The 56,653-nt window shown below is 69.6% G+C and carries 46 protein-coding genes and 1 tRNA gene (1 of these 47 cut by a window edge); 30 read left to right on the top strand and 17 right to left on the bottom strand.

Going from position 1 to position 56,653, the window contains the following annotated elements; genetic code table 11:
* Positions 1-2,243: the 3' portion of a YhdP family protein gene (locus AC1DW3_RS23210; RefSeq protein WP_477935331.1), read on the top strand. It extends 1,804 nt beyond the left edge of the window; the window shows 2,243 of its 4,047 coding nt (coding positions 1,805-4,047); the start codon falls outside the window, past its left edge; its stop codon occupies positions 2,241-2,243.
* A gap of 244 nt (positions 2,244-2,487) precedes the next feature.
* Here the strand turns inward: AC1DW3_RS23210 and AC1DW3_RS23205 are convergent, their stop codons facing one another.
* Genes AC1DW3_RS23205 through AC1DW3_RS23195 form a run of 3 tightly spaced genes read right to left on the bottom strand, consistent with a single transcriptional unit; the run spans position 2,488 to position 4,871 of the window.
* On the bottom strand, positions 2,488-3,333 hold the full coding sequence (locus AC1DW3_RS23205; protein WP_477935329.1) for a substrate-binding periplasmic protein: 846 nt from the start codon (positions 3,331-3,333) through the stop codon (positions 2,488-2,490).
* A gap of 34 nt (positions 3,334-3,367) precedes the next feature.
* A complete protein-coding gene (locus AC1DW3_RS23200; RefSeq protein WP_477935327.1) occupies positions 3,368-3,970 on the bottom strand; it encodes an alpha-ketoglutarate-dependent dioxygenase AlkB in 603 nt (200 codons plus the stop codon).
* Between the two features lie 10 nt (positions 3,971-3,980).
* Positions 3,981-4,871 carry a LysR family transcriptional regulator gene (locus AC1DW3_RS23195; RefSeq protein ID WP_477935325.1) on the bottom strand — a complete coding sequence of 297 codons (891 nt, stop codon included), beginning with the start codon at positions 4,869-4,871 and terminating at the stop codon, positions 3,981-3,983.
* Between the two features lie 100 nt (positions 4,872-4,971).
* Here AC1DW3_RS23195 and AC1DW3_RS23190 point away from each other — a divergent pair, with 100 nt between their 5' ends.
* From AC1DW3_RS23190 to AC1DW3_RS23155, 8 genes are all read left to right on the top strand, one after another.
* Positions 4,972-5,922 (top strand): quinone oxidoreductase family protein, encoded by a 951-nt coding sequence (locus AC1DW3_RS23190; protein WP_477935323.1) that lies wholly within the window; start codon positions 4,972-4,974, stop codon positions 5,920-5,922.
* The gene (locus tag AC1DW3_RS23185) at positions 5,919-6,359 is read left to right on the top strand and encodes a RidA family protein (RefSeq protein ID WP_477935321.1); all 441 of its coding nucleotides are present in this window, start codon (positions 5,919-5,921) and stop codon (positions 6,357-6,359) included. The genes AC1DW3_RS23190 and AC1DW3_RS23185 overlap by 4 nt, the downstream gene beginning before the upstream one ends.
* The gene (locus tag AC1DW3_RS23180) at positions 6,356-7,429 is read left to right on the top strand and encodes an aminotransferase class V-fold PLP-dependent enzyme (protein WP_477935319.1); all 1,074 of its coding nucleotides are present in this window, start codon (positions 6,356-6,358) and stop codon (positions 7,427-7,429) included. The genes AC1DW3_RS23185 and AC1DW3_RS23180 overlap by 4 nt, the downstream gene beginning before the upstream one ends.
* Complete coding sequence (locus tag AC1DW3_RS23175) at positions 7,426-8,223, top strand: carbon-nitrogen hydrolase family protein (RefSeq protein WP_477935317.1); 798 nt, start codon at positions 7,426-7,428, stop codon at positions 8,221-8,223. The genes AC1DW3_RS23180 and AC1DW3_RS23175 overlap by 4 nt, the downstream gene beginning before the upstream one ends.
* Before the next feature lie 79 nt (positions 8,224-8,302).
* Positions 8,303-11,659, top strand: coding sequence for a S41 family peptidase (locus tag AC1DW3_RS23170; protein WP_477935315.1), 3,357 nt, complete (start codon positions 8,303-8,305; stop codon positions 11,657-11,659).
* A gap of 14 nt (positions 11,660-11,673) precedes the next feature.
* The gene (locus AC1DW3_RS23165; protein ID WP_477935313.1) at positions 11,674-12,930 is read left to right on the top strand and encodes an MFS transporter; all 1,257 of its coding nucleotides are present in this window, start codon (positions 11,674-11,676) and stop codon (positions 12,928-12,930) included.
* A gap of 2 nt (positions 12,931-12,932) precedes the next feature.
* Positions 12,933-13,397 carry a hypothetical protein gene (locus AC1DW3_RS23160; protein WP_477935311.1) on the top strand — a complete coding sequence of 155 codons (465 nt, stop codon included), beginning with the start codon at positions 12,933-12,935 and terminating at the stop codon, positions 13,395-13,397.
* A 13-nt stretch (positions 13,398-13,410) separates the two neighbouring features.
* Positions 13,411-13,968, top strand: coding sequence for a dihydrofolate reductase family protein (locus tag AC1DW3_RS23155; protein WP_477935309.1), 558 nt, complete (start codon positions 13,411-13,413; stop codon positions 13,966-13,968).
* A gap of 20 nt (positions 13,969-13,988) precedes the next feature.
* On the opposite strand, the gene AC1DW3_RS23150 is transcribed toward AC1DW3_RS23155, so the two are convergent.
* The 9 genes from AC1DW3_RS23150 to AC1DW3_RS23110 all read right to left on the bottom strand — a co-directional run bounded on the left by AC1DW3_RS23150 (position 13,989) and on the right by AC1DW3_RS23110 (position 19,701).
* Complete coding sequence (locus AC1DW3_RS23150) at positions 13,989-14,555, bottom strand: hypothetical protein (RefSeq protein ID WP_477935308.1); 567 nt, start codon at positions 14,553-14,555, stop codon at positions 13,989-13,991.
* 67 nt (positions 14,556-14,622) lie between these two features.
* On the bottom strand, positions 14,623-15,030 hold the full coding sequence (locus AC1DW3_RS23145; protein WP_477935306.1) for a response regulator: 408 nt from the start codon (positions 15,028-15,030) through the stop codon (positions 14,623-14,625).
* Positions 15,027-15,524: a GAF domain-containing protein gene (locus tag AC1DW3_RS23140; protein ID WP_477935304.1), complete on the bottom strand. Its 498-nt coding sequence runs from the start codon at positions 15,522-15,524 to the stop codon at positions 15,027-15,029. Before AC1DW3_RS23140 ends, AC1DW3_RS23145 begins: the two co-directional genes overlap by 4 nt.
* 27 nt (positions 15,525-15,551) lie before the next feature.
* Complete coding sequence (locus AC1DW3_RS23135; RefSeq protein ID WP_477935302.1) at positions 15,552-16,013, bottom strand: metallophosphoesterase family protein; 462 nt, start codon at positions 16,011-16,013, stop codon at positions 15,552-15,554.
* Positions 16,010-16,618 carry a hypothetical protein gene (locus tag AC1DW3_RS23130; protein ID WP_477935300.1) on the bottom strand — a complete coding sequence of 203 codons (609 nt, stop codon included), beginning with the start codon at positions 16,616-16,618 and terminating at the stop codon, positions 16,010-16,012. Before AC1DW3_RS23130 ends, AC1DW3_RS23135 begins: the two co-directional genes overlap by 4 nt.
* 10 nt (positions 16,619-16,628) lie before the next feature.
* A complete protein-coding gene (locus AC1DW3_RS23125) occupies positions 16,629-17,024 on the bottom strand; it encodes a GNAT family N-acetyltransferase (protein ID WP_477935298.1) in 396 nt (131 codons plus the stop codon).
* Entirely contained in the window at positions 17,025-18,206 is a 1,182-nt protein-coding gene (locus AC1DW3_RS23120; protein ID WP_477935295.1) for an FAD-dependent monooxygenase, read from the bottom strand.
* Positions 18,207-18,221: 15 nt separating this feature from the next.
* Positions 18,222-18,950 (bottom strand): substrate-binding periplasmic protein, encoded by a 729-nt coding sequence (locus AC1DW3_RS23115; RefSeq protein ID WP_477935292.1) that lies wholly within the window; start codon positions 18,948-18,950, stop codon positions 18,222-18,224.
* 7 nt (positions 18,951-18,957) lie between these two features.
* A complete protein-coding gene (locus AC1DW3_RS23110; RefSeq protein WP_477935291.1) occupies positions 18,958-19,701 on the bottom strand; it encodes a substrate-binding periplasmic protein in 744 nt (247 codons plus the stop codon).
* A 123-nt stretch (positions 19,702-19,824) separates the two neighbouring features.
* Here AC1DW3_RS23110 and AC1DW3_RS23105 point away from each other — a divergent pair, with 123 nt between their 5' ends.
* The 3 genes from AC1DW3_RS23105 to AC1DW3_RS23095 all read left to right on the top strand — a co-directional run bounded on the left by AC1DW3_RS23105 (position 19,825) and on the right by AC1DW3_RS23095 (position 27,129).
* Positions 19,825-20,805 carry a potassium channel beta subunit family protein gene (locus AC1DW3_RS23105; RefSeq protein ID WP_477935290.1) on the top strand — a complete coding sequence of 327 codons (981 nt, stop codon included), beginning with the start codon at positions 19,825-19,827 and terminating at the stop codon, positions 20,803-20,805.
* Positions 20,806-20,870: 65 nt separating this feature from the next.
* A complete protein-coding gene (locus AC1DW3_RS23100) occupies positions 20,871-24,017 on the top strand; it encodes a diguanylate cyclase (RefSeq protein WP_477935289.1) in 3,147 nt (1,048 codons plus the stop codon).
* Positions 24,018-24,057: 40 nt separating this feature from the next.
* Entirely contained in the window at positions 24,058-27,129 is a 3,072-nt protein-coding gene (locus AC1DW3_RS23095) for a P-loop NTPase fold protein (protein WP_477935288.1), read from the top strand.
* Here the strand turns inward: AC1DW3_RS23095 and AC1DW3_RS23090 are convergent.
* Entirely contained in the window at positions 27,126-27,737 is a 612-nt protein-coding gene (locus tag AC1DW3_RS23090) for a hemerythrin domain-containing protein (protein WP_477935287.1), read from the bottom strand. The genes AC1DW3_RS23095 and AC1DW3_RS23090 overlap by 4 nt on opposite strands.
* 124 nt (positions 27,738-27,861) lie before the next feature.
* Between AC1DW3_RS23090 and tkt the strand changes: the two genes are divergently transcribed.
* The 4 genes from tkt to AC1DW3_RS23070 all read left to right on the top strand — a co-directional run bounded on the left by tkt (position 27,862) and on the right by AC1DW3_RS23070 (position 34,338).
* Positions 27,862-29,877, top strand: coding sequence for a transketolase (tkt, locus tag AC1DW3_RS23085; RefSeq protein ID WP_477935285.1), 2,016 nt, complete (start codon positions 27,862-27,864; stop codon positions 29,875-29,877).
* 220 nt (positions 29,878-30,097) lie between these two features.
* Positions 30,098-31,099 carry a hypothetical protein gene (locus AC1DW3_RS23080; RefSeq protein WP_477935284.1) on the top strand — a complete coding sequence of 334 codons (1,002 nt, stop codon included), beginning with the start codon at positions 30,098-30,100 and terminating at the stop codon, positions 31,097-31,099.
* An 80-nt stretch (positions 31,100-31,179) separates the two neighbouring features.
* A complete protein-coding gene (gap, locus tag AC1DW3_RS23075) occupies positions 31,180-32,178 on the top strand; it encodes a type I glyceraldehyde-3-phosphate dehydrogenase (RefSeq protein ID WP_477935283.1) in 999 nt (332 codons plus the stop codon).
* Between the two features lie 132 nt (positions 32,179-32,310).
* Positions 32,311-34,338, top strand: coding sequence for a S8 family peptidase (locus AC1DW3_RS23070; RefSeq protein WP_477935282.1), 2,028 nt, complete (start codon positions 32,311-32,313; stop codon positions 34,336-34,338).
* Here the strand turns inward: AC1DW3_RS23070 and AC1DW3_RS23065 are convergent.
* Genes AC1DW3_RS23065 through AC1DW3_RS23055 form a run of 3 tightly spaced genes read right to left on the bottom strand, consistent with a single transcriptional unit; the run spans position 34,321 to position 36,192 of the window.
* Entirely contained in the window at positions 34,321-34,992 is a 672-nt protein-coding gene (locus AC1DW3_RS23065) for a hypothetical protein (protein WP_477935281.1), read from the bottom strand. The genes AC1DW3_RS23070 and AC1DW3_RS23065 overlap by 18 nt on opposite strands.
* Positions 34,992-35,711, bottom strand: a complete 720-nt coding sequence (locus AC1DW3_RS23060; protein ID WP_477935280.1) for a biotin--[acetyl-CoA-carboxylase] ligase — start codon at positions 35,709-35,711, stop codon at positions 34,992-34,994. The genes AC1DW3_RS23065 and AC1DW3_RS23060 overlap by 1 nt, the downstream gene beginning before the upstream one ends.
* A gap of 4 nt (positions 35,712-35,715) precedes the next feature.
* Positions 35,716-36,192: an SET domain-containing protein gene (locus AC1DW3_RS23055; protein ID WP_477935278.1), complete on the bottom strand. Its 477-nt coding sequence runs from the start codon at positions 36,190-36,192 to the stop codon at positions 35,716-35,718.
* Positions 36,193-36,310: 118 nt separating this feature from the next.
* On the opposite strand from AC1DW3_RS23055, the gene AC1DW3_RS23050 reads away from it, so the two are divergent.
* The 9 genes from AC1DW3_RS23050 to AC1DW3_RS23010 all read left to right on the top strand — a co-directional run bounded on the left by AC1DW3_RS23050 (position 36,311) and on the right by AC1DW3_RS23010 (position 50,654).
* Positions 36,311-38,902, top strand: a complete 2,592-nt coding sequence (locus tag AC1DW3_RS23050) for a DNA topoisomerase III (protein ID WP_477935276.1) — start codon at positions 36,311-36,313, stop codon at positions 38,900-38,902.
* Between the two features lie 89 nt (positions 38,903-38,991).
* Complete coding sequence (locus tag AC1DW3_RS23045; RefSeq protein ID WP_477935274.1) at positions 38,992-40,860, top strand: ATP-binding protein; 1,869 nt, start codon at positions 38,992-38,994, stop codon at positions 40,858-40,860.
* 159 nt (positions 40,861-41,019) lie between these two features.
* Positions 41,020-42,003, top strand: coding sequence for an AEC family transporter (locus AC1DW3_RS23040; protein ID WP_477935272.1), 984 nt, complete (start codon positions 41,020-41,022; stop codon positions 42,001-42,003).
* Positions 42,004-42,255: 252 nt separating this feature from the next.
* Positions 42,256-45,081: a M16 family metallopeptidase gene (locus AC1DW3_RS23035; protein WP_477935270.1), complete on the top strand. Its 2,826-nt coding sequence runs from the start codon at positions 42,256-42,258 to the stop codon at positions 45,079-45,081.
* Positions 45,082-45,163: 82 nt separating this feature from the next.
* The gene (locus AC1DW3_RS23030; RefSeq protein WP_477935268.1) at positions 45,164-46,969 is read left to right on the top strand and encodes a hypothetical protein; all 1,806 of its coding nucleotides are present in this window, start codon (positions 45,164-45,166) and stop codon (positions 46,967-46,969) included.
* A 20-nt stretch (positions 46,970-46,989) separates the two neighbouring features.
* Positions 46,990-48,249 (top strand): glutamate-5-semialdehyde dehydrogenase, encoded by a 1,260-nt coding sequence (locus tag AC1DW3_RS23025; RefSeq protein WP_477935267.1) that lies wholly within the window; start codon positions 46,990-46,992, stop codon positions 48,247-48,249.
* 633 nt (positions 48,250-48,882) lie between these two features.
* Positions 48,883-49,587: a 7-cyano-7-deazaguanine synthase QueC gene (gene queC / locus AC1DW3_RS23020; protein ID WP_477935265.1), complete on the top strand. Its 705-nt coding sequence runs from the start codon at positions 48,883-48,885 to the stop codon at positions 49,585-49,587.
* Positions 49,584-50,129 carry a LemA family protein gene (locus tag AC1DW3_RS23015; RefSeq protein WP_477935263.1) on the top strand — a complete coding sequence of 182 codons (546 nt, stop codon included), beginning with the start codon at positions 49,584-49,586 and terminating at the stop codon, positions 50,127-50,129. The genes queC and AC1DW3_RS23015 overlap by 4 nt, the downstream gene beginning before the upstream one ends.
* Before the next feature lie 30 nt (positions 50,130-50,159).
* On the top strand, positions 50,160-50,654 hold the full coding sequence (locus tag AC1DW3_RS23010) for a TlpA family protein disulfide reductase (protein ID WP_477935261.1): 495 nt from the start codon (positions 50,160-50,162) through the stop codon (positions 50,652-50,654).
* Positions 50,655-50,877: 223 nt separating this feature from the next.
* Here AC1DW3_RS23010 and folE read toward each other — a convergent pair whose 3' ends face one another.
* Positions 50,878-51,573: a GTP cyclohydrolase I gene (gene folE, locus AC1DW3_RS23005; protein ID WP_477935259.1), complete on the bottom strand. Its 696-nt coding sequence runs from the start codon at positions 51,571-51,573 to the stop codon at positions 50,878-50,880.
* A 43-nt stretch (positions 51,574-51,616) separates the two neighbouring features.
* Between folE and rsmB the strand changes: the two genes are divergently transcribed.
* From rsmB to AC1DW3_RS22980, 5 genes are all read left to right on the top strand, one after another.
* The gene (gene rsmB, locus AC1DW3_RS23000; protein ID WP_477935257.1) at positions 51,617-52,945 is read left to right on the top strand and encodes a 16S rRNA (cytosine(967)-C(5))-methyltransferase RsmB; all 1,329 of its coding nucleotides are present in this window, start codon (positions 51,617-51,619) and stop codon (positions 52,943-52,945) included.
* Position 52,946: 1 nt separating this feature from the next.
* Positions 52,947-53,507, top strand: a complete 561-nt coding sequence (locus AC1DW3_RS22995; protein WP_477935255.1) for a DUF4390 domain-containing protein — start codon at positions 52,947-52,949, stop codon at positions 53,505-53,507.
* Positions 53,504-55,792, top strand: a complete 2,289-nt coding sequence (locus tag AC1DW3_RS22990) for a sensor histidine kinase (protein WP_477935253.1) — start codon at positions 53,504-53,506, stop codon at positions 55,790-55,792. The genes AC1DW3_RS22995 and AC1DW3_RS22990 overlap by 4 nt, the downstream gene beginning before the upstream one ends.
* 6 nt (positions 55,793-55,798) lie before the next feature.
* The gene (locus AC1DW3_RS22985) at positions 55,799-56,497 is read left to right on the top strand and encodes a response regulator (protein WP_477935251.1); all 699 of its coding nucleotides are present in this window, start codon (positions 55,799-55,801) and stop codon (positions 56,495-56,497) included.
* Positions 56,498-56,563: 66 nt separating this feature from the next.
* A tRNA-Phe gene (locus AC1DW3_RS22980) sits at positions 56,564-56,639 on the top strand.
* Positions 56,640-56,653: the final 14 nt, after the last annotated feature.

The following is a 56,653-nucleotide window of genomic DNA, read 5'->3' as shown; positions in this document are numbered from 1 at the left end:
TGGCCGACTTCCCCTTCGATGCGCCCAAGTCCACCGGCATCTTCAAGGTGGTCACCCATGCCCAGGGCGTCACGCTGGCCTATGTGCCGCCGAGCGACAACGGCACCAACTGGCCGGCCATGGAAGGCGTGGACGCCGAACTCGTCTTCGAGCGCGCCGGCATGTTCATCAAGGACGGCCACGCCAAGGTACTGGGCTATGAGCTCAGCGACGTCAACGGCGGCATCAAGGACCTGCACCATGGCCGCCTGCTGCAGCTCGACGGCAATGGCCGCGGCGCGGGCGCCGACTTGCTGCGCTTCGTGCGCGCCTCGCCGCTGGACGAATGGCTGGGCCATGCGCTGGGCACCACCACGGCCCAGGGCCCGGTCGCGCTCAAGCTCGGCATCGGCATTCCGCTGGACGACGTGAAGGAGACCAACGTCAAGGGCCAGCTCCAGCCCGCCGGCGTGGACGTCAAGCTGCGCCCCGAGCTGCCGCCGCTGGCGGGCGTGCGCGGCCGCATCGACTTCGACCGCAAGGGCCTGCAGCTCGTCGGCGTGACGGCCCGGCTGCTGGGCGGCGACGCCGGCATCGAAGGCGGCACGCAAGCGGGCGGCGGCATGCGCTTTGCCGTGCAGGGCCAGGCCACCGCCGACGGCCTGCGCCGCGCCACCGAGCTGGGCGCCGTGACCCGCCTCGCCCAGGCCGCCAGCGGCCAGACGGCCTACCGTTTCCAGCTCGCCATTCCCAAGGACGGCCAGAGCGAACTCAGCGTGTCCAGCAATCTGCAGGGGCTGGCCCTGGACCTGCCCGCGCCCGGGCGCAAGGAAGCCGATGCGGTGCTGCCGCTGCGCCTGTTGATGACGCCCACCGCGGCGGGCCGTGATGAGCTTCGTCTCGAAGTGGGCACCCCCGCGGCGCCTTTGCTTCAGGCCCAGCTGCAACGTGACATCTCCGGCCCCAGCTCCCAGGTGCTGCGCGGCGCCTTGGCCGTGCAGGACAAGCTGCCTGCGCTGCCCGCCAGCGGCGTGCTGCTGCAGGTCAATGTCGCGGCCCTGGACCTCGATGCCTGGCAGCAGCGCCTTGGCGGGCTGGCGGGCGGCGCGGGTGGTGCTGGAGGTGGCGAGGGTGCCGACGACGCCGGCCTGCTGCCCAGCCAGATCGCGCTGCGCAGCCAGGCGCTCAAGATCGGTGGCCGCCAGCTCGGCCGTGCGACGGCGCTGGTGGCACGCGATGGCGCCAACTGGCGCGTCAATGTCGACGCCGAGCAGATTTCCGGCCGCATCGAATTGAAGGGTGTCAAGGGCGGCCAGATCGAGGCCGTGCAGGCCCGCTTGTCGCGCCTGTCGCTGCCGCGCCAGGAGGCCGACTCGGTCAGCGAGCTCATCGACCCGGGCAAGGCCGACGCCAACAGCAGCCCGCTGCCGTCGCTGGACATCGAGGTCGACGACTTCGAGCTGCGCGGCAAGCGCCTGGGCCGCCTGGAAGTCTTGGCCCAGGCCCCGGCCGCCGCGCGTGACTGGAAGTTGGAGAAGCTGCAGATCCAGTCGCCCGATGCGACGCTGCACGCCAGCGGGCGCTGGGGCGGCGAGGCCGGCGCCAAGCGCCGCACCCAGCTCGACTGGAAGCTCGACATCGCCGATGCCGGCAAGCTGCTGGAGCGCCTCGGCCAGGGCCAGGTGCTGCGCGGCGGCAAGGGCGTGCTGGCCGGCCAGGTGGGCTGGGACGGCTCGCCGCTGGCGCCGCATTACGCCAGCATGGCCGGCGCGCTGAATGTGCAGCTCGACACCGGCACCTTCCTGAAGGCCGAGCCCGGTGTCGGGCGGCTGCTCGGCGTGCTCAGCCTGCAGTCGCTGCCGCGCCGCTTCCTGCTGGACTTCCGCGACGTCTTCGCCGAGGGCTTTGTCTTCGACGGGGTGACCGGCGACGTCAAGATCACCGCCGGCATCGCCCGCAGCGACAACATCCGCATCCGCGGCCTGCAGGCGGCCGTGCTGGTGGACGGCAGCACCGACCTGGCGGCCGAGACGCAGAAGCTGCGCGTCGTCGTCGTGCCCGAGGTCTCGGCCGGCGGCGCGTCGCTGGCCTATGCGGCCATCAACCCGGCCATCGCGCTGGGCGCCTTCCTGGCCCAGCTCATCCTGAGCCGCCCGGTGGCCGCGGCCAACACGCGCGAGTTCCACATCACCGGCACCTGGGACGACCCCAAGGTGGAGAAGGTGGAAGCGCTGCCGGCCAAGGCGGCGAGCGCAGTGAATTGAGGGCCCTTCGCCCCGTCGCACCGCGCTGAACGCGGGTGCACCGGGTCGGTCTTGCAGACCGCGCAGCCGACAAAGCGGCTGCTCTTCGGCAGGCACGACAAGTCCACAGGACTTGCCGTGTCCGGCCTCAGCCCCCGTGGGGACGGCGAGGCATGCCGGATCAACCGGCACGCACATCGCCAGACGGGCCGGCTAGGGAGCGGCCCGGCGCTCGGCCCGAATGCCTGTTTCCGGTGGACGCCGCTCAGCGCGGGGCCTCGGCCTCCAGCGCTTTCAGCTGCAACCGCACGCCCGTGTAGCTCCGCAGCTGGGCCAGCGCCGCCTTCAGACCGGGTTCGGCTAGGAAGAGGGCGTCGAAGCTGCCGTCGGCCGCCGCCAGCGCCAGACCGCGCTGCAGCCGCTCGGCCAGCTGCGGCTTGTCGCGCGTCACGAAGAAATACAGCGGCTGCTTGTATTGCAGGGCCACGCCGGGCAGCTCCGCGAAGCCCTGGTCGGCGTAGTGCAGCAGCTCCTCGTCGATCTCCTCGCGGGTGCGCGGGATGAAGTCGAAGCGGCCGGCCTTGAGCATGCGGAACAACAGGTCGGACTTGGTGGCCGTCTCGACGTTGAAGCCATTGGCCTTCAGGATCTGCGCATCGCTCCAGTAGGTGCCCGCGCCGGCTCGCAGCTTGCGCAGCGTCTCCAGCGTACGCAGCGGGCGCAGCGTGGGCAGGTCGGCGGCGCGCACGAGCAGGAAGCGCAGCTCGTTGATGCCCTTGAGCAGATTGAAGCGCACCGCCAGCGCCTGGGCCTCGCGCTCGGGCGTGGTGGTGCTCCACATCAGGTCCAGGTGGCCGTCCTGCAGCATCTGGCGCATGCGTGGGCGCGGCAGGTCGGGCGCCGCATGGACGAGGGTGGGCAGGGGCTCGCCGTCGGCCGTCTTGTTCAGGGCCAGCTTCAGGGCCTCGATGAAGAAACCGCCATGGGCGCTGTAGGCATTGGGGTCGGGCAGGCGCAGCGTCTGCGGCGTGCCGGCGCCACGGGCCGACGGCAGCGCCGCGGCGAGGGGCAGCGCCAGCAGCTGGCGACGCAGACGAGAGGGAGACGGCATGGCCGTCCGATTCTCATCCCATGGGTCCGGGGCGTCATGCCGGCGGTCGTGACTTCTGCCGCGCAGTCCTGAAGGTGATCGACCAGCGCAGCGCGTCCACCGGCGCGACGCTGTGCTGCCAGCCCCAGCGTGCCTCGCCCTGCAATGCATAGACGGAGCGCGGCTGGACGCTCAGCTTGACGACATCTTCACGCCTCGGGTTGTGCGGCGGGTAGGGCCTGAAGCGCAGCAGCGCCGCGCTGCCCAGCGACACGCCGAAGACGTCCTCGAAGTCGGGCACATCGCGATGCCAGCCCAGCGGCGTGCCGGGTGAGTATTCGGCGACCAGCACGTGCACAAGGGCCTGCGCGTCGACGCCGGCCCAATGCGCGACACGTTCGCGCAGCGGATGCAATTCGTCGATCAACGGCGTCGACGGCAGCAGCTCGTTGCTGTCGTAGTCGAACTGACCGCCGAAGCTGACGACGCGGCGGCGGGCGGTGTAGCTCTTGTATTTCGCTTCGCGCAGCGGCAGCTGCTGCACGAGGGCCGTCAGCGCGGCTTCTTCCTGTGCTGACAGAAAGGCCGGCTCGTAGCGCAGGCCCGGCGGCAAGGCGCCTGGCGAAGGCGGGAGGTCGTCGAACAGGCCAGACTGCATGGCGATCAAGTCAGGCCGGCGCCCAGGCCTTCAAGTCGGCGGCCGTGGCGGCGGCCTCCTTGCGCACCCAGGCCGCGAAGCGCTTCACGACGGGCAGGGCGGCGGCGTCTTCGCGGATGACGAGCAGATTGGCGCGCGGCGACGGCAGCAGCAGTGGATGCGCCTGCACCAGCTTGCCCGCGAGCAGCCGCGGCAGGGCCAGGGACAGCCGCGTGACCGCCAGCCCCAAGCCCGCTTCGGCCGCGTCCAGCGTGACGGCGGCATCGTTGAAGGCCGGCCCTTCCGCCTGCGCGGTGGCGCCCGCCGCGGCCTGCCACAGCGGTGCGTCGCCGGTCACATGGCTGAGCAGACGGGCGGCCGGCCAGCGTGCGGCGTCGGATCCCAGTTCGCGGGCCAGTGCCGGCGTGGCGACGGTCAGCAGGCGGTCGCCGAACAGGATCTCGCCGCCATCCTCGGGCCGGCCATGGCGCAAGGCCACCAGGGCCACGCGCGGCGGCGGGCGCACCAGGGCGTAGTCGGTCTGCACGATGAGGCGCACCTGCGGCGCCAACGCGATGAAGCGGTCCAGCCGCGGCAGCAGCCAGGCGCGTGCCAGCGAGCCGAGGGTGGCGATCTGCAGCGTCGTGTGCGCAGCATCCGGTTCGGGATAGACGGCTTCGTGCAGGGCCGCCAGCGGCCCGCCCAGCCGGGCCAGCAGCTCGCGGCCCTCGGCCGTCAGCCGCATCTGGTTGCCGACGCGCTCGAACAGGGTCTGGCCGCACCAGTCCTCCAGCTGGCGCACCTGGCGGCTGATGGCGCCGGGGGTCAGGTGCAGCTCGGTGGCCGCACGGCTGAAGTTGCCCAGGCGGGCGGCGGCCTCGAAGGCTTGCAGGGAGAACAGGGGTGGCAGGCGCTCGCGCATGGTGTTGAGAAATCGGCACAGCCGGTGTGCGAAAGCCTCGCTGGCGCGGCGTGCGCCTGAGGCGGACATTGGCGCCACGTTAACGCCGGAGGCCAAAGCCATGCCCACGCAAGCCATCTTCGTCCACCAGTTCGGCGGCCCCGAAGTGCTGGAGCTGCAATCCCTGCCCACGCCCCAGGCTGCATCCGGCGAGGCCGTCGTGCGCATCGAATACGCCGGCATCAACTTCGTCGACCTCTACCAGCGCGAGGGCCGCTATCCGGGTATCAGCCTGCCCTGGCGCCTGGGCCTGGAGGGCGCGGGCGAGATCGTCGACGTCGCGCCCGGCGCCGAGTTCCAGGTCGGTGATCGCGTCGCCTTCACGACCGGCGTGCAGGGCGCTTACGCCAGCCATCTGGCCGTGCCGCTGGAGCACCTGGTGCGCGTGCCCGATGCGCTGTCGCTGCGCGATGCCGCAGCGGCGCTGGAACACGGCCTGACGGCCGCCATGCTGCTGGACGACGTCGCGCGGCTGCCGCCCGGCGAGCCGGTGCTGGTGCATGCCGCCGCCGGTGGCGTCGGCGGCTGGCTGGTGCAGTGGCTGATCGCGCGCGGCCATGCCGTCTTCGGCACGGTGTCGAGCCAGGCCAAGGCCGATTGGCTGCGCGGCCTCTGCGCCGTGCCGCTGCTGGCCGACAGCGACTGGGTGTCCGCCGCCCGCGGCGTCGCCGTCGTCTTCGATTCGGTGGGGCGCAGCACTTTCGCCGGCAGCCTGGAGGCGTTGCGCTTGGGTGGCCATCTCGTCCTTTTCGGCGCGGCCAGCGGCCAACCCGAGCCGGTCGATGTGCTTGCGCTGCAGAAGAAGAGCCTGACGCTGACGCGACCCGTGCTGCCCCACTTCCTGCCCGACGCCGCCAAGCGCCGCGCGCGGGCCGCGACGGTGTTCGATGCCGTGCTGAGCGGCGCCGTGCAGTTGCGCATCCACGCCGAATTCCCGCTGGCCGACGTGGCCAGTGCCCACCAACTGCTGGCGTCGCGTGCGACGCAGGGCAAGCTCCTCCTCAAGCCATGACCATTCTGAAAGACCGCCTGGCCGCCCTCGGCCACACCCTGCCCGAACTGGGTTCGCCCGCTGCCAACTATCTGCACCACCGCGAAGGTGGGGAGCTCCTCGTCATCGCCGGCCAGATCGGCACGCCGGGCCTGGGCGCCCTGGAGGCGCCGGCTGCGCGGGTCGAAGCCGAGATCGCGGCGCTCAAGCTGCTGGCCGTGCTGGACGCCGCGGTCGGCGGCGACCTCGGCCGTGTGCGCCAGGTGCTGCGCCTGGGCATCTTTGTCGCGGCAGCGCCGGGCTTCACCCAGCACAGCACGGTCGCCGATGGGGCGTCCGACCTCGTCGCCGCTGCACTGGGCGAGCGTGGCCGGCATGCGCGTGCGGCCATCGGCGTGGCCAGCCTGCCGGCGGGCGCGGCGGTGGAGGTCGAGGCCCTAGTGGAGCTGGTGTCGTGACCCTGCTGCTCAACCATGCCGGCGCCTCGCCGCTGTCGGCGGCGGCCCTCGCGGCCCTGCAGGCGCATCTGGCGCTGGAGGCCCGCCTCGGGCCGATGGAGGCGGACGAGCAGGTCGCGCCGCAACTGCAGCGCCTGCGTGAAGACGCCGCCCGGCTGTTGAACGCCGGCAGCGACGAGATCGCCTTCCTCGGCAGCGGCTCGGCGGCCTTTGGCGCGGCCTGGTCGGCCTTCACGCACACGACGCCGCTACGCGCGGGCGACCGCATCCTCGTCGGCCGCCAGGAGTGGGGTGGCAATCTCGCGACCTATCAACGCAGCGGCGCGACGGTCGAGGTGCTGCCCTGCCGTGCCGACGGCAGCGTCGATGTCGAGGCCGCTGCGGCACTGATCGACGAGCGGGTGCGCTGGATCTCGCTGACCTGGCTGCCCGCCAACGGCGGGCTCATCAACGACGCGGCCGCCCTGGGGCGGGTGGCGCGTGCGGCCGGCGTGCCGTATTTCATCGACTCCGGCCAGGCCGTGGGCCAGTTGCCGGTGGACGTGCAGGCCTTGGGCTGCGATGTGCTGAAGAGCGCCGGCCGCAAGCATCTGCGCGGGCCACGCGGCACGGCGCTGTTGTACGTGCGCAAGGATTTTGCGGATCGCTTGGAGCCGCCCTGGGTGGACGTCTCGGGCGCCCGCTTCGAGACGGCGGAGCAGCCGGTGGCGTTGAGGCTGGCGCTGCAGGTGGCGATTGCCGAAGCCCTGGAGATCGGCATCGACCGGATTGCTGCGCATGTGCAAGGCCTGGCCGCCCAGCTGCGCGAGCGCCTCGGCGAGCTGCCCCATGTGCGCCTGCACGACCTCGGCAGCGGCCCTCGCTCGGGCCTGGTCAGTTTCACCGTCGAAGGCGAAGCGGCGCTGGCGACCCGCATACGTCTGGCCGGGCAGGGCATCCATGTCGGCGCCAACGGCGTCCCCTACACGCCGCTGGACATGCAGGCCCGGGGCCTGGACGGCATCGTCCGCGCATCGTTTTCCTGGCTTAACAACAAAGCTGACATCGAACGGCTAGCATCGGCTGTATGAAAGTCGCAGCAGTCCAGATGGTCTCCGGCCCCGATGTGGCCGCCAACCTCGGCGCGGCGCGCCGCCTGCTGGAGGATGCGGCCCGCCGCGGCGCCCAGCTTGCGGCCCTGCCGGAGTACTTCTGCCTGATGGGCATGCACGACAGCGACAAGCTGGCGCTGGCGGAAGCCGAGGGCGAAGGCCCCATCCAGGCCATGCTGGCGAGCGCCGCGCGCGACCTGGGCCTGTGGATCATCGGTGGCACGCTGCCCATCAAGTCGACGACGGCCGAGCGAGTGCGCAACTCGACGCTGGTGTTCTCGCCCGACGGCGAGCGCGTCGCACGCTACGACAAAATCCATCTCTTCGCCTTCGACAACGGCCGCGAGAGCTATGACGAGGGCCGCGTGCTCGAGCCCGGCAGCCAGCCCACCAGCTTCGACACCGGCAGCATCAAGGTGGGCCTGTCGGTCTGCTACGACCTGCGTTTCCCTGAGCTCTACCGCGGCTATGCCGGCGTTGATCTGCTGGCCGTGCCGGCCGCCTTCACCTACACGACCGGCCAGGCGCATTGGGAGCTGCTGCTGCGCGCCCGCGCCGTCGAGAACCAGTGCTATGTCGTGGCGCCCGCCCAGGGCGGCCAGCATGCCAACGGCCGCCGCACCTGGGGCCACAGCATGGTCATCGACCCCTGGGGCCAGGTGCTCAGCGTGCTGGCCGAGGGCGAGGGCGTCGTCATGGCGGACGTCGATCCGGCCCGCCTGACCCAGGTGCGCCAGCAATTGCCGGCCCTGGCGCATCGCAAGCTGGGGTAATCCTGGGGAGGTGACTTCCTGCGCGGCGAAGCGAGGCTTCTAGACTCGTTCGCTTCAGTCATCCCGAGCCTGCCCTGCCATGCGTTTCAAACTCGCGGGCGCCGTTCTGGCGCTGTCGACCGCTTTTTCGGCTTTCAGCGCTTTCGCCGCGCCGAGCGCCCCCCTCGGCCCCGTGACCAACCCGCTGTGGCTGCGCCAGTCCAGCATTTCGCCGGATGGCCGGCAGATCGCCTTCACCTTTCAGGGCAATCTCTACATCGTGCCCGCCGCCGGCGGCACCGCGCGGCTGCTGGTGGCCAATGGCAACCACATCGCGGCTCCGGTCTGGTCGCCCGATGGCAAGCTGCTGGCGTATGCGGCCGACCTTTATGGCAACAACGACGTCTTCCTCGTCTCGACCGAGGGCGGCCCGTCGCGCCGGCTGACGGCGCATTCGGCCGGCGAGACGCCCATCGCCTTCACGCCCGATGGCAAGGCGGTGCTGTTTTCGGCCTCGCGCCAGGACGCCCGCACCAGCATGGCCTTCCCGTCGCCGGCCCTGGGCGAGCTCTACCAGGTCGGCATCGACGGGGGCCGTCGCCCCGAGCAGTTGTTCAGCGCGCCGGCCATGGCCGGCCGCTACAACAAGGCCGGCAGCCAGCTGGTCTACGAGGACTGGAAGGGTTATGAGAACGGCTTCCGCAAGCACCACATCTCGCCGGTAGCCCGCGACATCTGGCTGTGGGACGCCAAGACCGGCCAGCACCGCAAGCTGACGAACACCGGCGGCGAGAACCGCAACCCGGTCTGGTCGGCCGATGAGAAGTCGGTCTACTACCTCAGCGAGAAGAGCGGCTCCCTCAATGTCTGGAAGATGCCTCTGGACCGCCCCGAGGCGGCGCAGCAGATCACCCGCTTCACGAAGAATCCGGTGCGCTTCCTGAGCGTGGCCGGCGACGGCACGCTGTCCTTCGGCTTCGACGGTGAGCTCTACACCATGGCCGGCGACGCCGCCACGCCGCAGAAGGTCGGCATCGGCATCGCCGCCGATGCGATGCAGCCGCGCATCGAGAACCTCAAGCTGGCCGAAGGCGCCACCGACATGGCCGTCAGCCCCGATGGCGGCGAAGTGGCCGTCATCGTGCGCGGCCAGGTCTTCGTCTCGTCCGCCGAGTTCGGCAACACCCGCCGCATCACTGAAGGCCCGGGCCAGAAGCGCTCGGTCAGCTTCAGCCCCGATGGCCGCAAGCTGCTGTATGCCTGCGAGGTCAATGGCCAGTGGAGCCTTTGTGAGGCGGCTATCAGCGGCGACAAGAAGGCCGTGCCCAGCTTCTTCAACGCGCCGCGCGTGACGACCCGGGTGCTGCTGCAGGACGCCCACCAGAACTTCCAGCCGCGCTACTCGCCCGACGGCAAGCAGGTCGCCTATCTGCAGGACCGCGCGGCCCTGCATGTGCTGGACATCGCCAGCGGCAAGACCCGCGAGGTGCTGTCGGCCGACTTCAACTACTCGTATGAAGACGGCGACCAGTGGTTCGACTGGGCGCCCGACGGCAAGAGCCTGGCGGTGCAGTTCGTCGACCGCAATCGCTGGGGCCAGGAAGTCGGGGTGGTGCCGGCCGACGGCAGCGGCAAGCTCGTCAACCTGACCAACAGTGGCTACGAGGACATTCGGCCCATGTTCGCGCGCCAGGGCCAGATGCTGGTCTGGGCCTCGGACCGCCACGGCCTGCATGGCAATGGCGGCGGATCGCGCACCGACGCCGACGTCTATGCGATGTTCCTGACCCGCGCGGCTTTCGACCGCTACCAGCTCGACAAGGCCGAATACGCCCAGCTGAAGAAGCGCGAGGAGGACGAGAAGAAGGACAGCGACAAGAAGGACGACGACAGCAAGAAGGCCGAGAAGAAGGACGCCGAGAAGAAAGACGAGAAGAAGGAAGCCGACAAGAAGGCAGAGAAGAAGCCCGAGCCGCCCAAGCCCGTCGTCATCGAGCAGGAGGGCATCGAGAACCGCACGGTGCGCATGACCACGGTGTCGGGCGACATCAAGGACTATGCGCTGACGCCGGACGGCGAGCAGCTGTTCTACGTCATCAAGACCGGCGAAGGCCATGAGCTGTGGCAGGTGCGCCTGCGCGACAAGGAAGGCCGCCGCGTGGCCTCGCTGCCGGGTGGCCGCATCGAGGCCGTCAGCCTGGTGCTGGACGCCAAGGGCGCCAACGGTTTCGTCATGACCGGCGGCAAGGTGCAGAAGTTCAAGGTGCCCGGCGACGACGGCAAGGGCGATGTGAAGACCGAAGGCCTCAAGTTCACGGCCGAGCTGCGCATCGACCACACTGCCGAGCGCGCTCAGATGTTCGACCACGTCTGGCGCCAGACCTACGAGAAGCTCTACGTCAGCGACATGGGCGGCGTGGACTGGGCCGGCTATCGCAAGGTCTACGAGCGCCAGCTGCCCTTCGTGGCCGATGGCGCCGACTTCGCCGAGCTGCTCAGCGAGATGCTGGGGGAACTCAATGTCTCTCACACCGGCAGCAGCTACCGCCCCGCCTCGCGCGGTGACGCGACGGCCGCCCTGGGCCTGTTCTACGACCCGGCCCACAAGGGCGCCGGCGTCAAGGTGGGCGAGGTCATCGAGGGCGGCCCGCTGGACACGGCGGCCACCCGGCTCAAGGCCGGCATGGTCATCGAGTCCATCGACGGCGAAGCCATTGCGGCTGGTGCCGAGTTCGACTCCATGCTCAACCTCAAGTCGGGCAAGCAGGTCGTGCTGGAGGTGCTGGACCCGGCCACGGGCAAGCACTTCGAGCAGACCCTCAAGGCCATCAGCCAGGGCGTTGAGCGCGAGCTGCTCTACAAGCGCTGGGTGCGCAAGGAGCGCGCCCTGGTGGACAAGCTGTCGGGCGGTCGCCTGGGCTATGTGCATGTGCGCGGCATGGACGACGGCAGCTACCGCCAGACCTATTCGGAGGCGCTGGGACGCGCCAGCGGCAAGGAGGCGCTGATCGTCGACACCCGCTTCAACGGCGGCGGCAATCTGCACGACGAGCTGGCCACGCTGCTGGCCGGCAAGAAGTACCTGGAATTCCTGCCGCGCGGCCAGAGCCTGGGCTGGGAGCCGGGTGGCAAATGGGTCAAGCCCTCGGCCGTGCTGATCAGCGAGAGCAACTACTCCGACGCCCACCTCTTCCCGTGGACCTACAAGCATCTGGGCATCGGCAAGCTCATCGGCATGCCGGTGGCCGGCACCGGCACGGCCGTGTGGTGGGAAACCATGCAGGACGGCGCCACCGTCTTCGGCATCCCGCAGGTGGGCTTCCGGGCCCAGAACGGCGACTTCATGGAGCGCGCCCTGGTGACGCCGGACGTTGTCGTGCCGAATGACAAGGCGAAGCTCGACGCCGGTGACGATCAACAACTGGAGGCGGCCGTGAAATCGCTGCTCGGCAAGTGAGCGCCGTCGGCGTCATGCCCCTTGCGCAGCCGGGCCGCACGGTGGCCTGGGTTGTCGCCGTGCTGGTAGCGATCTCGCTGTTCGGCAACTTCTACGTCTACGACTCCATCGGCCCCGTGGCCGACCTGCTGCAGCAGCAGCGCGGCTTCTCGGATTCGCAGATCGCGCTGCTGAACGCCATCTACAGCCTGCCCAACGTCGTCCTCATCCTGGTGGGCGGCGTGCTGGTGGACCGTTTCGGTGCGGCGCGCATGACGCTGATCACGGCGGGCATCTGCGCCCTCGGCGCGGCGCTGACCGCCTTCAGCCCCAGCTTCACCGGCATGGCCGCGGGGCGGCTGCTGTTCGGCATCGGCGCCGAGACCTTCAACATCGCGACGCTGGCCGCCGTGGCCGACTACTTTGGTGGCCGCAGCCTGGCGCTGGCCATGGGCGCGGAGCTGGCCGTGGGCCGCATGGGCTCCTATGGCGCCGACATGTCGCCGACCTGGTTTGCCGGTTCCTACGCGCAAGGCTGGCAGCCGCCCCTCGTCATCGCCGCCGCCATTGCGTTCTCGGCCTTCGTGGCGGCTTTCGCCTACTGGTGGGTGGACCGCGGCCCGCGCCGCGCCGGCCTGCTGCCCGCGGGCAACACGGCGGCCGAGAAATTCGCCTGGCGCGACCTGCTGCATTTCGGCAAGGCCTACTGGTATCTGCTGCTGCTGTGCGTGCTCTGGTACTCGGTCATCCTGGCCTTCCGCAGCACCTTCTCCATCAAGTATTTCCAGCATGCCCACGGGCTGGACCTGGCCGCGGCCGGGGAGATGAACAGCTATGTCTTCCTCGCCGCCGTGTTCGCCACGCCGGCCTTCGGCTGGATGTGCGACCGCCTGCGCCGCTATGCGCCTTTCCTGGCGCTGGGCGCCCTGCTGCTGCCCATCGCGCTGGCCGTGCTGGCGTTGACGCACTGGAGCCTGTGGATACCGACGGCGCTGATCGGCGTCAGCTACTCGCTGGTGCCGGCCGTCATGTGGCCGCTGACCAGCCGCCTCGTGGCGCCGAATCGCTTCGGCACGGCCATCGGCCTGATGTGGGTGGTGCAGAACGCCGGCATCAGCGGCGCCAACCTGGTGGCGGGCTGGCTCAACGACCGGGCCGGTGCCAGTGCCACCAACCCGGCCGGCTACAGCGACATGATGTGGTTCTTCGGCCTCACCAGCGTGGCGGGCTGTGTCTTCGCGCTGCTGCTGTGGGCGACCGCGGGGCGGGCGCGGCACGAGATCAAGGCTTGAGCATGCGAGCCGTGTTCCACTTCACCCACGAGAAGGACTGGCGAACCGCACCGCTGGCTTTCTGGGTGCATGTGCCAATCCCGGGAGCGATGAGCGAGTGTGATCCGCCGGCACCCAGGGCGGTCCCTCACCTTGGGTATCCCTTCCTTCGCGTTGAGTTCGAGTCGCACGAGCTTCAGTTCAGTGCGCTGGCCCAGTTGGACCACTTCATCGATGTCCTGTCTCGCAAGCCATTGCCTACTTCAAGCCAGCTGTCATCTCGTCGTGGCTTGCCGGTCGGCCCCAATGGTCATTGGTTGAGTCGTCTGCCAGCCGAACTGAAGTCGCCGCGTAAGCGCGAAAAGTTGGTGCTGGCGCTCGGCGCCGTGCGCGCTCAGGTGGCCGGCGCGTGGTCTGGCCAGTCGCTCGATCCGACGTCCGCCGGCAAACCGCCGTTGCCGGCTCAGCTTCAACGTCAAGCGACATAGGCCGGAGAACACCATGGGGCTCTTGATCTTCAGCATCAACGTCACCCTCGACGGCTGCGTCGATCACCAGGAAGGCATCGCCGACGACGAGACGCATGCCTTCTTCACGGGCCTGATGGATGAATGCGGGGCGATGCTGTGGGGCCGCGTCACCTACGAAATGATGGAGAGCTACTGGCCTTCGGTCGCCCGCGGCGACGTGGCAGCGCCACCAGCGATGCGCGAGTGGGCACTCAAGCTGGAGGCCAAGCCGAAATACGTGGTGTCGTCAACGCGAAAGGCCTTCCCGTGGACCCACAGCCACCCCATCGTGGGCGATCTGCGCATGGGTGTGCAGAAGCTCAAGGATGCGACCCCAAACGGTGTGCTGCTCGGCAGCGGCAAGCTCGCGGCGGAGCTGGACCGGCTGGATCTGATCGACGAGTACAGGTTGCTCGTCCACCCCAGGATCGCCGGCCACGGCCCGACGCTATATGAGAGCGGGCTGCCCGGCACGCGACGACTCGAGTTGGTCTCGGCGAAGCCGCTGCGATGTGGTGCGGTCGCCATGCACTACCGGTGCGCGCGTTAGGCAGAACACCCGCCAGGCGTCTACGGTCTCAGCGTGACCAGATCGCGCAGCAGCAGGTCGATATTGGCCCGCAGCGCGCGTTCGTTGGCGATGCGCAGCCTCTCGTTGGGCGACACGATGGCCTCGCTGAAGCCGGCCTCGTCGGTGTTGGCGATGCGGCGCTGGTAGACCGTCTTGCCGCTGGCCTTGTCGACCAGGGTGTAGCGCACGGCGGTTCCCACGGTCACGCCCAGCGCGGGCACCAGGGGCTGGTCCAGCTGCAGCAGTTCGGCCTGAAGCTCGAAGCGCGGCGCCGGTTCGGGCGACAGCGGCTTCATGCCGACGGCGAACAGCGATTCATCCAGGGCCTGCTGCAGCGCCACGGCACTGACCTTGGAGCCCCACCAGCGATTGGTTTCCTGGCCACCCTGGACGGTGGCGACGCCAATTTGGCCCCTCAGCGCATCCGGCACCCAGCCGCGGATCTGCAGCGCATTGGCCGCCGTGACGGCCATGGGCAGAGGCTGGCTGGGCGTGCCGCAGCCGGCCAGCAAGGTGGCCAGCAAGGTGGCCAGCAGGACGGCGATGGGCAGGGCAAGGCGTGGCATGGGTGGCCCATGCTAGGCCGAAGCGGTGGCTTCGATGGGCCTAAAAGCGCCGGTCGCGCCGGCCTATTCAGTGCTCGGCAAGCGGCTCCGGCGCTCCGAGGGCGGAGATGACCTCCAGCATGCCGCGCACCTTGAAGGGTTTGAGCAGCAGGCGGCAGACGTCGAGCTGCTTCAATCGCAGCGCCAGCTCGACGTCGCAGGACGCGGCCGTCGCCGCCACCGGCACGTTGGCCGGATGCGAGGCCTCGCCGGCGCGCAGGCGGCGCAACAGCTCCAGCGCCTCGCCCTCCTCGTCGATGGCGATCAGCAGCGCGTCGTAGCGGCTTTCGAACAACAGCTTCTCGGCCATCGCCGTGCTGGTGGCCTCCTGCACATCGGCCAAGCCCATTTCACGCGCCATGGTCGACACCGTGCGGCGCAGCACGAACTGCGGCTCGAGCAGCAGCAGCCGGCCGCTGGGCGTGACGGCGGTCATGGGTTTTCGCCCTGGCCGACCAGTTCGGCGACGACCAGGTCGCGCAGCGTGCCGAAGATGGCGCGGTCCAGCATGTCGAAGTGGCGCGGCTTGGTGTCGATGAGGCAGAGGGTGCCGATGGTTGCGCCGCTTGGCAGTGCCAGCGGCGCGCCGATGTAGAAGCGGATGAAGGGTGCGCCGACGACCAGGGGGTTGTCGGCGAAGCGCGGGTCCAGCGCGGCATCCAGCACCTCGAAGAGATCGGGCTGCAGGATGGCGTGGCCGCAGAAGGAGATCTCGCGCGAGGTCTCGCAGGCATCCAGGCCGACGCGGGCCTTGAACCACTGGCGCCGCTCGTCGATGAGGCTGATCAGCGCGATCGGCATGTCGAACTCTTCGGCGGCGAAGCTGACGATGCGGTCGAAGCGCTCCTCGGGTGGCGTGTCGAGGATGAGCAGCTCGCGCAGCACGCGCAGGCGCTCGGCGTCATTGGCGGGAATGGGTGCGGGCGTCATGCGGTGGGTGGGACGGTTAGGCGCAGTTTAGGCCGCCAGCACCGTGGTGTGGGCTTGCACCCGGCCGTCGGCGATGCGCAGCTCGCCCGCCGCGATGGGCAGCCTGAAGCGCCGCGGGCCGGCACTGCCCGGGTTGACGAAGAGCACGCCGTCGCGGGTCTCGATGTGGGGCTGGTGCGAATGGCCGGTGATGACGGCGGCGATGCCGGCCGCGCGCGGATCGATCGTGAGCTCGGCCAGGTCGTGCAGCACATGCAGGGTCAGGCCGCCCGCATGCAGCTGCGCCGCTTCGGGCAAGGCCCGGCCCCAGGGCGCGTTGTCGTTGTTGCCGCGCACGACGGTCAGCGGTGCGATCTGCGCCAGGCGCTCCAACACGGCCGGGTCGCCGATGTCTCCGGCATGCACGATGAAGTCCGACCCCTGCAGCCAGGCCAGCGCCTCGGGCCTGAGCAGGCCGTGGGTGTCGGAGATCAGGCCGACCCGGATCACTTCACTTCCAGCGTGTAGGTCACCGCCTGCGACAGGCTGGGCAGGATGCCGCCGAAGTTCAGCGTGTAGCGGCCGGCCTTGAGCGGTCCGAGCGCCACGTAATAGCCGTTGGCGGCGGCCGGCGCGTCGTCGTCAGGCGCGACGAGGAAGCAGCCCTTGGTGGCCTGGCGGTGCGCTTCCAGGCCGGGGAAGCGGCGGCCGTTGAGCTCCAGTACCAGGGCCGCGGGCGCCTCGGTCAGCGTTTCGGCGCGCAGCATCAGCGAGGCGCAGGCTTCGCGCTCGTCGTCGGGCGGGAAGGTGATGAAGTTCACGAGGGGGAAGAACAGCGTCTTGCCCGCCGGAATGCGGCAGCGGCGCACGGTGCGCGCCGTGCCATAGGTGCCGGCCAGGAACCACACCGGCCCGGACTGGCCGCTGGCGCACAGGCTGCCATCGCGGTCGGCCACGGGGCTGTCCTCCTCCTCGAAGGACATGGCCCAGTGCCACCAGCGCTTGGACCATTCCTCCTGCGTGGCGCCGGCAATCGGCTTGGCCGCAGGAATGAGCTGGGCCTGCGTCGGCAGGGCGGCGGCCAGCAGCAGGGCCAGGGTGAGGGCGTGTCGCATCAGTCTTGCTTCAGGTTTTGCGCTTGCGTTCCATGGCCACTTCGGAGACCTGAAAGCCCAGCTTCTCGTAGAAGGCCGCCACGCCGCCGCGGCCGGCGCGCAGCACCCAGGTCATCTCGTCGTTGTCGCCGATGGCAGCCTTGACGAGGGCGCTGCCGATGCCGCGGCCACGGTGCGAATCCGCGACGACGACCATGGAGATATAGCCGTTGAAGAGGCCGTCGGTGATGGCGCGCAGGAAGCCGATCACCTCGCCATCGTCGTCCACGGCGGCCAGGGCAAGCTGGGAGCGCCCGACCAGTTCGGCAAAGACGGCGGCATCGGCCACGCGCGGCCCCCATTGGTTTGCAACCAGCAGCTCGCGTGCGGCTTCGACTTCGTCAGGCTGGATGGGTCGGATCTGCATTCAGCCCCCGAACATCATGCGATGGGCCAGCGCTTTCTTCAGCGGCGTGGCCAGCTCGAGACCGGCCAGCGCCAGGCCGCGCAGCGCCGGCAGCCCCGGCAGCCGCCAGGCGAAGCTGCGGGCGAGGAAGTCGGTCGCGGCGATCATGGGCCAGCGGTCGGGGGCGCGCTGCCAGTCGACGCGGGCCAGCACGGCGTCCAGGCCCTGGCCGGTCTCGGCGGCCTCGCGCAGCGCGTCCACCAGCGCCTGGGCGTCGCGCAGGCCGAGGTTCAGCCCCTGGCCGGCGACCGGATGCAGGGTCTGGGCCGCGTTGCCGATGCGCAGGGCCCGGCCTTGCAGCAGCCGCGTCTCGGCATTGAGGCCGAGGGGGAAGCATTTCAGTGGCGAGATGCCGGTCAACTGGCCTGCCGCGGCCGGCAGCTGCTGCTGGATGACGACGAGGCGCTGGGCGTCGTTCAGCGTGGCGATGTCGTCCTCGGCCTGTGGCAGGCACCAGACCAGGGCCGCGCGTGGGCCCTGGGCGTCGTCGGGCAGGGGCAGCAGCGCCAGCGGGCCGTTGCGCGTGAAGCGCTCGATGGCCAGGCCCTGCAGGCCGGGCGGCGCGAGGCGCACCTGGCCGACCCAGGCGTTCTGGTGGTAGTCGCTGGTGATGGACTTCCTGTCCTGCTCGGCGAACACACCACCCTCGGCGACGACGGCGAGGTCGAAACGGTCGACGACCGGCCCTTCGCCGCAGTCCAGCTCCACGCCCGTCGCATCGGAGCGGATCGCGTGCACCGGCGTCGCAAAGCGCGTGAACAACCGTTCGCGTTGCGTCTCCGCCAAATCCAGCCAGCGCTGCTGCAGCGGCGCGACGAGGGCGCCATAGGGCAGCACGGCGCCGAGCTGGGGCAGGCCTTGTTCGGCGGCGCTGATGCGCACTTCCCCGGCGATGGGCGAGGGCGGAGCCTGGCTGACGTGCACGGTGCGGATGGCCTGGGCGTCTTCTGGCCGCCAGGCGTTCAGGCGCTGCAGCAACCGGATGCTGCCGAGGTTGAGGGCCAGCGTGCGCGCGTCGCCGCTGATGTCACGGTCGAGGGCGCGGGTGTCGAAGAGGTGGATTTCGGCGCCCGCGAGGCGTTCGGCGGCGAGCAGGGCGAGGGCGAGGCCGGCGGGGCCTGCGCCGATGACGGCGAACTTCATGCCCTCAACGATAGATCATCGGTAGCGGTCGACGATGCGGGCCAGGCTGCCGTCGGTCTGCATGACCGCCAGCGCGGCGTCCAGATCGGTCAGCGACACGGCGGCGCGCGGCGACAGTGCACAACAGGTGCGCCAGTGCGTGACGACCAGCGGCGGGTGCAGGGCCAGCGGCACCTCGCCGCGGCGCAGCAGGTATTCGAAGCTGGCGCGGCCCACGAGGGCGTGGTCGACGCGGCCCAGGGCCAGCTTGCGCAGCAGGCTCTCCAGGTTGGGCCCGTCGTCGCGCACGAAGCCGGCGCCCAGCGCCGCGGCGACCTCGGCGTACTCGAAGCCTGCGATGGTGCCGATGCGCTGGCCGGCGACGTTCTGCAGCCGCGCCGGCGCCGGCCGGCGCCTGGCCGTGACCAGCAGTTCGCCGTCGTCGAGAAAAGGCCGGCTCCATTGCAGCGGCCCGGGCAGCCAGGCGGGCAGATAGGTGCAGATCATGTCGGCCTCGTCGCTGGCCAGCAGCAGCGGGCCGACGCGGCGGCGCGGCACGACGCGAAAGCGCAGCGCGCGGTGCAGGCGCTGGCCCAGCTCCAGCGCGATGTCGTGCTGCAGCCCGTCGACGACCTGGCCGTCGCGGATCAGGGCCTGGGGCATCTGCACGCTGCTGTCGATGAGCACGACCAGGGCCGCCTCGTCCGCAGCCGCGACGGCTGGCGCGCCCAGGGCCAGCAACAGGTGGCGCCGTGTCAGCCGCATGCGGGCCTCAGCGGAAGCGTTCGAGGATGCGCGTCAGGCCGCCGTCGGCCTGCATGGCGGCCAGTGCCGCGTCGAGCTGGGTGAGGGGCAGGCTGCTGCGCGGTGACAGCGCACAGGCCGTGCGCAGCCGCGCGATGACCAGCGGCGGGTGCAGCTCCAGCGGTACCTCGCCACGGCGCTGCAGATACTCGAAGGTGACGCGGCCGACGATGGCGTGGTCGATGCGCCCCGAGGCGAGCTTGCGCAGGTTGGTGATCAGGTTGGGCGCGTCATCACGCATGAAGCTCGACCCCAGCGCGGTCTCGGTCTCCGGGTAGAGGAAGCCCGACACCGTGCCGATGCGCCGGCCGGTCACGTCCTGCAACTGGGCCGGGGCCGGGCGGCGGGCCGCGGTGACCAGCATGTCGGCGTCGTCGAGGTAGGGGCGGCTCCACTGCAGCTGCCCGGGCAGCCAGCCGGGGATGTAGTTGCAGATCAGGTCGGCCTCCTGGCCTTCGCCCAGCAGCTGGGCGATGCGCCGCCGCGGCACGAGGCGAAAGCGCACGCTGCGGCCCAGGCGCTGGCCGAGCTCCAGCGCGAGCAGGTATTGCAGGCCATCGACGGGCCGCCCGTCCTTGAACAGGGCCTGGGGCATCTCGATGCTGCCGTCGATGAGCACGAAGAGCGGCGGGTCGTCGGCGCGCGCCGGCCCGGCCGCCACACCGGCAGCAGCCAGGCCCAGCAGCAGGCCGCGCCTCGACATCCGCGCCATCGTCTTCATCCCGTTGCGCGCCGCCCCCGGCACGCTCGAGGGCATTGTGGCCATGCGCCGGCAAGCCTGGGCAGGCCGGCTTAAGCTGTCGCTTTTCCGCACTCCGCCCCCCAGGACCACTTCATGCAATACCGCCGTCTCGGCCGCGCCGGCCTCCAGGTTTCCGAACTCTCCCTCGGCTCCTGGGTCACGTATCACAACCAGGTCGGCACCAAGGCCGCCACCGAGATGCTGGCCGCGGCCTTCGACGCCGGCATCAACTTCTTCGACAACGCCGAGGTCTATGCCCAAGGCGAGAGCGAGGTCGTCATGGGGCAGGCCTTCAAGGCCCTGGGCTGGAACCGGCTCGACTACATCGTCTCCAGCAAGTTCTTCTGGGGCCTGGCGCGTGACGGCGTGACGGTGAACCGCAAGGACACGCTGAACCGCAAATACCTGATGCAGGCCGTCGACGCGTCGCTGAAGCGCTTCCAGCTCGAGCACCTGGACCTCATCTACTGCCACCGCCCCGACCCCCACACGCCCATCGAGGAAACCGTCTGGGCCATGAGCGACATCATTCGCCAGGGCAAGGCGCTGTACTGGGGCACCAGCGAGTGGAGCGCCGCCGACATCCGCGCCGCCTGGGAGATCGCCGAGCGCCATCATCTGCACAAGCCCGTCGTCGAGCAGCCGCAGTACCACCTCTTCCACCGCCGCAAGGTGGAGCAGGAGTTCGCCCGCCTGTATGACGACATCGGCCTGGGCCTGACGACCTGGAGCCCGCTGGCCTCGGGCCTGCTGACCGGCAAATACCGCGCCGGCATTCCCGAAGGCAGCCGCGGCGCGCTGGAGAACATGGCCTGGATGCGCGAGCAGCTGCAGGACAAGGCCAAGAACGACGCCGTCGGCAAGCTCGCCGAGATCGCCGCCGAACTCGGCTGCAACACGGCCCAGCTGGCCATCGCCTGGATCAACCGCAACCCGCGCGTGTCCACCGTCATCCTGGGCGCCAGCCGCATCGAGCAGCTGCACGACAACCTCGGCGCGCTGGCGGTGACGCCCAAGCTCACGCCGGAAATCCTGGAACGCATCGACGCCATCGCCAAACCCTTGGCGCAGTGATCATTCACGTTCTCTGAGGGCAAGACCCGGCAATGAGGGCCCTTTCGGTGCCTGAGAATGCCGGTATGAGGGTCCTGATAACAAAAGGGTGCGCTGCAACCCTGCTGATCGCTGCCAGCCTGCTGGCCACGATGGCGCATGCCGTCGTGCCGCGCTTCGAACCCATCGGGGAGCCGGGTGCGGTGCGGGACAACGTCGTCTCGGCGCTGGCGCTGGACGCCCGCGGCCTGCTGTGGGCCGGGTCGCCCGAGGGCCTGCTGCGTTTCGACGGCTATGCCTTCCGCCGCTACCCCCTGAGCGGCCCCGACGGCCAGCTGCTGCCCGAGCAGTTCGTGCGCGCCATGCTGCCCGACCCGCGCGGCTGGATGTGGGTGGCCGCCGGCAACAGCGGCCTGGTACGCCTGGACGTGGCCACCGGCCGCTGGGACCGCTGGGCGCGCGACGGCAAGTCGGCCGACGAGACGGCGCCTGCCGCCAACACCGTGCGCACCTTCGCGCTCGAGAAGGACGGCACGCTGTGGATAGGCGGCAGCGGCGGCCTGGACCGCTTCGACGTCAAGAACCAGCGCTTCACCCACCAGCGCGGCAAGGAAGACGGCCTGCCCGACACGCGCGTGCAGACCCTGCTCGTCGACCGCCAGGGCACGCTGTGGATAGGCACCTGGCGCGGCCTGGCCCGCAAGGCGGCCGACGGCCCCATCGAGACGCTGGACGTCGGCGTGGGCGACCAGCTCATCACGATGATCAGCGAGGCCGTCGATGGCCGCATCATCATCGGCACGGCGCAGGGCCGCCTGCGCGCCTTGTCGCCCAGCGGCCAGCCGCTGCCCTTCAGCCCCGGCGCCCAGCCGGGTGCCACCTCGGGGGCCTGGCCGGTCATGGCCATGGCCCAGCCGGATTCCGATGAACTGTGGTTCGGTGACGCCTCGGGCGTGTCGCGCCGGCGTGCGACGGACGGAGCGCTGATCGAGCGCCTGCCCGCCACCGGCGCCGGCACCGCGCCGCGCAGCGACGTGCGCGCGCTGATGCGCGACCCCTCGGGCACCGTCTGGGCCGGCAGCTATGGCGGCGGCCTGATGCGCCATGTGCCCTCGCTGCCCGGCCTGTCCATGGTGCGCGAGGCGGTCGGCTCGGTCTCCGGCGGCCTGGACGTGCGCAGCATCCTGCAGCTGGACAACGGCGAGATCTGGCTGGGCACGCTGGCCGGCGGCATCGAACGCCGCGACCGCGACCTGATGCCGCTCGGCCTGGTCGCTCAGGGCGGCGGTGGCCTGCCGCCGGGCCGCGTCAACGCGCTGGGGCAGACCAAGGACGGCGCCGTCTGGGTCGCCATCGACACCCAGTTGCTGCGCTTCGACAGCCAGGGCCGCTGGAAGGAAACGCTGCGCAGCGGCAACGCGGTGCCGCGGCGCTTCCAGCCGACCGAAGACGGCGCGCTGTGGATCGCGACGCTGGACGGCCTGATGCGCTGGACGCCCCAGCACCCGCAGATGCGCCCCATCCCGACGGGCGGCCTGGTGGGCGGCACCGGCGAGGTCAATGCCTTCGCCACGCTGCCCGACGGCAGCCTGTGGGCCGGCGGCGCGGCCGGCCTGTTCCGCGTTGCCAAGCCCGGCTCGGACGAGCCCGTGGCCGAATGGGTGGAGCCCGTGGGCCTGACCGGCCAGACCGTGCTCGGCATGGCCGTCGACCTGGCCGGGCGGCTCTGGGTCGATACCGGCACCGGCCTGCACCGCCTCATCGACAGCGACGGCAAGAAGGCGCGCTTCGAGGTCGTCGGCGCCTCCGACATCGGCGGGGCCTTCGGCGCCAACCTGCTGTTCGACAAGCAGGGTCGCATCTGGTCGCAGCGCAATATGTACGACCCGCACAGCGGCGAACGCCGCGAGCTGGGTGCGGCCGATGGCGCCGACCTCGGCACCGGCTGGTTCCGCTCCTACGCCAAGCTGGACGACGGCCGCATGATGTTCGGCGGTGCCCGCGGCCTGCTCGTCATCGACCCCGAACGCTTCGCGCCCTGGACCTACAAGCCGCCGCTGGTCGTTTCAGAACTGCGCATCGATGGCGGGGAGCGCCCCTTGCCCGCCAGCGGCGCCGACATCGTGCTGGCGCCCGGCGAGCGCGGCCTGAGCCTGGCCTTCGCCTCGCTGGACTACAGCCAGCCGGGCCGCAACCGCTACCGCTACCGGCTGCAGGGCCTGGACGCCGGCTGGATCGACGCCGGCCCGCTGGGCCGCGCGGCGGCCTACACCAACCTCGCGCCCGGCCATTACCAGCTGCTCGTGCAGGGCAGCAACCGCGACGGCGCCTGGAGCCCCAACGAGCTGAAGATCGGCGTCGACGTGCGCGCGGCCTGGTGGCAGACGCGCTGGGCGCTGGCCCTGGCCGTCATCGCGGCCGTCGGCCTGGTCGCCTGCATCGTCAGCATGCGTACGCGGCTGCTGCTGCGCCACCGCCGCGTGCTCGAGGCGCGCGTGCAGGAACGCACCGAGGCGCTGGAGGCCGCCACGGCGGCGCTGACGGCCAAGTCCCTCGAACTGGAGGAGGCCAGCCTCACCGACCCGCTGACCGGCCTGCGCAACCGCCGCTTCCTCGATCGCCAGATGCCCGCCGACGCCGCGCTCACGCTGCGCCACTACGAGCCGCACGCCGATGCAATGGCCGCTCGCAACGAGGGTGACAACGAGCAGGACCTGCTCTTCTTCCTCATCGACATCGACCACTTCAAGCGCATCAACGACGCCCATGGCCACATGGCCGGCGACGCCGTGCTGATGCAGATGCGCGGCCGGCTGGAGCAGGTCTTCCGCGCCACCGACTACCTGGTGCGCTGGGGCGGCGAGGAATTCCTCATCGTCGCCCGCGGCACGCCGCGCCGCCGTGCGGCCGAGCTGGCCGAGCGCGCCCGCCAGGCCATCGTGGCCCAGCCCTTCGAGCTCGGCGGGGAGCTGCGCCTGGTGCTGACCTGCTCGGTCGGTTTTTCGGCCTTCCCGCTGTGCGCCAGCCTGCCGCGTGCGCTRGACTGGCATGCCGCCATCGACCTGGCCGACGCGGCGCTGTACGACGCCAAGGACACCGGCCGCAATGCCTGGGTCGGCTTGCTCGATGCCGAGGCCGGCAGCGAGGACGAGCTGCGCCAGGACATCCGCCGGCCGCTCGACAGCTGGGCTGCCAGCGGGCGGCTGACGCTGCTGCGGTCAGGGCGCGCCTGAGGGCTGGCCTTGGCTGACGGCGATCCCTAATATCGCCGCCATGCAGCCACCTGCCGCCGCCCCACCCCTGTCCTTCGGCCATGCGGCGCTGGCCGGGCGCCTCGTCGACGAGCTGTCGGCCAGCCTGGAGCCCGGCGCCGGCAGCAGCACCGAGCCAGCCCTGGTCATCGGCGTCTTCGGCGAATGGGGTGCGGGCAAGAGCCGGCTGTTGCAGGCGGTGGCCGAAGCGCTGCCGACCGGAGACGGCAAGCAGCTCCTCAACGTCATCGTGCCCTTCAACGCCTGGCGCTACGAGCGTGAGGAGCATCTGCTGGTGCCGCTGTTGCGGGTGGCCCAGCAATGCCTGCGCAAGGCGCTGGACGACAGCGTCGACGAACCCACGCGTCGCAGCGAGAAGCTGTCCGACCGGGTGTTGCTGCTCGGCGAGCTGGCACAAACCGTCTATCAGCACGGTGGCCGTGAACTGCTGCAGACGGCGCTGGCCACGCAGGGTGTCGTCCTCAAGCTGCCCGAGCTGAAGTCCGAAGCCGGCCAGGCCAAGCCGTCGGTCTGGCGGCGTTGGTCGGAGCACGGCAAGGCACTGAAGCGCGCCCGCCGCCTCGATTTGCCGGGCGATCAGCTGCACAGCCTCTATTACGACTTTCTCGAGCATCTCAAGGCGGTGACCGGCCGCAATCCCAGTGCCCTGGCCCTGCATCGTGAGCGGCTCAAATACGGCGGCTCCGGCTGGTGGCCGCGCACGCAATACTGGTTCCGCACGAAGTGGGCCTGGGTGATGACCGGCGAGTCGCCGCAGGAGGCGGACTTCAGGCTCAACCTCGTCTTCCTCGTTGACGACCTCGATCGCTGCCTGCCCGACAAGGCTGTCGAGGTGCTGGAAGCGGTCAAGCTCTTCCTGGAGGTGGAGGGTTGTGCCTTCGTGCTGGCGCTGGACGAGGAGGTCGTCGAGCGCGGCATCGCGCACCGCTACCGCGACTACGCGCTGCAGGGCAAGGAGGGCATGACGCCCATCACGGGTGCGGAGTACCTCGAGAAGCTCGTGCACCTGCCGGTGCGGCTGCCGCGGCCGACGCGCGCCGAGGCCGAGGATTTCCTCGCGTTCAGGCATGCCGAACTGTTTGCCATCGACGGCCGGCCCAACGAACTGGCGCGGCTGGTGGCGGCCATCACGCCGTCGGTGCCGCGCAAGCTGCATCGCATGATCAACCTGCTGGAGATGGCGGACCAGCTCGCCTCGACGGTGGGTGGGAACGGCGCCGAGCGGCGGCACTGGCTGGCCATCGTCTGCGCGCTGCAGCTGTTCACGCCGGCGCTCTACCGCTACGTGCGCCTGCGCGGCCCGACGCTGCTGATGACGCTGGCCGACTGGCGCGCCGACGCCCGCCTGCGCGACCTCGATGCGCTGCGCGAGCAACTGGCCAGCGAGGTGCGCGCGGTGGCGTCGCCGGCCGAGCTGAACTACCGCCTCGTGTTGTTGCGCCTGCCCGACTTCTGCGCGGCGGCGTTGCAGAACCGCTCGGGCTTCGACCTGCTGGAGCTGCTGGCCCAGGTGGGCGAGCTGAGGCAGAAGGCGCCGCTGACGTCGACACAACTCGGCGCCCTGCTGGCCTTCACCGAGGCCAAGGCCGAGGACAAGGCGCCGGAGCCGGTCGAGATGCCGCCAGAGGTGGGCGTCGTCGTGACGCCGGTCGCGCCGCCGCAACCGCCTGTCGTCGCGATGCCGGCGGCGACCGAACCGCTGGTCGCTCCCGCGGTCACCCTGCCGGCTCAACCGTCGTTCGTCGCGGAGCCTGCTGCCGCTTCACCCACCGCCACCTCCACCTCACCCGCAGCAGCCGAGGTCAGGCTGGAGGACGAGCGCGGCCTGCTCGAAGCCCTGGTCTCGGGCAACCTGGAGCTGGTGCGCTTTGCGCTTTCCAAGGAGGGCGAAGTGCTGCGCGGCCGCAGCCTGCCAGTGGGGTTCTGGGAGCTGCTGCGCAGCTCGCCGTGGTTCGCCCGCATCGGAGACTGGATGGAGGAGGGCATGCCACCGGGTGCCGTGGAGCAGGTGCTGCGCGAGCTGCGGCCTCATCTGTCGCAGGCCATGGCGATCGAGCTGCTGCGGGCCTTCGGCGCACCCTTGCATGCGGTGCTGCGTCGACCCAGCTGGGCGAGCCGGGTCCGGGTGGAAAAAGAGGATTCGCTGTCGCCTTATGTGCTGGCGCCGATGCTGGACCGCGACCTGCGTGTGTCGCTGGCGACGCGCGACGTCGCTGCGGCGGCGGCTTGGCAGGTGCCTAGCGGCTGGCAGGCATCGATCGAGGAGATCTCGTCCCAGCGCGTGGAGGACTACAAGGTGGTGCTGAGAGCGGGTGCGGAACCCCGCTTCGGTGTTTTCGCGTTGCTGACGATCACGCGTGACAGTGGCTCGCACCCGGTCACGCAGCGCTTGCGCTGGATGGAGCCGGGCAGTTTCCTGAGCGGCTCTCCCTCTGATGAGGCAGGCCGCATGTCCGACGAACCCTTGCCGGCGCCGGCCAGTCTGCACACCGGCTTCTGGATGGCCGACACAGCCTGCACCCGGGTGCTGTGGTGGACCTTGATGCCCGAGCAGATGCCCCCGAGCCGCAACGGAGACGATGACAACGAGCCCGTCAGGGGCGTCGCTCCGGAACAGGTCTTCGAGTTCCTGCGTCGGCTCGCGCGGCTGCTGCCGCCTTGCAGGGTGCAACTGCCCAGTGCAGTCGAATGGGAGTACGCCTGCCGGGCGGGCACGGTCACGCCCTGGGCCTTTGGCGTTAGCGTGAATGCCGGCCAGGTCCGCATGCTGAGCGCCGGGCCGGCGCCGGTGGCCAGCCTGCCACCCAATCCCTGGGGGCTGTACGAGATGCATGGCAATGTGGCCGAAATCTGCGCCGACTGGCCCTCGCTCGAGGGGCGCGACGGCTCGAGCGCAGAGGCCCTGTCGCTGCGCGGCGGTTCTTTCGCCGATCCGCCGGCGGCAATGCGGTCCGCGTCGATGCGAGGGGTAGGTCGCCAGGAAATCCGCAACGACGTGGGCTTTCGTTTCACGCTGCGTGCCTGGGAGCGTGGCGAGGCGGCCGCTGCCAGTCTGCCCGATCCCGCCTTCTAAGCGCCCAGCGCCGGCCCCCACCCGAACGGCGCCGGCAACACCGCCAGGATGCGCTGCCGCAGCGGCGCATAGGCCTCGTCCACCGGCTGCCCGGCCCGCGGGGCCAGCGGGTCCTGGTGGCTGCCGAAGGCTTCGTCGAGGTCGGCCCAGTCGTCCGCGGACAGCAGGGCCACCGCCCGCGGCAGGATGGCCGTCTCCTCGCGCTTCATGTGGCGCAGATAGCGTGCCGAGTAGACCTTCAGCTGCTGCTCGAACTTCTCGCGCCGGCCGTCGCCCATCTGCTCCCAGGCCAGCAGGCTGTGCTGCAGTTCGCGGATGGCGCGCTCGCCCTGGGCGTGGTCTACCTCCAGCTCGTCCAGCGTCTCGCGCAGCTCGGGCGCCAGCGCGCGCAGCTTGGGGAAGAGCAGCTCGCTTTCCTTCTGGTGATGCAAGCGTTCCGGAAATTCGTCGACGTAGAACAGCATGGCCCGCAGCGCTGCGAAGTCGGGCGGTACGCCCGCGCGCTTCTGGGCATCGAGCAGCAGGGGCAGGGTGCGCAGCATCGCGGCCAGGGCGTCGTGCTCGGCGCGGATGACGCGCACCGCCAGGGGCATGGGCGAGGCAGACATGCCCCAAGCGTCGCGCTTCGCGGGGCGGCTGGTGTTGCGCTGGATCAAGGCCCCGGCAATGCCCACCCAGGGCACCCCCGTAAAATCCCTGGTTTTGCTCCTCCAGCCCAAGAAAGCCCCGGCCATGACTGCATCGACCGCCTCCCCCACCCTCATGGCCAACGCGATCCGCGCCCTCGCGATGGACGCGGTGCAGGCGGCCAACTCCGGCCACCCCGGAGCGCCCATGGGCATGGCCGACATCGCCGTCGCGCTGTGGGGCCACCATCTGCAGCACAACCCGGCCAACCCGCACTGGGCCAACCGCGACCGTTTCGTGCTGTCCAACGGCCACGGCTCGATGCTGATCTATGCACTGCTGCACCTGACGGGCTATGACCTGCCCATAGCCGAGCTGCGCAACTTCCGCCAGATGCACAGCAAGACGCCGGGCCACCCCGAAGTGGGCGTCACCCCCGGCATCGAGACGACGACCGGCCCGCTGGGCCAGGGCGTGACCAACGCCGTCGGCCTGGCGCTGGCCGAGAAGCTGCTGGCACGTGACTTCAACCGCGAAGGCCACGAGATCGTCGATCACCACACCTATGTCTTCCTGGGCGACGGCTGCCTGATGGAAGGCATCAGCCACGAGGCCGCCTCGCTGGCTGGCGCCTGGAAGCTGAACAAGCTGATCGCCATCTACGACGACAACGGCATCAGCATCGATGGCCAGGTCGCGCCCTGGTTCGCCGACGACACGGCCAAGCGCTTCCAGGCCTATGGCTGGCACGTCATCGGCCCGGTGGACGGTCATGAGGTCGACGCCCTCGACGACGCCATCGGCAAGGCCAAGGAGAGCACCGACAAGCCGACGCTGATCATCGCCAAGACGGCCATCGGCAAGGGTTCGCCCAACCGCGCCAACACGGCCAAGGCCCATGGCGAGCCGCTGGGTGCGGAAGAGATCAAGCTGACCCGCGAGGCCCTTGCCTGGGAGCACGAGCCCTTCTCCGTGCCGGCCGAGGTCTATGCGGCCTGGGACGCCAAGGAGCGTGGCGACAAGATTGAGGCCGAGTGGGACACGCGCTTCGACGCCTATGCCGAAGCCCACCCCGAGCTGGCCGCCGAGTTCCAGCGCCGCATGGCCGGCGTGCTGCCCGCCAACTTCGCGCAGATCGCCGTCGACGCCGTCGTCAAGGCCCATGCCGAGTCGCAGACCGTCGCCAGCCGCAAGGCCAGCCAACTGGCCCTCGAAGCCTTCACGCTGGCCCTGCCCGAAATGCTGGGCGGCAGCGCTGACCTGACCGGCTCCAACCTGACCAACACCTCGTCCACGCCGGCGCTGCGTTTCGAGGCCGATGGCAAGCCCAACAACGGCCGCCACATCAACTACGGCGTGCGCGAATTCGGCATGGCCGCCATCATGAACGGCGTCGCGCTGCACGGCGGCTTCATCCCCTATGGCGGCACCTTCCTGACCTTCAGCGACTACAGCCGCAACGCCATCCGCATGGCCGCGCTGATGAAGACCCGCGTCATCCACGTGATGACGCACGACTCCATCGGCCTGGGTGAAGACGGCCCGACCCACCAGTCCGTCGAGCATGTCGCCTCGCTGCGCCTGATCCCGGGCCTGGACGTCTGGCGCCCGGCCGACACGACCGAAACCGTCGTCGCCTGGACCATGGCCATCGGCAACGCCCAGCGCCCCAGCCTGCTGGCCCTGAGCCGCCAGAACCTGAGCTACTCGCCCAAGACCAACGTCGACGAGATCGCCAAGGGCGCCTACGTGCTGGCCGAGCCTGCCAAGGGCAAGGCCCAGGCCGTCATCATCGCGACCGGCTCCGAGGTGCAGCTGGCCATGGCCGCCAAGGCCCTGCTGGCCGAACAGGGCGTCAAGGTGCGCGTCGTCTCCATGCCGTCGACCAACGTCTTCGACCGCCAGGACAAGGACTACAAGAAGAGCGTGCTGCCCAAGGGCCTGCCGCGCGTGGCCGTCGAGATGGGCGTCAGCGATTTCTGGTGGAAGTACGGTGTCGACGCCGTCGTCGGCATCGACACCTTCGGCGAGTCTGCTCCGGCCGGCGTGCTGTTCAAGCACTTCGGCTTCACGCCCGAGAACGTCGCCGCCACCGTCAAAGCGGTCTTGAAGAAGAAGTGATGCCGCAGCCCGCTCCAGGCCGCATGCGGCCGGGGAGTGAGGCATGTGGAAGTACCGGGCCGCACTTGCGGCCCTTTTCTTGTGGGCGGGCGGCGCGGGCTGACACGGCGGTCACATCGGTTGCCCGGTTCGGCGTCACTGATTTCTGGTGCCGGACGGGCAGCGGCCAGCACCGAACCTGCGCTACAAACCGCCTGCATCAAAAAATCAGGGGGATTCGATGCGCAGACTTCTCGCCGCCGGGCTGCTCGGCGCGTGTTCATTGGGCGCGTCGGCGCAAACCGAGGTGCCGATCCGCAGCGAGGCGCAGCGCCTGGGCTGCCTCGCCAAGCCGGCCAGTGCGCCGCGCTATCCGGTGCGCAACAAGCTGGATCGCGAATACGGTGCCATGCGGGTGTTGATGAAGTTCAGCAAGCCAGACGCCAAACCCGTTGTCGAGGTGCTGTTCAACTCGGCGCGCGAAGACATGCAGGATCAGGTCTTTGAGTATGTGGCGCGCTACCGCCTGCCCTGCCTGACGCCCGAGGATGGGGTGGTCACGGCGGTTCAGGATTTCAGCTTCCAGAACAACGACCGGGATCCCACGCCGATGCCGACGGATGCCAAGGACCGGGCGCCGCTGTGCGTCGTGATGCCACGGCGGGCACTCGACTACCGCATGGGCGCCGCGATCGGCCGCCCCGAGGCCGAGCACCTGGTAGCCGAAATCACCTTCAAGGGCGACGCGCAGCAGGCGCCTGAAGTGAAATTCGTCTACGCCAAGGCCTCGACCCGCTTTGAGCAGGCCGTACGTGACTGGGTGATCGAGTACCGCATGCCCTGCCGCGGCGCGCAGGACAAGCCGCGGACCATCGAGCAGCGATTCAGCATGTACCCCGACAACAAGAAGCGCTTCGGCTTCAAGCGCGAGCGTTTCCCGTTGCAGGAATTCCTTGCCATGACGCGGGAGCCGGGCAAGTTGACCGCGCATTTCGACCTGAAAACCATGGCGTGCCCGTTCAAGGTGAACTTTGTTTTTGGCGACGGCGGATATCCCAACAAGGCCACCGTGCCTGGCCCGGTGGATCCCAACAAGATGGGTTTCCTGAGCTGGTTGCAGGCCCTGCAGTTCGATTTCAAGTCGGACGACATGGCCAACGACCTGTTCGGCAGCCAGTTGCAGATCGACGTGCCCTGCGGCACTCTCGACCTGCAAGGCGGTGGCGCGGCCGGCGCCGGCTGAAATCACGCTGAAACCACCCCGTACCGCGAATCGCCGAGAATCGCGCCCGCACAGAATTCTTATCCTCTGGAGACTCTCGCATGACCATCAAGATCGGCATCAACGGCTTCGGCCGCATCGGGCGCATGGTTTTCCGTGCCGCCGTGGCGAATTTCAAGGACATCGAGGTCGTCGCGATCAACGACCTGCTCGAGCCCGACTACCTGGCCTACATGCTGAAGTACGACTCGGTGCATGGCCGCTTCGACGGCGAGGTTTCGGTTGACGGCAACACCCTCATCGTCAACGGCAAGCCCATCCGCCTGACGGCCGTCAAGGACCCCTCCGAGCTGAAGTGGGCCGAGGCCGGCGCCGACATCGTCATCGAAGCCACCGGCATCTTCCTGGACAAGGCCGGCGGCGAGAAGCACCTGGCCGCGGGCGCCAAGAAGGTCATCTTCTCGGCCCCCTCCAAGGATGAAACCCCGATGTTCGTCTTCGGTGTGAACCACACCAAGTACGCCGGCGAAGCCATCATCTCCAACGCCTCCTGCACGACCAACTGCCTGGCCCCGCTGGCCAAGGTGCTGAACGACAAGTGGGGCATCAAGCGCGGCCTGATGACCACCGTGCACGCCGCCACCGCCACGCAGAAGACCGTTGACGGCCCGAGCAACAAGGACTGGCGCGGCGGCCGCGGCATCCTCGAGAACATCATCCCGAGCAGCACCGGCGCCGCCAAGGCCGTTGGCAAGGTCATCCCCGAGCTGAACAAGAAGCTGACCGGCATGGCCTTCCGCGTGCCCACCAGCGACGTGTCGGTCGTCGACCTGACCGTCGAGCTGAACAGCGAAGCGACCTACGCCGAGATCTGCGCCGAGTTCAAGGCCCAGAGCCAGGGCGCACTGAAGGGCGTGCTGGGTTACACGGAAGACAAGGTCGTCGCGACCGACTTCCGCGGTGACGCCCGCACCTCCATCTTCGACGCCGAAGCCGGCATCGCGCTGGACAGCACCTTCGTCAAGCTGGTGTCCTGGTACGACAACGAGTGGGGCTATTCGAACAAGGTCCTGGAAATGGTCCGCGTCGTGAACGGCTGATCTTTCGCTGTTCAGACTTGATGAAAGCCCCGCTCCGGCGGGGCTTTCTGCTTTCTTGCGCGGCACATTTGTTTGCGATCTTGTCCATGACGGACACATAAACTGGTTGCCCGCCCCGTTCGAGCTCGCCTCATGAAGTCCCTGCGTCCGCTGCTGCTTGCCACCTTGGCCGTGCTGGCCACCCCCGTCCTGGCGCAGACGGCGGACACCGAAGCCCGCGTCATCGTTCGCTTCAAGCCCCAGGCCGACAGCGTGCGGGCCAAGGCCATGGCGTTGCGGGCCACGCGGGCCGAGGCGCGCGAGATCGCACAGACGCGGGCGACGGCCCTGGGCCTGCGCACCGGCCACCGGCTGGCCGCCGGCATCAGCCTGGACGAACGCACGCAAGTGGTCATCGCCCGCGGCATGACGGGTGCCCAGCTCGCCAAGAAGCTGGCGGCGGACGGTGAAGTGGAACTGGTGGCGGTGGACCAGCGCCGCAAGCACGCGCGCCTGCCCAATGACCCGCTGTTCGGCGGCGCGGACGTGAACCCGGAATCCACGGTCGGCGGCATCCAGGCCCGCACCATCGACCAGTGGTATCTGAAGAAGCCCAGCGCTACGCCGGGCCAGGTTGTCTCCAGCATCAACGCGCCGGCCGCCTGGGACACCACGACCGGCACGGCCACAACAATAGTCGCCGTGCTGGACACCGGCGTGCGCATGGACCACCCCGACCTCGTGGGTCAGTTCGTCGCCGGCTACGACATGATCGGCTTCGGCGCCGGCAGCAGTTCCCAATCGGTGGCCATCGCCAACGACGGCACCGGCCCCGACACCGACCCCTCCGACCCGGGTGACTGGGTCAGCCAGGCCGACATCAACGGCGGCGCCCTGGGCAGCGGTTGCGACAGCAGCGACATCGGCAACAGTTCCTGGCACGGCACCCGCGTGTCCGGCCTGATCGCCGCCGGCAGCAACAACGGGCTGGGCATGGCCGGCGTCGGCTGGGGGCTGAAGATCATGCCCATCCGCGTGCTCGGCAAATGCGGCGGCTATGACAGCGACATCATGGCCGGCATGAAGTGGGCTGTCGGCATTGCCGTGCCGGGGCTGCCGGCCAACGCGAACAAGGCCAAGGTGCTCAACCTCAGCCTGGGGGGCAGCGGCAGTTGCAGCACCCTTTACCGGGACACCATCACGGCGGTCAACGCCGCCGGCGCCACCATCGTCATCGCGGCGGGCAACTCCGAGGGCCAGGCCGTCGGGTCGCCCGGCAACTGTCCCGGCGTCATCACGGTGGCGGCGCTGCGCCACGTCGGCACCAAGGTCGGCTTCTCCAGCCTGGGCACTGAGGTGACCGTCGCCGCGCCCGGTGGCAACTGCATCAACACCGGCAGCAACCAGGCCTGTCTCTACCCCATGGTCAGCACGACCAATGCCGGCACGACGGCGCCGGTGGCCAGCAGCGACGTCTACACCGGCAATGGCGCCTCGGTGGGTACCAGCTTCTCGGCGCCCATCGTCAGCGGCATCGTCGGCCTGATGGCCTCGGTGCGACCCACCTTGACCTCGGCCGAGGCGACGCAGATCCTCAGGAGCACGGCACGCGCCTTCCCGACGACGGGCGGTGGCAGCGCCGCCGATGGCAATCCGCCCGTGTGCAAGGCACCGAGTTCCACCGTGCAGGACGAGTGCTATTGCACGACGTCGACCTGTGGCGCCGGCATGGTGGACGCCGCCGCGGCCGTTGCCGCTGCGGCCGCCCTGAACGGCGCCGGCGTGGTCACCATCACCCAGAGCCCCGCCAGCGGCCTGACCGCCGGCCAGACGCTGACGCTGACCGCCGCGGCCGGCCTGCCGACGGGACGCACGGTCGCGTCGACGACCTGGGTTCTGGTGGACGGGGGCGGCATCGTGACCGCCTTTGCCTCGGGCGCCAGCACGGCCACGGCGACGATCACGCCCACGGCAGCCGGCAATTTCACCGTGCGCGCCGATGTGACCGACAACACCGGTGCCGTCTACAGCCAGTCGGCGACGATCAGCGTCGCGGCGGCGCCGGTGGTGACGCCGCCGGCTACCAGCGGTGGCGGTGGCGGCGGTGCGGCGAGCGCGGCCTGGCTGGCCGGTCTGCTGCTCGCGGCGTTGGCGCTGCGGCGCTCAGCTGCTGGCCGCTGACGCGGGCGCGGCGGGCGCCGCGCTGCAGGCCTTGAAGCCGGCGCCCAGCGCCGCGTCCTTGGAGGCCTTGAGCCTGGCCGCCAGCAGGCCGTCTGCCTGGGCAATGACCAGCGTGTGGCGGCTCGTCGCCGCCTTCAGCGCCAGCACGCGCAGGCCCTTGAGGCCACGCTTGTCGAAGTTCTCGGCCTGGGCCGCCGCCTCGGCCTGGCTGGCGTGCTTGCTCAGCACGAAGGCCGGCTGCTCGGCGGGCAGGCCTTCCAGCGGCTCGAAGTTGATGCGCAGCCCCTTGTAGGTGGCTTCCTTGCGGGCGCGGAACTCGGGGTCGGCAAGCTTGATCGTCGCCACCACCCACACGCCCGGCTGCTCGCTGCTGCGCACCTGGGTCTCGGCGCCAGTGGCCTTCAGCGCGGCTTGCGCTGCGGCCAGGGCCGCATCGCCCTCGAGCGGGCCCAGTTCCAGGCAGCTGCGCTGGGCCGCCGCGACGGCCGCGCTGGCGGCCAGCGGCTGGATGCGTTCGGGATGCTGCTGGGCCGCGACACGCTGCGGCTCGCGGCCGCCTTCGGCCGGCAGGCCGCTGACGGCGTCCAGCCAACCGCGTGACCAGACGAAGAAGAGGGCGTTCACCGCCAGCAGCACAACCACGACGATGCGCATCACAGGCTGGTCTCCAGTCTCAGGCTCAGTTCACCACCGCTGCAGGTCAAGAGGCCGGCGGCGGTTTCCAGCAGCAGCTCGCCGCGCTCGTTGACACCGCAGGCAACGCCGGTTTGCTCGCCGACGCGCACGCGCCGGCCCATGGCCAGGTCGCGGTGCGTGAAGGCGGGTTGCCAGGGCGCAAAGCCCAGGGTTTCGAAGTCGGCCAGCAGGGCCTGCAGGGCCGGGGCCAGGCGGTCCAGTGTCGCCGCGGCGCTGGCCTGCGGGTCCAGGGTCCGCAGCGCGGCATGGCCGCTTGCAAAGTCGCGGCGGTCGGCCTCGGGCGGCAGCGGCTTCAGGTTCAGGCCGATGCCGATGACGACACCGCGGCGTTCACCGGCCAAAGGCACGGTCTCGATGAGGATGCCGCCGAGCTTGGCGCCGTCCAGGAAGAGGTCGTTGGGCCACTTGAGGCGGATGCGCTCGCCCTGCGGGTCCAGTACATCGGCCACGGTGCAGCCGACGGCCAGCGACAGGCCCGAGAGGTCGAGCGCTGCCGGCAGCGACAGCGCGATGGAGAAGGTCAGCGCCGCGTCGTCACTCAGCCAGGCCCGGCCCATGCGACCGCGGCCGGCGGTCTGGCGGTCGGCCGAGACGATCACCGGCCCGCCGCCGTCACGCAGATGGGCCAGCGCCTCGGTGTTGGTCGAGCCGCATTCGGCGAGATGGCGCCGCTCCATCGGCTCAGCGCCCCGATTTCCGGGTCTTGGGCGCCAGCATGGTGCCGCGGCAGGTCAGCGCGCCGCACCAGCAGGCGAACTGCTTCTTGACCTTGGCGGTGTGGCGGTCTTCCAGCACCAGGCCGTAGTCGTAGAACAGTTCCTCGCCCGGTGCCAGGTCGCGCAGGGCCTGGATGAAGACGCGGCCGTCGACCTCGTCGGCCTCGCAGTTGGGTTCGCAGGCGTGGTTGATCCAGCGCGCGTTGTTGCCGCCGATCAGCGCGTCGATGACGAGGCCGCCGTCGAGGTGGAAGTAGAAGGTGTGGTTGGGCTGGGCCGGGTCGTGGGGGTGGCGCTCCACCGCCTGCTCCCAGGTGATGCGCTCGCCGGTGTACTCGATGATGCGCGTGCCCGCCTTGATGGGCGCCACGGCATAGACCCCGCGGCCATGCACGCCGGAATCACGGACTTCGATCTTGCGGCGTGGGGTTTTAGCGGTCATCGGCGCTGTGGTACGGTGATTTCATGGGTGCGCGCGTGCGTAGGTGCGCGCGAGGCCCGGATTGTAGGCAGGGGATTTCGAGTCCCCCGCCGTGTGCACAGGTGCTAGAGAAAGACCGATGAGCAAGACTCTGATCATTGCCGAGAAGCCCTCCGTCGCGCAGGACATCGTCCGCGCGCTGACGCCCGTGGCTGGCAAGTTCGACAAGCACGACGACCACTTCGAGAACGAGCAGTACGTCGTCAGCTCGGCCGTGGGCCACCTGGTGGAGATCGCGGCGCCCGAGGAGTTCGACGTCAAGCGTGGCAAGTGGAGCTTCAACAACCTCCCCGTCATCCCGCCGCACTTCGACCTCAACCCCATCGACAAGAACAAGGGCCGGCTCAATGCCCTGGCCAAGCTGATCCGCCGCAAGGACGTGACGGCGCTGATCAATGCTTGCGACGCGGGCCGCGAGGGCGAGCTGATCTTCCGCCTCATCGAGCAGTACGCCCAACCGGCCAAGGGCAAGCTGAACAAGCCCATCGAGCGGCTGTGGCTGCAGTCCATGACGCCGGCGGCCATCCGCGAAGGCTTCGAGAAGCTGCGCAGCGACGCGCAGATGCTGCCGCTGGCCGACGCCGCGCGCTGCCGCTCCGAGGCCGACTGGCTGGTGGGCATCAACGGCACGCGAGCCATGACGGCCTTCAATTCGCGTGACGGCGGTTTCTTCCTGACCACGGTGGGCCGCGTGCAGACGCCGACGCTGTCGGTCGTCGTCGAGCGTGAGGAGAAGATCCGCAAGCACGTCGCCCGCGACTACTGGGAGCTGCGCGCCAACTTCGACGCCCAGGCCGGCCAGTACGAAGGCAAGTGGTTCGACCCCGCCTGGAAGAAGAACGACGACGCCGAGCGTCGTTCGGACCGCCTCTGGACCCAGGCCGAAGCCGACGAGATCGCCAAGGCCGTGCTGGGCAAGCCCGCCGTCGTCAGCGAGGAAAGCAAGCCCAGCACGACCAGCTGCGGCGGCCTCTACGACCTGACGACGCTGCAGCGCGAGGCCAACTCGCGCTTCGGCTTCTCGGCCAAGACGACGCTGTCCATCGCCCAGGCGCTGTACGAGAAGCACAAGGTGCTGACCTACCCGCGGACGGACTCGCGCTTCCTGCCCGAGGACTATGTGGCCGTGGCCAAGGACACCGCCAAGATGCTGGCGACCGAGGATCTGCCCGGCCCGCTGGCCCTGCTGTCCCAGCACGCTGCCAAGTCGCTGAAGGAAGGCTATATCAAGCCGACCAAGAAGGTCTTCGACAACGCCAAGGTGTCGGATCACTTCGCCATCATCCCGACGCTGCAGGCGCCCAAGGCGCTGACCGAGATCGAGGCCAAGCTCTACGACATGGTCGTCAAGCGCTTCCTGGCGGTGTTCTTCCCGCCGGCCGAGTTCCTGGTCACGACGCGCATCAGCAAAATCGACGACAAGCATCACTTCCAGACCAATGGCAAGGTGCTGGTCAAGCCGGGCTGGCTGGCCGTCTACGGCAAGGACGTCGACGACGAGGACGCCAATCTCGTGCCGGTGCAGCCGAATGAAGTCGTGCGCACCGAGAGCGTSGACGTGAAGGCGCTGCAGACCAAGCCGCCGGCGCGCTACACGGAAGCGACGCTGCTGTCGGCCATGGAAGGCGCCGGCAAGCTCATCGACGACGACGAACTGCGCGAGGCCATGGCCGAGAAGGGCCTGGGCACGCCGGCCACGCGCGCGGCCACGATCGAAGGCCTGATCAGCGAGAAATACATGCTGCGCGAGGGCCGCGAGCTGATCCCGACGGCCAAGGCCTTCCAGCTGATGACGCTGCTGCGCGGCCTGGACGTGGAAGACCTGACCCGGCCCGAACTGACCGGTGACTGGGAGTTCAAGCTCTCGGAAATGGAGAAGGGCCGCCTCAAGCGCGAGGTCTTCATGGCCGAGATCGCGGCCATGACCGAGAAGATGGTCGCCAAGGCCAAGGGCTATGACCGCGACACCATCCCCGGCGACTACGCGACGCTGAAGACGCCTTGCCCCAAGTGCGGCGGCATCGTGAAGGAGAACTACCGCCGCTTCACCTGCACGGGCAAGAGCGGCAGCGGCGACGACGCCTGCGGCTTCTCCATCGGCAAGATCCCGGGCGGCCGCAGCTTCGAGCTGGCCGAGGTCGAGGCCTTCCTGGCCAACAAGAAGATCGGTCCCCTGGAGGGATTCCGCTCCAAGGCGGGCTGGCCCTTCACGGCCGAGCTGGCGCTGGTCTACGACGAAGAGATCGCCAACTGGAAGCTGGAGTTCGACTTCGGCGAAGACGCCAAGAAGGCCGAGAACGACGGCGAGCCGGTGGACTTCTCCGGCCAGGCGTCGCTGGGCGCCTGCCCCAAGTGCCAGGGTCATGTCTACGAGCATGGCGCCAACTACGTCTGCGAGCACTCGGTCGGCGCCAACGTCACCTGCGACTTCAAGACCGGCAAGGTCATCCTGACGCAGCCCATCGAGCCGGCCCAGGTGCACAAGCTGCTGGCCAACGGCAAGACCGACCTGCTGGAGAACTTCGTCTCCAACAAGACGCGGCGCAAGTTCAAGGCCTTCCTGGCCTACGACAAGAAGGAAGGCAAGGTCGTCTTCGAGTTCGAGCCGCGCGCGGCCAAGGCGCCGGCTGCCAAGAAGACCCCGGCCAAGAAGGCGGCGGCCAAGGCCTGAGCCCACTGTTGCGAGCGCACCCCGCCGCGCCCGGCGGGGCCGTCGACTGGACTTATGCTCGCTGAATAGGCCTGACAAGGAGGGCAGGGATGGCGTTGACACCGATCAGCATCGGCATACAGACGCGCCTGACGGCCGGCATTGCGCTGGTCGCGAGCCTGCTGGTGCTGGCGGTCGGTTGGTACTGGACGACGCACGAGGAAGACGAGCTGATGGCCTCGTTGCGCCAGCGCGAGGCGCGCATGGCCGGCCTCATCGAGCGCGGCTTCGCGGGGCCGATCTGGAACCTCGACCACGTCGCCATCGAGAACCTGCTCGACGCCGTCATGGCCGATCCCGAGGTGCACGCCATCGAGCTCAAGGGCCTGGGCCTGCGCGGTGGCCTGGCCAAGCGCAGTCGCGACGTGCCGGCCAGCGGGCCGCTCAAGCGCGAGTTCGCCGTCACCTACCAGCCCGCGGCCGACACGGCAGGCACCCAGGTGGCGTCGGCTGTCCTCACCTTCACGCGCGATCTGGTCGATGACCAGATCCGCCGCACCCGCCTCTTCGTCGTCGAACTGCTCGCCGTCGTCGTCGTCGGCATCGTCATCGCCAGCTCACTGCTGGTGCACTGGCTGGTGCGCCGGCCTGTGCTGAGGCTGGGCGGCCTGGCACAGCGCGTCGCCAAGGGCGACCTGGGGGCCCAGGAGATGGTCGAGCGCGGCGACGAGATCGGCGAGCTGACGATGCGTTTCAACGCCATGAGCCTGAAGCTGCGCAGTGCGGCCGACCAGGTGCAGCTCAGCTCCGAGGGCCTGCGCGCCAGCGAGGCGCGCTACCGCAGCCTGTTCGAGAACGCCACCGAGGGCGTCTTCCAGGCCGATGCCGACGGCCGCGTGCTCAGCATGAACCGCGCCTTCACGCAGATGCTGGGCCTGGGCTCACAAAGCCCGGTGGGCCGGCGGCTGCGCGAGCTGACCGGCATCGACCGCCACGAGATGGAGCGCGTGGCCGTCGTCATGAACGAGCAGGGCAAGATCCAGCAATGCCAGCTGCAGCTGCGCGGCGCGGGCGGCAAGCCGCTGTGGGTCGAGCTGAACGCGCACTGGGTCGCAGCCGAAGGGGAGGGCGGCCAGCGCCGCATCGAAGGCATGGTCAGCGACATCTCGCTGCGCCGCCAGGCCGAGGCCGAGCTGACCCGCCATCGCGACCATCTCGAGGAACTCGTCAACGAGCGCACCGCCGAGCTCAGCGAGTCCAAGCTGCGCGCCGAGGCCGCCAACCAGGCCAAGGGCCGCTTCCTGGCGACGATGAGCCACGAGTTCCGCACACCGCTGAACGCCATCCTGGGCTTCACGCAGCTGATGCAGATGGACGCCGCCATCCCCGCCGGCCAGCAGGCCAAGCTGCAGCTGATGCGCGACTCCGGCCTGCACCTGCTGGAGCTCATCAACGACGTGCTGGACATGGCCAGCATCGAGGCCGGCAAGGTGTCGCTGAAAGCCGGACCGGTGGACCTGCGCGCCCTCGTCGACATGGCCTGCGACAGCGTGCGCCTGCGCGCCGAGCAGAAGGGCCTGGGCTTCGGCGTGGACATCGACACCCGGCTGCCGACCACGGTCGTGGCCGACGGGCAGCGCCTGCGCCAGGTGCTGCTCAACCTGCTGTCCAACGCCGTCAAGTTCACCGACAGCGGCAGCGTGCAGCTCGCCGCCCGCGTCGTCGAACTCGATGCCACGCACACGCGCCTGCGCTTCGAGGTCAGCGACAGCGGCATCGGCATGACGCCGGCCCAGCAGGCGCGCCTCTTCCAGGCCTTCGAGCAGGTGTCCGACGCCTCGCGCCATCTCGGCGGCACCGGCCTGGGCCTGTCCATCAGCCAGCAGCTGGTGCGCCTGATGGGCAGCCAGATCCTGGTGCAGAGCACGGCGGGGCAGGGCAGCAGCTTTGTGTTCGAACTGCGCCTGCCATTGGCATGACGTTTTCTGATGCCTTTCGGGCCGAGCGCTGGGCCGCTCCCGAGCCGGCCCGCCTTGGCGATGTGCTTGACGGTCGATCCGTCAAGCATCGCCGTCCCCTCGGGGGACCGACCAGACACGGCCGCGTTCAGCGCGACGTGACTGGGCGAGGGGCCTGATATGACCTGGGCGATTGCGTTCAAGCTGTTGGCGATATTGGTCGCTGTTGCCATCGGCTGGGCTGTCGGCCGCATGCGCTGGCTGGGCGGCGGCGAGGCCGGCAGTGACAGCGATCCGGCGCGCGTGCTGGCCAATGCGGCCTTCTACATCTTCGTGCCGGCGCTGCTGTTCCGCACCACGGCGCGGCTGGACACGGCGACGCTGCCCTGGGCCTTTCTGTTCGCCTTCTTCGTGCCGGTGCTGGTCGTCGTCACGCTGATCTATCTGTTCGAACGCTGGCGCCGCAAGCCCGGCGAGGCGGTGACGGCGCCCAGCGTCAAGGCCATCACGGCCGGCTTTGGCAACACGCTGCAGGTGGGGGTGCCGGTGGCGGCCGGCGTGTTCGGCGAGCGTGGCCTGGCCATCCACATCGCCGTCGTCAGCCTGCATTCGCTGACCATCCTGACGCTGCTGACGGCCTTGGTCGAGCTGGACGTGGCCCGCGGGCGCGATTCGCGCAGCTTCCGCTCGACGCTGGCCCAGACGGTGCGCAACACCGTCATCCATCCCGTCGTGCTGCCGGTGCTGGCGGGCCTTGCCTGGCACGTCACCGGCTGGCCCATCCCTGCCGTGCTGGACGAGGTGCTGCAGAACCTCGGCACGGCCGTCGTGCCGCTGTGCCTGACGCTGATCGGCATGTCGCTGGCCTATTACGGCTGGCCCAAGTCCTGGCACGGCCTCTCCGGCCTGGTGACGGCCAAGCTGCTGCTGATCCCGGCCGTCGTCCTCAGCGTCGCGCATTGGGGCCTGGGCCTGAACGGCATGCCGCTGGCCGTCATCGTCATGCTGGCCGCCCTGCCGACCGGCTCCAACGCGCTGATCTTCGCGCAGCGCTACCGCACCATGGAGCCCGAGGTCACGGCCGCCACCGTCCTCTCCACCGTTCTTTACGTCGCCACGGCGCCGCTGTGGCTGGCCTTGCTGGCATGGTTGTCGCCTTGGTAACAATGAAGTGCCCCTCGCCCAGTCCCGCGCCGCTGAACGCAGGCGCGCCTGGTCGGTCCCCCGAGGGGACGGCGATGCTTGCGGCATTGAGCCGCAAGCACATCGCCAGACGGGCCGGCTCGGGAGCGGCCCAGCGCTCGGCCCAAATACGTCGGGTCGTCTGCAGGATCGCTGCCAACTGACTTACCGCACTTGTCGCGTGGTGTGTCGCGCAAGCCCAATTCACCTGATCGTGTCCGAGAGAACCAACGAATGAAAGCTCCCGCTCCCCGCCGTCTCGTGGCATTGCTGACCCTGGCCGGTGCGCTCTCGGCCGCCCTGCCCATTGAAGCGGCACCGCTGGGCGCCGTCAGCATCGAGGCCGGCCAGCTCGCCGTGCGCCAGGAGAAGCTGACGCTGGCCAATGGCTTCGAGGTCATCTTCGTCGAGGACCACCGCCTGCCGCTGGTGGCCTTCAACCTGTGGGTGCACGCCGGCCCGCGCAATGAGGCGAATGGCCAGACCGGCTTCGCCCACCTGTTCGAGCACCTGATGTTTGCCGGCAGCAAGCACATCCCGCGCGGCGAGTTCGACAAATTCGTCGACGCCGCCGGCGGCACCGACAGCAATGGCTCGACCAACTTCGACCGCACCAACTACTTCTTCACGCTGCCGTCCAACCAGCTCGAGCTCGGCCTCTGGCTGAAGTCCGACATGCTGGGCTACATGATCGACGAGGTCGATTCGGTGTCGCTGGCCAACCAGCAGGACGTGGTGCGCAACGAGCGCCGCCAGAGCTTCGAGAACCGGCCCTATGGCATCGTCGAGGAGGCGATGTACCAGGCCCTCTACCCCGCCGGCCACCCCTACCGCGCCGCCGTCATCGGCTCGCATGCCGACATCCAGGGCATCCAGCTCAAGGACGTGAAGGACTTCGCCCGCACCTACTACCGCCCCAACAACGCGACGCTGGTGCTGGCCGGCGACTTCGACCCCGCGCAGGCCAAGGCCCTGGTGCAGAAGTACTTCGGCTCGCTGAAGGCCGGTGCCAAGGTGCCGGAGGTGAAGGTTGCCATGCCCGAGATCAACAAGGAGCGCCGCCTCGTCGTGACCGACCGCATCGAGCTGTCGCGCCTGAACCTGGCCTGGCACACGCCGTCGATGTTCGCCGCCGGCGACGCCGAGCTGGACGTGGCCGCCCATGTGCTGGGCGGCGGCAATGCCAGCCGCCTCTACGGCCTGCTGGTGCGCGACAAGCAGCTCGCGCAGAGCGTGCAGGTGGGCCAGGACTCGCAGTCGCTGAGCTCGCTCTTCAACATCGAGATCGTCGCCCGCCCCGGTGCGTCGCTGGACGACATCGAGAAGCTGGTCGATGCCGAGATCGCCAAGCTGGCCACCACGCCGCCAACAGAGGCCGAACTGGGCCAGGCCCGCGCCACCATCCAGACCCAGCTGCTGCAGCGCATGGAGAAGGTCACGTCGCTGGCCGACCTGGTCAACCACTACAACCAGATGGCCGGCGACCCCGGTTTCGTCGGCAAGGACCTGGCGCGTTATGCCGCCACGACGCCGGCCGCCGTCAGCGCCACCGTCGCGCAGTGGTTGAAGAAGGACCGTCGTGTCGTCGTGCAGGCCCAGCCGGGCGAGCAGGTGCTGCCGCCCGAGGTGGCCACGCCGCCCGCGCCCACCAAGGTCGCCAAGGGCGAGCGCGAATCGCTGAACGCCCTGGAGCCCTGGCGCAACAAGCCGCCCGGTGCCGCCAAGGCCAAGGCGCTGACGCTCCCGGCCGCGCAGAGCTTCACGCTGGCCAACGGGTTGACCGTCATCTATTCCTCCAAGCCCGGGCTGCCGCTGGTCAGTGCCAGCCTGGCGGTGCGCGCCGGCCAGGGCGCCAACCCGGCGGACAAGCCCGGCCTCGCCGGCTTCACCGCGGCCATGTTGCCCGAAGGCACGACGACGCGCAGCGCCCAGCAGATCGCCGAAAGCGTGGCCGCCCTGGGCGCCACGCTGAACGCCCAGGCCGGCAGCGAAGAGGCCCGCATCGATTTCTCGGGCCTCAAGGCCGGCGCCAAGGAGGGCTTGGCCCTGCTGGCCGACCTTGTGCTCAACCCCGCCTTTGCCGCGCCCGAGATCGAGCGCCAGAAGGCCGAGCGGCTGGCCGCGCTGGCGCAGACGCGCGAGCAGGCGCCGCTGCTCGCCAATGCCGTCGGCAACCGCGTCGTCTATGGCGAGGGCCACCCGCTAAGCCCCAATGCGCTGGGCACCGAGGCCAGCATCAAGGCCATCGACGCGGCCGCGCTGCGAGGCTTCTGGCAGGGCCACTACCGCCCCGAGCGTGCGGCTCTCGTCGTCGCCGGCGACCTGAGTGAGGCCGAGTTGCGCGCCCTCGTCGAGCCGCTGTTCGGCGCCTGGAAGCCGAGCGGCGAGGCCGCGCCCGCGGCGCCCCTGCCGGCGGCCAAGCCGGTGGCGGCGCGTACCGTCGTCGTCGACAAGCCCGGTGCGCCGCAGACGGCCCTGGCCGTCGTCTCGCCCGGCCCCTTCGCCGCCACACCCGATGCCGCCGCGATCAAGGTCATGAACGCGGCCCTGGGCGGCCTCTTCACGTCGCGCATCAACAACCAGCTGCGCGAGGTCAAGGGCTACACCTATGGCGTCGGCTCGGGCTACACCATGGGCCGCGAGCGTGGCCAGTTCGGCATCCGCGGCAGCGTGCGCACCGACGTGACGGGCCCGGCCCTGGTCGACATGTGGAAGGAGATCGTGGCCATGCGCGCCAAGCCCATGGGCGCGGCCGAGCTGAACCGCGTGCGCAATGCCCAGCTGCTGTCGCTGCCGGGCCTGTTCGATACCAACCTCGCCGTCGTCTCCGGCTATGCGGGCAACTGGTCGGCGGGCCAGCCGCTGAACGCCATCACCGACCTGCCCAGGAAGTACGGCGCCGTGACCGCCGCCACGGCGCTGAAGGCCGCGCAGCAGCATCTCGACCCGGCCCAACTCATCGTCGTGGCGGTGGGCGACAAGGCCAAGATCGTGCCGCAGCTGCAGGCCATCGGCCGCAAGGCCGAGATTCGTGACGCTGAGGGCAAGCCCCAGCCCTAGCCGGAATACGGATTGCGGATTGCGCGCCGGCCCCGCCGGTGCCAGCATGCCCCTCCGGGCCCTTGCCTGGGCTGGAGGCCGCATGCGTCTACGTCAACCGCCCATCACCCGCCTGCTGCAGGCACTCATGGCCGTGGGCCTCGGGGCCCTCGCCAGCAGTGCGGAAACGGCTGCGGGCTTCGACCCGCTGCTGAGCGCGCCCGGTGGCGTCTGCGCGCCAACGGCATCTGGCCAGCCCGTGCTGCTGCAAGCCCTGCTGGCGGCAGCCGCCACCACGCCCAAGACCGAGACGGCGCCCTTCCAGCCCGCGCCCATGAAAGCCGCGCCGGGCGACGTGCCGGTCTACAAGGACCTGGGCCGCATGAGCTTCAAGCTCGAGCATGCCTCGCCCAAGGTGCAGGCCTACTTCGACCAGGGTCTGCGCCTGGCCTTCGCCTTCAATCACGCCGAGGCCCAGCGCGCCTTCCAGGCCGCGCAGAAGCTCGACCCCGGCTGTGCTCTGTGCTTCTGGGGCGAAGCCCTGGTGCTGGGCCCCAACATCAATGTGCCCATGCAGGCCGAGGCCAACGCACCCGCCTGGGCCGCGCTGCAGCGCGCCGTCAATTTGAAGGACAAGCTGCCGCCGCGCGAGCGTGTCCTCATCGAGGCCCTGCAGCAGCGCTACGCGGCCGAGCCGCCGCAGGATCGCGCGCCGCTGGACGCCGCCTATGCCGACGCGATGAAGCGCGTCGCGGCCCAGTTCCCCGGCGAGGATCTGATGCAGGTGCTGTATGCCGAGGCGGCCATGGACACCCAGCCCTGGGACTATTGGGAAGCCGCTGGCGCGAAGCCGAAGGGCCGCACCGCCGACATCGTGGCCGCGCTGGAGACCGTGCTCAGGCGCCGCCCCAACCATGCCGGCGCCATCCATCTCTACATCCATGCCGTGGAGGCCTCGACGCGGCCGGAGCGCGCGCTGGAGCCCGCGCGCCGCCTGGCCGCGCAGATGCCTGGCGCCGGCCACATCGTGCACATGCCGGCCCACATCTACTACCGCGTCGGCCTGTACCGCGAGTCGCTGGAGGCCAATGTGCAGGCCATCGCCGTCGACGAGGCCTATTTCAAGACCTCGCCGTCCGACCCCCTCTACCGCTCGGCCTACTACCCGCACAACATCCACTTCCTGATGGTGTCGGCGCAGATGGGAGGCGCGGCCAAGACGGCCATCGACGCCGCAGCCCGGCTCGACGCCGCCATGCCCGTCGACGTCGTCAAGGCCTTCCCCATCATGCAGCCCGTCAAGGCCGCGCCCTACACGACGCACGCCCAGTTCAGCGCGCCCGACGTCATCCTGAAGCTGGCTGCGCCGCCCGACGACCTGGTGCTGGTGCGCGTCATGTACCACTACGCCAGAGCGCTGGCCCAGGCCGCTCGCCATGACGCCGCCGCGGCCCGGCTCGAGATCGAAGCCATCGCGGCGCTGGAGAAGGGCGCCGACTTCAAGCCCTTCGACGCCTGGGGCATCCCGGCCCAGGCCATCACGCAGACGGCCCGGTTGGTTGCCACGGCCCGCCTGGCCGATGCCCAGGGCGACCTCGCCGGTGCGGCTGCCGCCTTCGAGCAAGCCGTCGCCATCGAGGAAGGCCTGGCTTACACCGAGCCGGCCTATTGGTACTACCCGGTGCGCCAGTCCCTTGGCGCCGTGCGCCTGCGCCAGGGGCGGCTGGACGAGGCCGAGAAGGCCCTGCGGGAATCCCTCGCCCGCGTGCGCAACAACGGCTGGGCGCTGGCGGCCCTGGCCGAGGTCTACAAGAAGCGTGGCGACGCGGCGGCCGAGAAGAGCGCTCGCCAGGCATTGAGCAAGGCTTGGTTCGGCACGGAGGGCGGGCCAGACCTTACGAAGCTCTAGGCCAAGGGTCGTCGACGAAAATGGCGGACATGAGCCTGCCCGCCTATATGGACGACCTCGGCCGCGCCGCCCGCGCCGCCGCCACCGCCATGGCCGCCGCCCCGACGGCCGCCAAGAACACCGCACTGTTGGCCCTGGCCCGCCGCCTGCGCGAGGCCGGCCCAGTGCTCGCCGAGGCCAATGCCCGCGACTTGGGGCGCGCGTCCGAGCTCAGCGGCCCGCTGCGCGACCGCCTCAAGCTCGATGCCAAGACGCTGGCCACGGTGGCCGAAGGCTGCGAGCAGATTGCCGCCATGCCCGACCCCATCGGCGAGATCACCGGCGTCAAGCGCCGCCCCACCGGCATCAGCGTCGGCCAGATGCGCGTGCCGCTGGGCGTGTTCGGCATGATCTACGAGAGCCGTCCCAACGTGACCATCGAGGCCGCGTCGCTGGCCATCAAGAGCGGCAACGCCTGCATCCTGCGTGGCGGCTCTGAGGCCATCCACTCCAACCTTGCTTTGGCCGAGATCGTTGGCGCTTCGCTCGAAGAGGCCGGCCTGCCGCGCGCGGCCGTGCAACTCGTCAACACGACGGACCGCGCCGCCGTCGGGCTCTTGATCAGTTCGCCGCAATGGGTGGACGTCATCATCCCGCGCGGCGGCAAGGGGCTGATCGAGCGCATCAGCGCCGAAGCCAAGGTGCCCGTCATCAAGCACCTGGACGGCAACTGCCACAGCTATGTCGACGCCGAGGTCGATCTGGAGCAGGCGCTCAGGGTCGTCGACAACGCCAAGACGCAGAAGTACAGCCCCTGCAATGCCACCGAATCGCTGCTGGTGCATGCGGCCCAGGCGCCGGCGTTCCTGCCGCGCATCGCGGCCATCTTCAAGGCCAAGGGCGTGGAGATGCGCGGCTGCCTGCGCACGCTGGCCCTGGTGCCCGGCGCCGTGCCGGCGACCGAAGAGGATTGGTCCACCGAATACCTCGCGCCCATCATCAGCATCAAGGTCGTCGATTCGCTGGACGAGGCCATTGCCCACATCAACCGCTATGGCTCGCATCACACGGATGCGATCCTGACGACGAATCACCCGAACGCCATGCGCTTCCTGCGCGAGGTCGATTCGGCCAGCGTCATGGTCAACGCCAGCACGCGCTTTGCCGACGGATTCGAGTACGGCCTGGGCGCCGAGATCGGCATCTCCACCGACAAATTCCACGCCCGCGGGCCGGTGGGGCTGGAGGGGCTGACGTCGATGAAGTGGGTGGTGTTGGGGCAGGGTGAGGTGAGGGGCTGAGAGGGTGCTCTTGCGAAGCGTGTGTCTGCTCGGTGCATTGCCGGGAGTCCGTCCCGGCGACCGGGTAACTTTCTTCTGCGGGGTTGTCAGAAGAAAGTCACCAAAGAAGAGGCCCTGAACCGCACACGATCGCGACGCCGCGATGAGCAGCGCGCGAAAACGACCAGCGGCATGGCGCCCAGACGCGACCCGCTGCGCTCTCGCTGCTGTCCCTTTGACGAGCACCATCCATTGCCCCTTCGCGCCGGTTAACGCCGGCTGCACGCCGGGCTCATCAGGAAATACCGCGTCGCCCGAGCGCCGCTGCATTTGTGTTTCTGGTGAGCACGGCGTGCAGCCGCGCGTCGGACGGTCCGCCGGTGCGATACGTCCGGACGGTGACAAGTCAGACGCGAGAGCGCAGCGGTTCGCTTCGGGGTGGGGCCCGGTTCGAGCAACGCGAGCGCTTGACCCCGCTCGAGTGCGGATTGCATTGAGCGCTCCTCTTTTGGTGACTTTGCTCTGGCGCGTCAGAGAAAAGTTACCCGCCCTCGCGGGGCGGATTCCCGCGGCACTGCACGCGAGTCATGAGGACCCCGGCAAAAGCATCCTGTCAGGACAAACCACAAACCCCACCCAGTTAGCATCCCGCCCATGACCGACAACCGCAAAGCGCTGGTGCTTTTCTCCGGCGGCCAGGACTCCACCACCTGTCTGGCCTGGGCCCTGGACCGCTTCGCCGAGGTCGAGACCCTGGCCTTCGACTATGGCCAGCGCCATCGCGTCGAGCTGGACTGCCGCAACACCGTGCGCGCCCAAATCGCGGCGCAGTTCCCGGCCTGGGCCGGCAAGCTCGGCGCCGACCATCTGCTGGACCTGTCCCTGCTCGGCCAGATCAGCGATACGGCCCTGACCAGCAAGCGCGCCATCGAGCTGCAGGCCAACGGTCTGCCCAACACTTTTGTCCCCGGCCGCAACCTGCTCTTCCTGACCTTTGCGGCGACGCTGGCCTATCGCCGGGGTGCGTCGGTACTGGTGGGCGGCATGTGCGAGACCGATTTCTCCGGCTACCCGGATTGCCGCGACAACACCATGAAGGCCATGCAGGTGGCGCTCAGCCTGGGCCTGGATTCGCCGATGACGCTGGACACCCCGCTGATGTTCATCGACAAGGCCGCCACCTGGCGCCTGGCCGAGAGCCTCGGCGGCGACGCCCTCGTCAAGCTCATCGTCGAGGACACCCACACCTGCTACCTCGGCGAACGCGGCGTGCTGCATGACTGGGGCCATGGTTGCGGGCACTGCCCGGCTTGCGAGCTGCGCGCACGCGGCTTTGCGCAATACAAGGCAGCGGCATGACGATCTGGGGTTGGGCCGGCGTCGCCGGGGCGGCGCTGCTGTTCTTCTGGGGCGTGGGCGCCTACAACCGGCTGATGTCGCTGCGCAATGTCATCGGCGAGGCCTTTGTGCAGCTTGATGCCCATCTGAAGGACCGCAGCGAGGTTTGCGACAAGCTGCTGGCGGCCGTTGCGCCGCGCCTGGCCAGCGAGCAGGCCACCTTCGACGCGCTGGCCAGCGCCCAGGCGGAATCCCAGGCCGCGGCCCAGGCCTCGCGCACCAAGCCCTGGGCACCCGACCCGGTCGGCAGCCTGGCCGTGGCCAGCGCGCTGCACGCCGCGGCGCTGACCCGGCTGCTTTCCTTGCTGGACCACCAGCCCGAACTGCGCAGCGAGACCGAGATTGACGGCCTTGTCAGCGAGTTGAAGCTCATCGAGCGCCAGCGCGCCTTTGCCCGCCAGGTCTTCAACCAGGCCGTGGCCCAGTACAACGAGGCGCTGCACCAGTTCCCGACGCGCGTACTGGCGAATCTCTACGGCTTCAGCGAGGCGCGTTCACTGTAAGGTTGAACGCCGCCAGCGCGACTGTGCGGCATGCGCCTGTTCATCGCCACCCTCCTGTTCATCGCCACCCTCCTGCTCTTCGTCAGCCTGTCCGCCACCGCCCAACCGGTGCGGCTGAACGGCAACACGCTGGATGGCCAGCGCTTCAGCCTGGACGCCCTGCGCGGCAAGGTCGTCATGCTGTTCTTCTGGAACACCGACTGCGCCCCCTGCATCCAGAAGATGCCCGAGCTGCGCGCCAACGCGTCGGGCTGGCGCGGCAAGCCTTTCGAGCTGGTGCTGATCAGCACCGATCGCGACCGCGCCAATGCGTTGGCCTATCTGCAGACGCTCAAACAGATCGAGAAGAACGGCCCGGCGATGCCGGCGTTGTGGGCGGGCGATCTGACTTTCGGCGCGCCATTGGCGGCACCCGCCGCCGTGCCGCTGACGCTGGTCATCGACGCCAAGGGCGCCATCGTCGCCCGCCACGCCGGGCGCATCGCACCCGAGGCCTGGGACGACGTGGCCGGGCTGCTGCCGTAGTCCTGAATGATTTCGGGCCGAGCGCCGGGCCGCCCCTAGCCGGCCCGGCGGGCGATGTGCTCGCGGCTCGACGCCGCGAGCATCGCCGTCCCCTCGGGGGCTGAGGCCGGACATGGTGAGTCCTGAGGACTCGCCGTGCCTGCCGAAGCGCTGCGGACTCCGGCCGCAGCGTGGTCCCGGTCAGGCTCGCCTGCGTTCAGCGGAGCGAGGCTGGACGAGGGGCTCACGACTTCTTCGGCATCAGCGACAGGAACTCGCGCCGCAGGTTCGGGTCGGTCAGGAAGGCGCCACGCATGACGCTGTTGGTCATGGCCGCCTCGATGTCCTTGACGCCGCGCCAGTGCATGCAGAAGTGGTCGGCCTCCATGACGACGGCCAGGCCGTCGGGCTTGACGCGGCCCTCCAGCTCGTTGGCCAGCATGATGACGGCCTCTTCCTGGATCTGCGGGCGGTTCATGACCCAGTCGGTCAGGCGCACGTACTTGGACAGGCCGATCAGGTTGGAATGCTCGTTGGGCATGATGCCTATCCACACCTTGCCGATGATGGGGCAGAGGTGGTGGGAGCAGGCGCTGCGCACCGTGATGGGCCCGACGATCATCAGCTCGTTGAGACGGCTGATGTTGGGGAACTCGGTCACCGTGGGTGCCTGCACGTAGCGGCCGGCAAAGACCTCTCGCACGAACATCTTGGCGACGCGCTTGGCCGTCTCCTGGGTGTTGTGGTCGCTGTCGGTGTCGATGACCAGGCTCTTCAGCACGTCCTGCATGCGCGCCTGCACCTCGGCCTGCAGCGCGTCCAACTCACCGGGTTCGACGTAGGCGGCGATGTTGTCGTTGGCGTGGTGGCGGCAGCCGGCCGACACGAGGCGGTAGCGGATGCGTTCGGAGACGGGGGCGTCGGCGGCAGGTGCATTCATGGGCGCGGATTCTCGGCCGAAAGCCCACTTCTACACTCCGCCCATGTCCCAAAGCCCCCAATCGGCCGGTCTGAGCGCCCCGCTGCACCGGCTGCTGTCCCAGGCCGCCGATGCCGTCCAGGGCGTGCGCGAGGGCAAGTCCCTGACCGAACTGCTGGCCCGCGTGCCGGCCGACCTGCGCCCCGGCACCCAGGCCCTGGCCTTCACGGCGCTGCGCCGCCTGGGAGGCGCCGAGGCGGCCCGCCAGCAGCTGGCGCCCAAGGCGCCGCCGGCGCGCGTCGACGCGCTGCTGCTGACCGCCCTGGCCCTGCTCTGGCCCGACCCCGAGCCGGCCTACACCGACCACACGCTGGTCGACCAGGCCGTCAAGGCCGCCAAGCAGCGCGCGCCCGCCAGCGCGGCCTTCATCAACGCCGTGCTGCGCCGCTTCCTGCGCGAGCGCGAGGCCATCGTCGTCGCCGCCGAGCGCAGCCCGCTGGGCGCCTTCAACCACCCCGCCTGGTGGGTCGAGAAGCTGCGCCAGGACTGGCCGGCGCAGTGGCAGGCCATCCTGGCCGCCAACAACCGCCCGCCGCCGATGACGCTGCGCGTGCACGCCCAGCGCGCCAGCGCCGCCGAGTACGTCGAGCGCCTGGCCGCCGCCGGCATTGCCGCGCGAGCCCTGGGCGCCCCCACGCCCCAGGCCGTCGTGCTCGACAAGCCCGTGCCCGTGTCGGCCCTGCCCGGGTTTGCCGAGGGCCTGGTGTCGGTGCAGGACGCCGCGGCCCAGCTCGCCGCGCCACTCGTCGTCGGCGCCGGCCTCAAATCCGGGGCCCGGGTGCTGGACGCCTGCTCGGCACCCGGTGGCAAGACGGCCCACCTGCTGGAACTGCAGCCCGACCTCCAGCTCACCGCGCTGGACGCCGATGCCACCCGCCTCACCCGCGTGCAGGACACGCTGAACCGCCTCGGCCAGACCGCCACGCTGAAGGCCGCCGACGCCCGCCAGACCGCCACCTGGTGGGACGGCCAGCCTTTCGACGCCATCCTGCTCGACGCCCCCTGCAGCGCCTCCGGCATCGTGCGCCGCCACCCCGACGTGCGCTGGCTGCGCCGGCCCGACGACATCACCGCGCTGGCCCGCATCCAGGCTGAGCTGCTGGACGCCCTGTGGCCGCTGCTGGCGCCGGGCGGCCGGCTGGTCTATGCGACCTGTTCCGTCTTCCGCGCCGAGGGCCAGGCCCAGCTCGACGCGTTTTTGCAACGCCAGACTGACGCGAAGTCCCACGCCGTGGCCGGGTTCACGGGGCACCTGCTCCCCCTGGCTGACAATGCCCTGCAACCCTTGCCGCCCTTGGACGGCTTCTTCTACGCCCTGCTGACCAAGCCCTGATTTGTTCGCCCGGATCGCCATCGCCGCCTTCTTCGCCGCGCTGCTCGCCCTGACCCCCGGGCCGGCGCAGGCCGAGGGCATAGAGCTGTCCCAGCTGGCCACGCGCCGCGCCGATGACGGCCTCGACCTGAGCTTCACGACTCATTTCGAACTCAGCCACGCCGCCGAAGACGCGTTGCACAAGGGCGTGCCGCTGTATTTCGTCGTCGAGGCCACCGTGCTGCGCAACCGCTGGTACTGGCGCGACGCCCGCGTCGCCCGCGCCGAGCGCACCTGGCGGCTGGCCTGGCAGTCCCTGACCCGGCAGTACCGCGTCTCCAATGGCGGCCTGCACCAGAGCTTCGCGACGCTGGACGAAGCCCTCACCGTGCTGCGCGGCCAGAGCGCCTGGCGCATCGCCGAGCCCAAGGACATCGAGGACAGCGGCAGCTACTACCTCGAGTTCAGCTACAAGCTCGACGTGACCCAGTTGCCGCGCCCCATGCAGATTGGCCTGCAGTCGGGTTTTGCGCTCAACATCGATCAAAAGCGCAATTTCGCGCCCGATTTCTCCCTTAAATGACGAAGGTTGCGCGTTGGGGCTGGGTCATCACCCTGGTGACCCTCACGGGCGTCATCGGCGTGCTGGCCTTCGTGCTGATCGTCGGCACCACCTCAGAACGCGGCTTCTTCGAGCGCCACTACCACTGGCTCTACTGGGTCAACGTCGGCGTGGCCGCGGTGCTGACCCTGGTCATCCTGACGGCCGCGGTGCGCCTGGTCGTGCGCGTGCGCCAGGGCCGCTTCGGCAGCCGGCTGCTGTTCAAGCTGGCCGCCATCTTTGCGCTGGTGGGCATCGTGCCCGGCGTCATGATCTACGCCGTCTCCTACCAGTTCGTGAACCGCAGCATCGAGAACTGGTTCGACGTCAGGTTGGCCAGCGCGCTGGAGGCCGGCCTCAACCTCGGCCGCGGCACGCTGGACGCCATGGTGGCCGACCTCGGCACCAAGACGCGTGATGCCGCCGACCAGCTTTCCGAGAGCAGCACGCCCCAGCTGATCGGCCTGGAGCGGGTGCGCGACAAGCTCGGCGCCCGCACCGTCGCGCTGGTGGGCGGCAACGGCCAGATCCTGCTGGAAAGCGGCGGCGACACCCGCCAGCTGACGCCCGACCGCCCCAGCGGCACCATGCTGCGCCAGGCCCGCGGCGGCAACGTGGCCAGCCAGCTCGAAGGCCTGGAGGACGAGGCCGCGGCCCTGCAAGGCAGCGCCCAGATCCGCACGCTGGCGCTGCTGCCCAACTCCGAGCTGCGCCTGGGGCTGGGGGAGCGCTACCTGATGGTCATCCAGCGCATCCCGCCCAGCATGCTGACCAATGCGCTGGCGGTGCAGACGGCCAACAGCGAATACCAGCAGCGCTCGCTGGAGCGCGTCGGCTTGCGCCGCATGTACCTCGGCACGTTGACGCTGGTGCTCATCCTGGCCACCTTCGCGGCCCTGCTGCTGGCCGTCACGCTCGGCAACCAGCTCGCGCGGCCGCTGCTGATGCTGGCCGACGGCGTGCGCCAGGTCGCCCTGGGCGACCTCTCCGTGCGCCCGGTGCTTGCCTCGCGCGACGAACTCGGCGGCCTGACGCGCTCCTTCGCCGACATGACCGGCCAGCTCGCCGATGCGCGCGCCCAGGTCTCGCGCACCGTGGCCGAGCTCGACGCCGCCCGCACCCATCTGCAGACCATCCTCGACAACCTGACCGCCGGCGTGCTCGTCATCGACGCCGACGGCAGCCTCGAAACCGTCAACCCCGGCGCGACGCGCATCCTGCGCCTGCCGCTGTCCGCCTACGTGGGCCGGCCGCTGGCCGACGTGCCCGGCCTCGCCGAGTTCGCCGCGTCGCTGGACCAGCGCTTCGAGCAGCACATCGGCCGCGACAGCGGCGAGCGCGACATGGACCGCGAGCTCTGGCAGGACTCCTTCGAGCTCCAGCTCGACCCCAAGCAGGACCCGCTGACCCTGCTGGTGCGCGGCGCGCCGCTGCCGCACGACGCCCGCCTGCTCGTCTTCGACGACATCTCCGAGGTCGTGTCGGCCCAGCGTTCCGCCGCCTGGAGCGAGGTCGCGCGCCGCCTCGCCCACGAGATCAAGAACCCGCTGACGCCCATCCAGCTCTCGGCCGAGCGCATGCAGCACAAGCTCGAAGCCAAGCTCGAAGGCGCCGACCAGGCCATGCTGGTGCGCTCCGTGGCCACCATCGTCAACCAGGTGCAGGCGATGAAGCAGCTCGTCAACGAGTTCCGCGACTACGCCCGCCTGCCCTCCGCGCAGCTGCACCCGCTGGACCTCAACGCCCTCATCCACGAGGTGCTCAGCCTCTACGCCGAGCCGCAGGAGAAAGGCCGCCTGACCGCCGAGCTGGCACCCCGCCTGCCGCTCATCAAGGGCGATGCCAGCCAGCTGCGCCAGGTCATCCACAACCTCGTGCAGAACGCGCTGGACGCCGTGCATGACCGCGTCGACGGCCATGTCACCGTGCGCTCCTCGCTGTCGATGAACGACACTGGCACGCCCCGCTCGGTGCGCCTGCACATCATCGACAACGGCCCCGGCTTTGCCGAGAAAGTGCTCAAGCGCGCCTTCGAACCCTATGTGACGACCAAGGCCAAAGGCACCGGCCTGGGCCTGGCCGTCGTGAAGAAAATTGCCGATGAACACGGCGCCCGGATCTCCTTGCGCAACCTGCATCCGGCTTCCGATGCGGGTTCTCCCCTTGAAAGCGGACAGGAGGCTGTCGTGATCGGGGCGCAAGTTTCGCTATCATTTTCGAATCTGGCGCCTGCCACCGAGCCCGGTGGGCAGGCCGCCAAGACCTAAGGATTCATGGCCACGATTCTTGTTGTCGACGACGAGCTGGGCATTCGTGCTCTGCTGTCCGAAATCCTCAGCGACGAGGGACACACCATTGAGCTTGCCGAGAACGCCACTCAGGCGCGGGCAGTGCGTGAACGCATGCGCCCGGATCTCGTGCTGCTCGACATCTGGATGCCCGACGTCGACGGCGTGACGCTGCTCAAGGAATGGGGCAGCGCCGGCCTGCTCACCATGCCCGTCATCATGATGAGCGGCCACGGCACCATCGACACGGCGGTGGAGGCGACCAAGTTCGGCGCCATCGCCTTCCTCGAGAAGCCCATCACGCTGCAGAAGCTGCTGCGCGCCGTCGAGCAGGCGCTGGTCAAGACGGCCCCGCCGCGCCCCGCGCCCGCCGTCGCCGGCCTGCCCAGCTACGCCCGCCCCGAGATGAACCCGGGGCTGCAGGCCGCGCCGGCCAGCCTCACCGGCAACAGCCACATGCCTGGCAACTCGCTGGCGTCCGAGCAGAGCTTCGAGCTCGACCGGCCGCTGCGCGAGGCTCGCGACGCCTTCGAGAAGAGCTACTTCGAGTTCCACCTCGCCAAGGAAAACGGCTCCATGACCCGCGTCGCCGAAAAGACCGGCCTGGAGCGCACCCACCTCTACCGCAAGCTCAAGCAACTGGGCGTCGACCTGAGCCGCAACAAGCGCGGCAGCGGCGCCTGAGCCAAAAACGCTGTGCTATAGTCATGGACTTCGCTGAGCGGCGCTAGCCGTTCACGAACAGATCAAGGCCTGGTAGCTCAGTTGGTAGAGCAGCGGATTGAAAATCCGCGTGTCGGTGGTTCGATTCCGCCCCAGGCCACCAAACGAAAACGGCTC

The sequence above is a fragment of the Roseateles sp. P2_H4 genome (assembly GCF_056403315.1).
This window is presented reverse-complemented; position numbering and strand designations above follow the sequence as displayed.

What these genes read in the sequence shown, in the direction of transcription:
- AC1DW3_RS23205 (WP_477935329.1), bottom strand. Translation starts at nt 3,333, where the DNA reads ATGCCGTCTCCCTCTCGTCTGCGTCGCCAGCTGCTGGCGCTGCCCCTC.
- AC1DW3_RS23200 (WP_477935327.1), bottom strand. Translation starts at nt 3,970, where the DNA reads ATGCAGTCTGGCCTGTTCGACGACCTCCCGCCTTCGCCAGGCGCCTTG.
- AC1DW3_RS23195 (WP_477935325.1), bottom strand. Translation starts at nt 4,871, where the DNA reads ATGCGCGAGCGCCTGCCACCCCTGTTCTCCCTGCAAGCCTTCGAGGCC.
- AC1DW3_RS23190 (WP_477935323.1), top strand. Translation starts at nt 4,972, where the DNA reads ATGCCCACGCAAGCCATCTTCGTCCACCAGTTCGGCGGCCCCGAAGTG.
- AC1DW3_RS23185 (WP_477935321.1), top strand. Translation starts at nt 5,919, where the DNA reads ATGACCATTCTGAAAGACCGCCTGGCCGCCCTCGGCCACACCCTGCCC.
- AC1DW3_RS23175 (WP_477935317.1), top strand. Translation starts at nt 7,426, where the DNA reads ATGAAAGTCGCAGCAGTCCAGATGGTCTCCGGCCCCGATGTGGCCGCC.
- AC1DW3_RS23170 (WP_477935315.1), top strand. Translation starts at nt 8,303, where the DNA reads ATGCGTTTCAAACTCGCGGGCGCCGTTCTGGCGCTGTCGACCGCTTTT.
- AC1DW3_RS23165 (WP_477935313.1), top strand. Translation starts at nt 11,674, where the DNA reads ATGCCCCTTGCGCAGCCGGGCCGCACGGTGGCCTGGGTTGTCGCCGTG.
- AC1DW3_RS23160 (WP_477935311.1), top strand. Translation starts at nt 12,933, where the DNA reads ATGCGAGCCGTGTTCCACTTCACCCACGAGAAGGACTGGCGAACCGCA.
- AC1DW3_RS23155 (WP_477935309.1), top strand. Translation starts at nt 13,411, where the DNA reads ATGGGGCTCTTGATCTTCAGCATCAACGTCACCCTCGACGGCTGCGTC.
- AC1DW3_RS23150 (WP_477935308.1), bottom strand. Translation starts at nt 14,555, where the DNA reads ATGCCACGCCTTGCCCTGCCCATCGCCGTCCTGCTGGCCACCTTGCTG.
- AC1DW3_RS23145 (WP_477935306.1), bottom strand. Translation starts at nt 15,030, where the DNA reads ATGACCGCCGTCACGCCCAGCGGCCGGCTGCTGCTGCTCGAGCCGCAG.
- AC1DW3_RS23140 (WP_477935304.1), bottom strand. Translation starts at nt 15,524, where the DNA reads ATGACGCCCGCACCCATTCCCGCCAATGACGCCGAGCGCCTGCGCGTG.
- AC1DW3_RS23130 (WP_477935300.1), bottom strand. Translation starts at nt 16,618, where the DNA reads ATGCGACACGCCCTCACCCTGGCCCTGCTGCTGGCCGCCGCCCTGCCG.
- AC1DW3_RS23125 (WP_477935298.1), bottom strand. Translation starts at nt 17,024, where the DNA reads ATGCAGATCCGACCCATCCAGCCTGACGAAGTCGAAGCCGCACGCGAG.
- AC1DW3_RS23120 (WP_477935295.1), bottom strand. Translation starts at nt 18,206, where the DNA reads ATGAAGTTCGCCGTCATCGGCGCAGGCCCCGCCGGCCTCGCCCTCGCC.
- AC1DW3_RS23115 (WP_477935292.1), bottom strand. Translation starts at nt 18,950, where the DNA reads ATGCGGCTGACACGGCGCCACCTGTTGCTGGCCCTGGGCGCGCCAGCC.
- AC1DW3_RS23110 (WP_477935291.1), bottom strand. Translation starts at nt 19,701, where the DNA reads ATGGCGCGGATGTCGAGGCGCGGCCTGCTGCTGGGCCTGGCTGCTGCC.
- AC1DW3_RS23105 (WP_477935290.1), top strand. Translation starts at nt 19,825, where the DNA reads ATGCAATACCGCCGTCTCGGCCGCGCCGGCCTCCAGGTTTCCGAACTC.
- AC1DW3_RS23095 (WP_477935288.1), top strand. Translation starts at nt 24,058, where the DNA reads ATGCAGCCACCTGCCGCCGCCCCACCCCTGTCCTTCGGCCATGCGGCG.
- AC1DW3_RS23090 (WP_477935287.1), bottom strand. Translation starts at nt 27,737, where the DNA reads ATGTCTGCCTCGCCCATGCCCCTGGCGGTGCGCGTCATCCGCGCCGAG.
- tkt (WP_477935285.1), top strand. Translation starts at nt 27,862, where the DNA reads ATGACTGCATCGACCGCCTCCCCCACCCTCATGGCCAACGCGATCCGC.
- AC1DW3_RS23080 (WP_477935284.1), top strand. Translation starts at nt 30,098, where the DNA reads ATGCGCAGACTTCTCGCCGCCGGGCTGCTCGGCGCGTGTTCATTGGGC.
- gap (WP_477935283.1), top strand. Translation starts at nt 31,180, where the DNA reads ATGACCATCAAGATCGGCATCAACGGCTTCGGCCGCATCGGGCGCATG.
- AC1DW3_RS23070 (WP_477935282.1), top strand. Translation starts at nt 32,311, where the DNA reads ATGAAGTCCCTGCGTCCGCTGCTGCTTGCCACCTTGGCCGTGCTGGCC.
- AC1DW3_RS23065 (WP_477935281.1), bottom strand. Translation starts at nt 34,992, where the DNA reads ATGCGCATCGTCGTGGTTGTGCTGCTGGCGGTGAACGCCCTCTTCTTC.
- AC1DW3_RS23060 (WP_477935280.1), bottom strand. Translation starts at nt 35,711, where the DNA reads ATGGAGCGGCGCCATCTCGCCGAATGCGGCTCGACCAACACCGAGGCG.
- AC1DW3_RS23055 (WP_477935278.1), bottom strand. Translation starts at nt 36,192, where the DNA reads ATGACCGCTAAAACCCCACGCCGCAAGATCGAAGTCCGTGATTCCGGC.
- AC1DW3_RS23045 (WP_477935274.1), top strand. Translation starts at nt 38,992, where the DNA reads ATGGCGTTGACACCGATCAGCATCGGCATACAGACGCGCCTGACGGCC.
- AC1DW3_RS23040 (WP_477935272.1), top strand. Translation starts at nt 41,020, where the DNA reads ATGACCTGGGCGATTGCGTTCAAGCTGTTGGCGATATTGGTCGCTGTT.
- AC1DW3_RS23035 (WP_477935270.1), top strand. Translation starts at nt 42,256, where the DNA reads ATGAAAGCTCCCGCTCCCCGCCGTCTCGTGGCATTGCTGACCCTGGCC.
- AC1DW3_RS23030 (WP_477935268.1), top strand. Translation starts at nt 45,164, where the DNA reads ATGCGTCTACGTCAACCGCCCATCACCCGCCTGCTGCAGGCACTCATG.
- AC1DW3_RS23025 (WP_477935267.1), top strand. Translation starts at nt 46,990, where the DNA reads ATGGCGGACATGAGCCTGCCCGCCTATATGGACGACCTCGGCCGCGCC.
- queC (WP_477935265.1), top strand. Translation starts at nt 48,883, where the DNA reads ATGACCGACAACCGCAAAGCGCTGGTGCTTTTCTCCGGCGGCCAGGAC.
- AC1DW3_RS23015 (WP_477935263.1), top strand. Translation starts at nt 49,584, where the DNA reads ATGACGATCTGGGGTTGGGCCGGCGTCGCCGGGGCGGCGCTGCTGTTC.
- AC1DW3_RS23010 (WP_477935261.1), top strand. Translation starts at nt 50,160, where the DNA reads ATGCGCCTGTTCATCGCCACCCTCCTGTTCATCGCCACCCTCCTGCTC.
- folE (WP_477935259.1), bottom strand. Translation starts at nt 51,573, where the DNA reads ATGAATGCACCTGCCGCCGACGCCCCCGTCTCCGAACGCATCCGCTAC.
- rsmB (WP_477935257.1), top strand. Translation starts at nt 51,617, where the DNA reads ATGTCCCAAAGCCCCCAATCGGCCGGTCTGAGCGCCCCGCTGCACCGG.
- AC1DW3_RS22990 (WP_477935253.1), top strand. Translation starts at nt 53,504, where the DNA reads ATGACGAAGGTTGCGCGTTGGGGCTGGGTCATCACCCTGGTGACCCTC.
- AC1DW3_RS22985 (WP_477935251.1), top strand. Translation starts at nt 55,799, where the DNA reads ATGGCCACGATTCTTGTTGTCGACGACGAGCTGGGCATTCGTGCTCTG.